The sequence below is a fragment of the Nocardia brasiliensis genome (assembly GCF_042691675.1).
GTDB classification, from domain to species: domain Bacteria; phylum Actinomycetota; class Actinomycetes; order Mycobacteriales; family Mycobacteriaceae; genus Nocardia; species Nocardia brasiliensis_D.
Window position 1 is genome coordinate 1,761,433 of sequence record NZ_CP170507.1, and the last position, 56,305, is coordinate 1,817,737.

Sequence of the window (56,305 nt, forward strand, 5' to 3'; positions counted from 1 at the left end):
CATCGCGCTCACCGAACCGGACGCGGGTTCGGACCTGCAAGGCATCGGCACCCGCGCCCGGCGCGACGGCGACCACTACGTCGTCCGTGGCGCCAAGACGTGGATCACCAACGCCCGGCACGCGAACCCGCTGCCGATCCTGGTGAAGACCTCGATCACCGAACCAGCGCACAAGGGCATGTCGATCCTGTTGGTGGACACCACGACACCGGGCTTCACCATCAGCAGGGACCTACCCAAGCTCGGCTACCGCGGGACCGAATCCTGCGAGCTGATACTCGACGACGTGCGGGTCCCGGTCGACGCGCTGCTCGGCGGAGTGGAGGGGCGCGGCATGCAGCAGGCACTCTCGGGACTCGAGATCGGCCGGATCAATATCGCCGCCCGCGCTGTCGGTGTGGCGCAGGCCGCCTACGAGGCCGCGCTCGAATACGCCAGGCACCGACAGGCTTTCGGCAAACCCATCGCCGACTTCCAGGCGATCCAACTGAAACTCGCGGATATGGCCACCGAGATCCAGGCGGCTCGCCTGCTCACTTACTGGAGCGCCGCCCGGGCGGACGGCGGTCATCGGGTGGATATGGACGCGGGCATGGCCAAATACTTCGCCTCTGAGACTGCGATCCGGGCGTCCCTCGAGGCCATGCGCATCCATGGCGGGCACGGGTACTCGCGCGAGTTCGTCGTCGAGCGGCTCTACCGGGATGCGCCGTTGCTGGCGATCGGGGAGGGCACCAACGAGATTCAGCGCATGATCATCGCGAAGGCGTTGTTGTCCGGCGAACGCAAGGTGGGTTGGTGAGATCGGCGCTCTATGTGCCGGGTAACCGCCCCGAGCTCTTCGACAAGGCGCTCGGCGGGATGGCGGACGTGGTCCTGCTCGATCTGGAGGATTCGATACCGCTGCGCGAGAAGGACAGCGCCCGTGCCGCCGTCGCCGATTGGCTGCGCACGGTATCGCCGCGCGGACAACGCATCTGGGTGCGGGTGAACCCGGGCCCGCTCGGCGAGCAGGACTTGTCGGCGGTCGCGTTACCCGCGGTTGCCGCGGTGTGCCTGGCGAAAACCGAATCCGCAGACCAGATCGACACGGTCGACGCACTGCTGCGAGCGCACGAACAGTATCCAGGTGCGATCCGCGTGTGCCCGCTATTGGAAAGCGCGGCAGCGGTACTCGACGCGCGCGCCATCGCCGCGGCACCTCGGGTCTCGCGCCTGCAACTGGGCGAGGCGGACCTGTGCGCGGAGGCCGGCATCACGCCGGGCGCGGACGAGTTGGAGCTGCTGTCCCTGCGCACTCAGGTGGTGCTGGCCTCCGCCGCGGCGGGCATCGAGCCGCCGCTCGCGCCGGTGCGCACCGACTTCCGAGATCTGGCGGACTTGCGCCGATCGACAGAAGCCTTGGCGCGCATCGGATTCCGCGGGCGGGCCTGTATCCATCCGGCGCAGGTGCCGGTGGTCAATGCGGTATTCACCCCGGACGCGGCGGAAGTCGACCGAGCGCGGGCACTGGTGGCGCGCTTCGACGCCGCCGACGGCGGGGTCGTCCTCGACGACGCGGGCCGGATGGTGGACCTGGCGGTCATCCGCCAGGCCCGCCGACTTCTCGGCTCCCACCACTAGCCGCACACTCCTTGATCTCCCGCAAGCCACATCGCCTGCGATCGCGTGTGCGAGAAATCAAGGGGCGTACGAAATTACGCGGCGGCGGTGGCTAACAGCGCCAGTGGTCGGACCGCGACGGCCTCGACACCACGTGGTCGCAGCTCACAGGTGAACACGACCGGCTGCCCGGCGGTGAGGGTTTTGAAGCCCGGGGAGTCGATGCTGGAGTACTCCACGAAAATGCCACCGGGATAGCCCTCGGCGTCGAGGAATCCGAAGCCCTTCGCGGTGTCGAACCAGCGGACGGTGCCGTGCATCCACTCTTCACCCGCGGGCATTACGCGGCCCCACGGGCAGCCGAGCGCTTGCCGGATTCGGGTTGCATTACCTGCTGCCACCAGGATGCGAGGGGGCTGGGATCAGGCCAGACGACAGCTGCGCTGTTCTTGGCTGTTCTACTAGCTGCTCGCTTGGAATGTGTTGAGTTGTTCTGTCGAGCCACGGTTGACGATCTCCTCAGAATCGATACGGTGCGCGGGCACCCCGCGAGCGCGGGATGCCCGCTTCGGCGCGGTCGAAACTGTCCGTATGCGAATCCCATATTAATCGCCCAGAGCTCGCGCGAGCGCACAGTGGCCCAACTCACTCCGGCTCACATGCCGTCGCCGTCCCAGCGGCCGCGGGATCGGCTGCGTACCGGCAGGGTGGACAGGATCGGCGCGGGTATCGGGTCGCCCTCCGTCCAGGAACGGCCGTGTCCCCAGTTGTGCGCGCCGGAGTCGGTGCGTTCGTGCGGGTGCTCCAGGGCATGCGGGTCGGCGCCCCAGTCGAACGCGTGCGCGTGCCCGTGCCCACCGGCCAGTGTGGCCGAATCCACCGCCTTGGCGATCGCGATCAGACTCGGATCGGTCCCGCTGCCGTGCTGTACATAGTCGCCCAGGTCGAGGCCCTCGCGTTCGCGGAAGTACGCGGCCGACTTGGCCAGGTCGGCCAGATCGGCGGCACTGCGGGAACGCGGGTCGCCGAGATCGTGGCTGGACATCGACCAGCGCGCCGGGTGCCCGCCCGGCCGCCAGTTCACCGCGTCGCCACCCCAGCGCAGCCACTCGTTCTGGGTGTACCAATTGAACAGTTGCCCGTCCGAGCGCAGCAGCCAGGTGGCGCCGCCCTCCATGGTGGTGAAGTGGCCGTGCTTGACCCGGGCCGGCCGGAAGAAGTAGGTGCCGAGGTCGAGCGTGCCGAAGTTGTACTCCATGTGGCCCTGGGTGGTGTAGGCCTCCTCGAAGCACGGATGGTGCGCCAGCCGGTGATCCGACCAGCCCTCCTGGGCGTGCACCAGCCGGGTGTAGAAGCCGGAGATGGGGTCCACGTGCAGATATTTGATGACCATGCCCGGCATCGGGCCCGCGTTGGGCACCGGTTGCCAGGGCATGGCGGCGGTGTCCAGCACGATGACGTCCTCGCGCGCTCCGTCCCAGCGCGGCGCGTCCGGACCGGCGACCGGGTCGAAACCGGCGTCGCCGTACTCGCGGTAGTGCAGGATCTTGGTTCCCTCGGTGAACCGCATCGCCTCCACCGGAACACCTTTGGGGGCGAAAACGTAAGCGCCCGAACCGATCACACGCTCGCCATAGCTGAGGACGCCGTCGAGGACGTAGTACTCGGTGTTCGCGTGATGGATGCCGGGACCGCGACCCCAGTGGGTGTGGAAGTCGACGCGCAGCGACGAGGAACCGTCCTCCTCGTCCACCGACAGTCGCCGTTCGCTGGCCCGGCCTTCGCCGCCGATCAGTTCGGCGCCGTGCCAGATGTAGTCGTCCTCGTGGATCAGTTCGACATGTGGCCGCATGATCAGATCTCCTTCGCTTCTCGTAATTGGCGTTTCAGGACTTTCCCGGCGGCGCTGCGCGGTAGCTGGGCGACGACGGTGATCTGTCTGGGCAGCTTGGGGCCCGCGAGCCGAGTCCGGCAGTGCGCGGTGAGGGTGCCCGCGTCGAGGGTCGCGCCGGGCAGGGCCACGACGAAGGCGGTAACCCGTTCGCCCCATTCACCGTCCGGCACACCGACAACCGCCGCCTCGGCCACGCCGGGGCAGCCGGACAACACCTCCTCGACCTCACGCGGCGCGATATTCACCCCACCCGAGATGATCATGTCCTGCTTGCGGTCGACGATGCGCAGAAAGCCGTCCTCGTCGGCGGTGGCGATATCGCCGCTGCTGAGGAAGCCGTCCTCGGTCACGCAGGCGGCCGTGGCGTCGGCGTCGTCGAGGTAGCCGCTCATCAAATATGGTGAGCGGCTGAACAACTCGCCGCGCTCGCCCGGCTGCACTGGCTGGCCCGCCTGGTCGAGGAGACGTACTTCGGTCATCAGCCAAGGGGTGCCGACCGAGCCTGGTTTGCGGGATGCGTCCCCGGGGCGGCAGTTCGCGACGATGCCCGCTTCGGTGGAGCCGTAGAGCTCGTGGACGCCCGCTCCCGGAAAGGCTTGCCGAGTCCAGTCTTTGAGTGCGACGGGCAGGGCAGCGGCATTGAAGTAGAGGGTGTCGACGCTGGACAGGTCGTAGCGACGCAGCGCCTCCTGGCCCAGCGCGCGCAAGGCGTGGGCATGAGTCGGTACGAGGAAAATCGACTGTGCGCGTTCGAGTTCGATCAGCCGAAGCAGCTGCTCCGGATCCCACGAGCGCAGCATGCTGACCGTGCCGCCGGTGTAAACCGGCGCGTAGCCGAACGCGAAACCGGCCCCGTGATACATCGGCGCCACCGCGATGGTGCGCCTGCCGAGGCCCAGGCCCCATTCGAGCGCGGCGCCGTAGAAGGTGAGCGCACGCGAGCGATGGCTGATCACCACGCCTTTGGGTTTGCCCGTCGTGCCCGCGGTATAGGCGATGCAGAACGGTTCGGTTTCGCCGACGTCGGCGCGTGGGTCGGTGGGATCGGCGCGGGCCAGTGCGGTTTCGTAGTCCGGACCCAATTCCGTTCCGCCGACGCAGAACACCGTCGGCGGCGCCGAATCGGCGACGATACCGGCGTAGGCGTTGTCCGCGACGAGTGCGCGGCAGCCGGAGTGGGCGAGCAGATAGGCGGCCTCCGGGGCGGTGAGCCGCGGATTCAGGAGCACCATAACCAGCCCGGCTTTAGCTATGCCACAGGCGACTTCGGGATACTCGAGGCGGTTGCCGAGCAGGACAGCCACCCGTTCACCGGTCCGCAGGCCCGCGCTCAGCAAGGCGGTGGCCACCCGGTTCGACCGTCCATCGAGTGCCGCGTAGCTCAGTCGACGATCGCCGTCCGCCACCGCAATGACCGCTGGGCTGGCGACACCGAATTCCCGGATACCGGTCGCGATCGACAAGGCCGATCCACCCGTTCGCAACGGCATCGCGCTCCTCCTCGCAGTGCTGGAAACGTCGTTTCCCTATTTTCGGGACAGCGGTGTCCCGGTGCTTCGAGTACTCGGGGGACGAGTCAGTGATCGCGCAGCAACGACCCGGCGCCGTCCACCCGGTCCTGGATGCCGTTATCGCGCAGCGCCATCCACCACGTCGCGGCATTGATCGCGATCACCGGCTTGCCGAGCCACCGTTCCGCCTCGTCGGCCAGTCGCACCATGGACAGGTTGGTGCCGCACTGCACCAGCGCATCGACCTTCGGGCCGTCCACTTCGAGCAGCGCGGCCCGCAGTTCGTCCTCGGTCACGTGCGCTATGGATACGGCGGTGGGACAACGCAATCCCTTGATCGCGACGACTTCGAAGCCGAGTTCCCCGAAAAAGCGCACCACGTTCGCGTCACCGATCGGCTGATACGGCGTGACCACCCCGATGCGGCGTGCACCGTACAGTTCCAGTGCCCGCCGACAGGCTTCGGCACCGGTGGCGACTTCGAGTCCGGTCGCGTCCTGGATCTGCTCGACGAACCGCAGGTTGCCTTCGACGCCGCCCCAGAAGGTCTCGGCGGACATGCCCATCACCATGTAGTCCGGCTCGCAGGTCAGCACCCGCGCGCAGGTGTAGTCCATTTCCGCGCGGATCTGCTCGAGCAGGCGATCCATGCCCGCGTCGTCACTCATATTCTGGTCGCGGATGTGAATGCGGCCGAAATGCGCGGTCACTCCTGGCACGCCCATGCGGTAGAAGTCCGGTTCCACAATCGTGTTGGTGGACGGGGCGAGCACGCCGAACTTGCGCCGCCAGCCGAGTACGTCGGTCATCGGGTCGAACTCCTTGCTGCCGTTGTCATTCGGTGAACAGGTCGCGGTGCCGGAACGGGGCCATCAGGAACCGGCCCGCGACCTTGGGTGTGGTGAGCCAGCGGACGTGCGCGCCGTTACGTGTGCGCGAGACCGCGCGTTCGGCCAGCCACGGCGCGACGGTCTCCACCCGGTCCGCCAGGATGTTGAACACTTTGCGCGCCTCGGTCAGTTCGACGGGGTCGGTATAGCCGTGGGTGAGCAGGTCGGTCACCACCATGCCGGGGCTGAGCAGGCCGACGGACACCCCGGCGGGGACTTCCCCGGCCAGGGCTTCGGTGAGATAGGTGACCGCGCGCTTGCTGGCGCCGTAGGCGGCCAGGCCCGACACGATGCGGCCGTCGCTGCCGAGGCCCTCCATATTCCAGACGTGCCCACCGGTCGCGGACATGCCCGCGATGGCGACCGCGGAACCGTTGATCGCCCCGAGCAGATTGGTCTCCAGCACCTTGCGTGCCTGCGCGGCGGGCATTTCCCACAGCGGCGCACGGGCATGCGAGATGCCCGCGTTGTTGATCCAGACGTCGATGCGGCCGAATCGTTCGCTCGCCGCGTCCCAGAGTGCCTGCAGTTGGTCCCGGTCGGTGACGTCGGCGGGGACCACCAGTGCGGTTTCCGGGAGCTCCGCGCGTAGCTGCTCGATGCGCTCGACATCGGTGCCGCATACGGCGACCCGATGACCGCGAGCGAGCAGGGCGCGGGCGATGCCGAGGCCGATGCCGCGCGTGCCGCCGGTCACCACGACGGTACTCATGACCGCTCCAGAACGCCGTGCACCACCGCGCCGAGCCGATTGTGTTCGAACAGTTCGTAGACGACGGCGATGGCATTGCCCGCGCCCATACCCGGTTGCGCGTCGATCATGAATTCCCGTCCGGTGAGCCGCCTTCCGTCGGCGAAGTGCAGTAGCGGATAGTTGGCGCGCCCGTAGGCGGTCGCGTTGCCCCAGACGTCGGGCCCTTCGTGGAATGAGCGGGCACCGTCGCGCCGGACGCTCGCCGAATACTGGTGATCGATCGGGCCCGCCCAGGTGACGCGGTGTTGCGCACTGAGCAGGGTGACCGGCTCGATATCGACGGTGACCCGCAGTGTGCCGAGGAGGTTTTGCTCAGCGCCCCACAGTTCGCAGTCACCCGCGTAGCGGCTCGGCTGCTTCGACGGATAGATGAACGGCACCGCTCCGCAGCGTGTTTCGGTGTCGACACGCTCATCGACGAGCGCGGGGTCACGGGTATAGACCCCGTTGAAGACACCCACCATGGCCGGGCCCTGGTACAGCACCGACGAATACACCTGGGTATCGCCAATCGTCTGATTCCAGGTATTCAGGCTCACCTGCCAGCCGGGGCCGTAGTAGTGCGCGTCGACGAATCCGCCATAGGGCTGGCCCGAGCCGAAAAAGTCCGGCCCCGTGTAGATCCGGTCCGCGTCGGAGTCGAGCACGCCGAAGGCGAACGGCGCGCCCGAGGCGAAGCGACCGGCCAGCTCTCCGCCGCCGGTGAGGCCGCCATCCATGTAGTAGGTGGTGACCCCATCCTCGAAGACCGAGGACCTGCGGATGTCCTCGAAACCGCGCCACACGCCGCCCGCGTCGAAAAGGGAGGGGCGCCCGACCCATTCGCCCGCGATCCGCTGCTGCCAACGGCTCGGTGCGGCCGCGGTGTTCATGACACCAACTCCCCGCGCACCCGCTCGGCTTGGTCGGTGCCGAGCAGCCGGGTCACCTGCGCCCACACCGGATCCACCGCCGGGCTGAACAGATTCGCGCGATTGGCCCGATCGCGGGCGGGAAGATCCGCCGCGACGGACGGAACGCCTTTGTCCAGCAGGACAAGCCAATGTTCGAGATAGCTGTCGACGGTCGAATCCAGTGCCCGGAACGCGTCATCGGTGGCCCGGCACACCAGCATCCACGGCGACATCATCGCCCGCTGCCGTGGTCCGATCGCGGCGGGCGACAATCCGTCGATCTGCCATGCGGCTTCCAACAGCGGAGTAAGCGGCAGGAAGGCCGCATCGAGATAAGGCAGGTTGATTGCCAGGTCGGCACGGGGGATCAGATCGAGGTGCATCGCGTGGTACTCCGCCGCCCGCACCGAATCCAGCGTGAAATGCGGTACGGCGGAATCACTTCGGGTGAACGCGAAGATCATGTGGCTGTCCAGGCCGATTGCGGGCACCACGAGGTCGACGGTGACGGCCTTGTCGATCGGCCCGCCGCGCAACACCCGCAGCCTGCCTACCGGATCGGGGCACATGGCACTGGTCAACGACAGATCCTCGGTGACGGCGAGGCCGAGCGTCGACCGGACGGTGTCCAGGGTCCGTTCGCTGAGCGTGGCGGGCAGACTCATGACGTGGCACCTCCGTTGCGGGCCTTGTGCACCCATGCGCTGGCAAGTTCGGGATTGTCGCGACGTGCGGGCGAGGGGATGATCGTGGCCTTGCGCCTCGGCACGTCCCCGGTGATGATGTCGTCGCCGCCGACCCACCAGCCGTCCTTGATCAGCTGGGCACGCCTGCGCCGGTAGGCGACCTGGAGTCCGTCGCTGCGCACATGCAGTTCGTCGGACAGATCGAACGGCAGTAGCTCCGGCCGTTGCGACTCGACCACGGGGCGGTCTTGCAGCAGGATCATCTCGATCCGCTTGCGGGTGTTGGCGTCCGCCCAACCACCGGTGAAGAAGTTGCGGTAGCCGATGATCTTGATCAACGTACGGTCCTGGGAGAGCGGGATATTGAAGTCGTAGAGCAGCAGATCCCCGATCGGCAGCCGGATATGCAGCTTGACCAGGTTCGGCAGATACCAGCCATTGGTGACGGTGACGTACTCCGGGCGTGGTTTGCGTTTGGCCAGCAGTCCCCAAAGTCCCTTGGGCGGAGGTGGACTCAGCTGGATATCGGCCTCGGCCGACCAATCTCCGGTGCGGATCCGGAAATCCGGGATCCCCGGCTTGTCGGGGTTACCGAACGCGGTGCCGTGCACGAACGGAGTGTGCGAGGCGTCCACCACGTTCTCCAGCGCCCGTTCGTAATTCGCGTCGATGACCATCTCGTACTGCACCCGCCGGAAGGTCGGATCGTCGTGCTCGGGCAGTGCCGGGATGGGCGGGCGCTGCTCTTCCGGCAGATCGCCGAGGAAAGCCCAGACCATCCCGTACCGCTCGACCGTCGGGTACGCGTCGACCCGTGCCTTGCGGGGTATCTTGCGCTCCTCCGCATTGGCCGGGATCTTCACGCAGACACCGGTGGAGTCGTACTGCCAGCCGTGGTACGGACAGGCGATACGGTCGCCGGTCACCGAACCCATGGACAGGGCGCCGCCACGGTGCACGCACAGATCGGACAGGCAGATCACCATGCCTGCTTCGGTGCGGTACAGCACGAAATCCTGGCCGAGACAGGTCACCTTCCTCGGCTGTCTGCCGACCTGGTCGGCGAATTCCACCGCGTACCAGAAGTTCTTCAGCATGGTCTTGCTCCTAACGGTGGATCAACCGCAGGCCGCGGTCGAAACCGGCCAACTCGGCCTTGGCCTCGGCCGAACCACGCAGGTGCGCGCGCAAGAAGGCCGACGTCAGTTCGGCGAACGGGGCGAGCGCCGGCGCTTCGTCCGGCCCGTCCAGAAAGGCACGGGCCGCGGTGGGATCGGCATCGGCGATGCCGAAGTGGTTGGCGCCCTCGACCACGGCCAGCAGATGCGCACCATCGGGCAGCGCCTCGGCGAAGGTGCGGCCGACCGGGTCCGGCCGATCGGCGCCGTCCTCGCCGTAACGGTCGGCGCTGCCGTTGATCACGCCGTCATTGGTGCCGACGCCGAGCAGCACCGGGCAAGCCACCTGGGCGGGCAGGACAGTGCCAGGCGCCCAACCGAGCATGGTGGCCACCATGGTGTGCGCGCCCCACGCGAACACCGCCCCGACGCCGGGGAAGAAGCGCGCCGACTGCAAAACCACGGTGCCGCCCGCGGAATGCCCGCCGAGTGCGATGCGGTCCAGATCGAGCGCGCCGCGCAACGGAGGCAGATCGTTCAGTTGGGTGAGGGCGCCCAGGACGGCGCCGATGGTCGGACAGGTCGGACGGGTGCCGTAGGCGTCGGGACGTGCCGCGGCCAGATCCACGCCCGGCGTGAGACCGCGCTGACCACCGAACAATTCGGCGACTCGGTCGAAGGTGACCACGACGAAGCCGCTTTCGGCGATCGCGGTGGCGAATCGGCGATAGGAGTCCTGGCCGACATTGACGCCGGAGAGGAACACCACGACCGGGTACGGCGCGTCCGCCGGGTCGTGCGCGAAAACCCCGGAAAGGCGCTCGGTGTCGGTACCGGAGGCAACCGCGGGGTAGTAGACCTTCAGATGGGCGGTGTCGAACGGTGCGTCGCCGTCGGTGCGAGCGGACCACCACAGGGATCGAATGAGCCTCATGCGGCAGGCCTCGGCAGGACCCGGTCGCCACCCCAGAGCGCACGGACCAGTCGCTGCGTGAGCTGCGCGCCGAACATCCGTTCGCCCATCACATTCGCGGGATCACGTTCGGCGATATTGCGGCGCATCGCCAGATCCCGTGCCGCGAGTGCCGATCGTTGCTCGGCCGGAACGGGTTCGGCCGCGGCTACCCAGCCGAGCCACTGGTCCACGCGGGCCCGCAGCAGATCGGCGACGGTGTCGAGATTCGGGCGGGTCGGCGGGAACGAATAGCAGTACGCGGTGGGCGACAGGCTGCCCCGAATGAATCCGGTGCGGCTGGTGAACCAGGCGAAGTCGGGGTGCTCTTCCTTGAACGTCAGCCACGGTTCGTCGTCGGCCGCGTAATAGCTATCGAAATAGGCTGCGTCGCCGACTAGATCGCCGCGTGGGATCGCATCGACGTAGAACCAGCCATCCGGCCAGAGCAGCAGGGCAGTGCCGAGATGCGGCACCCGGACCTGCGGACCGAGCCACGCGGTGAGGTGCAGGTTGACGAAACCCGTTCGCGGATCACCTATCCAGGAATGCACCAGCCAGTCGATCTCGGGACCGGTGTAGGCGGCGAGGCTGCCCGCCGGTCCGGTGGCCGCGTCGCCATAGTCGTCCAGTTCGTCGGTGCTCGGGTCGCGGTTCAGCGTAAACCGCTCGGCGATCCGAAACTTCAACTCGGTCAGCAGCTCCCGCCACTCGTCGAACGTCGCGGTGACGTCGACCCGCGGTGTCTCGTCGACCATTTGTGCGACATGCTGCACGGTTTCCTTCATGAACTCTCCGCTCCTCGGTGTGTGGTCCGTGGGCGCCCGGCCACGAGATCGGTTCCCTTGGATACGGTGCGATTGACGGCCTGAGCCGGTCGGACGGTGGCGCGCACACTCAGCGCGCCCGGCGGTGCCTCGGTCACGATCGGATGGCTGATCACGCCGGTGAACGGCCCGGGCCAGGCGGTCCACAAGGTGAAGTCCGGACTGAGTGCGTAGACAGCGCCGACGAGCCCGTTCTCGCCGCTACCCGCGGCGAGCACGTTGAGCCGGTTTTCCGCGGCGCGCTCGGGCAGTCCGAGCCGCAGCTCCCACGGCTCGGCCGGGGTGCACGGGACCGCGACGACGTCCGCGTCCTGAACAGCGGCGAGCCGGAACGTCTCCGGGAACAGCGAATCGTCACCGACCACGATGGCCATTCGCCCCCAAGGCAATTCGAATACAGTGAGTTCTGTGCCGAGCTCGGTGAGCCAGGGGTGTCGGTTGGTCCGGTGCAGCTGAGGCTGTCGTCCGACAATGCCCTCGGCATCGACCAATACTCCGTGGTGTGCCGCACCTTCGCGCACCGTCAGTACGGCACGCGCGGGTGAGCCACGCAGCGCCCGAACAACTTCGGCGATCGAGATGTCCGCGAGCTCCGGCAGCACGAGCAGTTCGACGCCGTCGGCTACGAGATCCTTGATCGTTCCCGCGTCTGGTGCGACGAGTGCGGTAGCCAGCGATTCGGCGCCCGGTCGCGCCCGCCGCGGGCTCGGTGTGGCGGCCAGCGGTGCGTAGATCTCCGGTCGACGGGCCGCCACCATGTCGGTGCCATCCGGACGACGCTTGTCGTCGGCGCGCGCGACGTCGATATCGGCGATGACGATCGCCTCGCCCGACACCGGGGCCACGGCGACCGGGGCACCGTCCGGCGCGACTATCTGGCTTTCACCCGCACCGTGCAACCGGTCCTCGGGCACCCCGAGCCGGGCCGCGATGGCGGGCAGCTGCGTCGCGGGCAGCAGCGGCCCGACCTTGTTCGCGGCGACCACCCACACCTTGTTCTCCGCCGCGCGCACCGGAACATGCAGGCTCGCCTCATCGACGGCGAACGAATTGAGGCTGTTGAGCAGGAGTTGCGCACCGCGCACCGCCAGCGAACGGGCGACCTCGTTGATCACGCCTTCCATGCAGGCGTACATGCCGATGCGGCCTAGGGGGGTTTCGATCACGGGTGATTCAGTGCGGCCCTGGTCGAGGTAGTCGTGCTCCGCGCCCATCAGGATCTGCTTGTCCGATTCGCCGAGCAGGGCGCCGTCCGGGCCGAAGAGGAGGCCGGTGCCGGTGGTGCGGCCGTCCGGGCGGGCCAGCGTGACACCGATCTTCACGTACATCCGGTGCCGTGCGGCGCGTCCGGCGATCGCGGTGAGGAATGCGTCGCCGGGTGTGCAGGCCATTCTGCGGGCATGCGCGCGGTCGTCGTACCAGGATAGGTGGTTACAGAACTCCGGAAGCACCACGAGTTCGGCCCCGGCGTCGGCGGCCGTGTCGATCATCCTGAGGCAGGCAGCGAGGTTGACCGCGAGGTCGGTCCCCGCGGCGAGTTGTCCGGCCGCGACTCGGGTCATCGGCTCGCACGCTCCTATCCGGAATGCGTTTCGTAGATCGAAACGCTGTTTCCACATTTGGATTCTGTACCGCACCGCGCGATCTGTCCAGGGGTGGACCGGATTTCGTGCTTCCCGCAGCACGTCTTGACACCCACTGGTGCCACGGGTTCAATATGGCAATTGCGAAACTGTGTTTCCTACAGCGAAACATGCCGCAGGAGGTGAGGATGACGACCTGCGAACCGTCTACCGCGTACTGGACGCGGACCGCTGCTTCGTCGAGGCGCCGACGTCGGTCGGTGGCATGAGTTCCCCGACTTTCGAGCGCCCAACGGTACGTGCGTGGATCACCGTGTGCGCCGGGGCGATGCTGGGTCCGGCGTCCGGTGGGCAGCTGGTTTTGCTCGGTAAGCCGCTAGGGGGCGCGCTGGGTGTGCCGGGGGCGGTGATCGGCTATATCGCACTGACCGGACTGGTAGTCGGATGTCTGACTGTGCCGCTGTGCCTTTGGCTGCTCCGGCGGTACTCCTCGACCGCGCTGGCCGCCGCCTTCGCTGTGCTGGCTGGGTCGGCGACGATCATTTCCGGTCTCCTGCCGGGGATTTGGTTGTTCACCGTGGGCGTGCTGGTCGCGGGCGCATGCGCCGGTCCGCTGCTGATCATCGGACGGGCACTCGTAGCGGACGTGGACCCGCGCTCCCTTGCTGGTTGGCATGCGGTGATGATCATCGGTGTCGCGCTGGCTGCCGTACTTGCCGTCGTCTACGACGGTGCGCCTGGAAATGGACTGATCATCAGCGGTAGTCTCGGCACAGTTGTTGCGCCGCTGTCGATTCGGCGCGTTGCGGTGCCGCGATTCACCGGCAGATCGCAGGACTGGTGGTCGCCGGGGTCGCTCGGAAATTCGGCCCCACTCGCGATTGCGGCCGACCGTCCCCGCCTCCGGCGCTCGTCGCTACTACTCGGGTACGCGGCTGTTGGACTCGCCATCGGCGGGACTACCTTGCCCGCCCTGCACCTGCTGCTGTTCCGGTGGAACGCCCTCGGCACCGAGCAGGCGACGTGGCTCCTGCTTGCCGCGATACCCGCCGTGCTCGCCGTGGCGCTGCCAGGCCGCATCGATGCTGTTGTGCCCCTGCTCATCCTGGCCGCGGGTGGACCGCTGCTGGTCGGCACCGCGCCGGGAGCGTTGCCGCTCGCCACCGGGATGGCGGTGACCCTGACGGCGGCCTGCCGTGCGGCGGCGTTACTCGATACCACTGTTTTCGCGGGTGTCGCGCTCGCCGATCGTGCCGCGGCCGCCGTGGTCACGGCAGCGGTTGCGGTGGCCGGAGCGCTTGTCGGTCTCGGCATGGTCGATCTGCTCGGTCGACTCATCGGCACCGGCTCCGCGCTCGCCGTGCTGGTTCTTCCGATCCTGGCTGTCGCCTTCCGCTGCGGTCGGCACGCGGCCGTCCCCACGCACCGGCCGAGCATCCCCGGACTGGCTCCCGAAGGAGGCGCTTCATGATCCGTGCCGTAACCCGTTCGGCCGCAACGCTGCTGATCGCCGGTCTGCTGAGCACTGGAGGTGGACCGGCGGCGCGCACGGCTCCGGAGGACCGGCCGCTGTTGCAGCTCAGCGAGACAACGAAGCTCACCGAAGGGCAGCAGATCACCGCGCGTGGCAGCGGCTTTCGGCCCGGGCTCGCGGCGGTGGCGGTCGGCGTATGCCGTCAGGGTTTCACCAACGGCCTGAAGGACTGCGATCTCGACGGCGGGGCCACCTTCGTCAATATCGGCGACGACGGCACCTTCGGGACGCTGACCTTCACGCTGCGGCACCGATTCCAGGGCATCGACTGCCTGCGCGAGCAGTGCGTGGTCGCTGCCGCGCCATTGCCGGGCACCGAACCGCCCGCGATCATCGCGGCCAACTCGGCCGAGGTGCCGCTGGATTTCGCGGGCGCGCAGCTGCCGGTCGCCACCACGGCCGCGGTGGCCGCCGCCCCTGCCACCGATACCGAGGGCCCGTCCACGTTGCTGTGGATGGCGACCGCGGGCCTGCTGGTGATCGTCGCCGGCCTCGCCCTCGCCGACCGGCGGCGGCTGTAAAGAAGAACTCCTCAGGAGGAGCCCATGAGAACCCGCATAGCCCGCTTCGGCCTACTCGGCACGGCGACGCTCGCCGCACTGCTCGGCACGAGCCCGATAGCCTTGGCCGCTCCCGCTTTACAGCTGAGCCAGAACACCGGCCTGACCGTCGGCCAAGCCGTCACCGTCACGCTGGACGGCCTGCCGCCGAACCTGCCCACCGTTGCTGTCGGTCAATGCAAACCCCAGGTCGTCGCCCCCACCGACTGCAACCTCAGCGGCTCGCTGCTCGGTACCGCCGACCCGCAAGGCACCTGGCAACCCAACGGCGGCAACAAAACCCTCACACTGATCGCCACCGTCGGTGGCACCGACTGCACGGTGGCCGCGGGCGCCTGCACCATCGCCGTCACCAGCTTGACCAATCCGACCCAGATCCTCGCGTCGGTGCCGCTGAACTTTGGTCCCGCCGCGACTTCCGCGAAACCATCTGCCACAGCAGGTGATACGAGTGCGTCGGAAAGTTCTGACGAGGACAGCAACACACCGCTCATCATCGGCATCGCGGTGGTCGTAGTGGTTGTGGTCGGCGCGGGAATCGTGGTGGCAGTACGCCGCCGAACCGGAGGCTCCCGATGACCGCCGATGCGGGCCGCAACCAGGTGCTCACGCACGTGGTGCTGATGAAGTTCCACAACCGGTCCGACGCCGAGAAGGCCGCAGAACTCCTCACCGCCCTGGTCGATTCCGTGCCCCAGATCAAAACCCTCACCGTCGCTCTCGACGAACTCGCCACCCCCGTCTCCTACGACCTGTGCCTGACCACCACCCACGACTCGCTCGACGACTTGTCCGCCTACCAAGACCACCCAGCCCACCGCGAACTCGCCCAATGGCTCGTTTCCCGCCTGGCGGCGCGCGCCGTAGTCGACTCCCACGTCCCCGCAAGCCACTAGCCAGCCCAGCCGCACATCCTTTGCTGGCGGGGGTCGGGGTGGGGTCAGTGGAGTGCGGGCGGGTAGGCGCGGGCCGGGAGGCCCGCGCCGCCCGCGCGGAATGCGACGGGGGCGTGCGTTACGACGGTTTGGACGTATTCGCGCAGGCCTTCTTCGGCGTACTCACGGCCGTAACCGCTGTGTTTGGTGCCGCCGAACGGGGCGCGCAACGACATGCCGGTGCGGTTGTGGGTGTTGATGAACGTGAAGCCTGCCTCTAGTTGGGCGGCAAAGGCGAAGGCGCGGTCTTCGTCGGCCGACCACACCGAGGCGGCTAAGCCGAGGTCGGAATCGTTTGCGCGGGTGAGCGCTTCGTCTTCGGTGCGGTAGGAGAGTATCGGCACGGCGGGACCGAACTGTTCGTGTCGTACGAGGTCGGCATCGTCCGGGAGGTGCAGGGCGAGCACCGGTTCCAGGAAGTATCCATCGCTGTCCGGCGCGGCGGCCAGCGGGACGATTCGGCCGCCTCGATTCCGGGCGTCGGTCACCAGACCGGTGATTCGCTCCATGGCGGCTCGGGTGACGACGGGCCCCATCGTGACCGTCTCGTCCACCGGATCGCCGACGATCAGAATGCGCTGTGCCGCCGCGAGATACGCGTCGATGAACTCATCCGTCCGATCCGCCGGGACGTACAACCGCTTGGCCGCCATACACACCTGTCCCGCGGTGGCGAACGAGGCCAGCACCAGCCGCTCGTAATCCGCTGGACCGAGCGCGAAGTCGTCGAGAAAGACGGCCGGGTCGTTGCCGCCGAGTTCGAGCACCACCGGTTTGATGGCTTGTCCCGCTGCCGCCGCGACGCTGCGACCCGCCGCCGCACCCCCGGTGAACGCCACCTTCCGGACCAGCGGATGGGCAATCAGCGCCTGCACGGTATCCGGGCCACCATGTAGCACGGTGGTGCCCGGCAGCAGCGCGGCCGCCTCGGCGACCGCAAGCGGTGCCAGCGGCGACGGCTTGAGCACCACCGTATTACCAGCTGCCAGCGCAGGTCCGAGCTTGAGCATCGACAGGATGATCGGCGCGTTCCACGGGGTAATCGCGACCACCACACCGAACGGCTTGGGGGACATGCCGATCCGCCCTTGTTCATCATCGATGACGGTTGCGCTGAACACTTCTGGTCCGTGGTCGGCCACCCACCGCAGATAGGTTGCTGCGAAGCCGATCTCACCCCGACAGTCGGCGACCGGCTTACCGGACTCGCGGGCGAGCAGCGCCGCGAGTGCGTCCGTGCCCACATCGAGTCCCGTCGCGGCGGTCCGGATCGCGGCGAGCCGATCGGGCAAGGAGCGCCCGGACCATTCCCGGAACTGCTTGTGCGCCTCTCGAACTACGGCGTCGACCGCATCAGGCGCAGTGACCGGGACAGCACCGACGATTTCCGTCGGGCACGCGGGATTCTCGCGCTCGATGATCACGACCGAGCCACCGTGTTCACGGCTGTGGCTCCAGCGAGTCGAGCAGGCAACTCCGCCGCAGATACGCGCGTGCGGCGGCCGGATCGGCGGCCAGTTTCCGCAGCTGCGCCCGATAGCTGTCATCGTGGCCGCGCAGTCGGTTCCAGTTGTCGTGGCTGGTGCGTTGGACGTGTTCGATCGCGACCGTGCGCCGTCGCTCGGCGGCGACATCGAGATCTGACTCCGGTGCGCCGTCGAGTACGTCGGCCAGCGCGGTCGCCAGGGTGACCGCGTCGTGGATGCCGCTGTTCATGCCGAGACCGCCGAGCGGATTGTTGACGTGCGCCGCGTCGCCCATCAGCACGACACGGCCGAACCGGAAGCGGTCGGTGACCCGCTGATGCACCCGATAGAGCGAGGCATGCGCTACCCGCCACGGTCGGCCGAGATCGGCGACAGCAGCCAACCGGATTGGCAGCCTCCGTAATTCGTCGTGATCGGGCGAGTCCGCCGGAGTCGGCAGCAGCACCCGCCAATGCTCGGGTGTGCGCAGCAGGACCAGCCACTCACGGGGATCGAAGACATAGTTGATCGGCGCGATGCCGGGCAGCGCGGCCGCGAGATCCTCCTCGACCGACGCGACGAGGAAGCGCTCCGGGTAGGTACTGCCCTGGAACTCGGCTCCGAGACCACGGCGTACCGCGGAATGCGCGCCGTCGGCCGCGAGCACCCACTCGGCTCGGAACGGCCCGCGTGTGGTGTGCAGCACCGGTTCCGCTGCGCTGGTGTCGATTCCGTCGACCTGGTGACCGAAGCGTACCTCCGCGTTGCCGGGCAGCGCGTCGAGCAGAATCGGCGTGAGCTTGCTCTGTTCGCATTGCACCCGGAACGGAAAGGGGGTGTCCTGGGCGAGCACACCCAAATCGAGGGTCGCTATCGCCCCACCGCCGCGCTCCCGATATTGAAACGTCCGCGCGACGATTCCCTTGTCCAGCAACGCGTCCAGCACCTCTAGCCGTTGCAGCATCTCCAGTGTCGGCGGGTGGAATGTGGAGGCCCGAGACTCGCGTGCGAGCTCATCGCCCTGCTCCAGCACGGTGACCTGAATACCTCGGCGCGCCAACGTGAGTGCGGCGGTGAGCCCGACCGGCCCGGCGCCGACGACCGCGACCGTTGCCCGATCGGTCATGACATGTGCAGGGCGAAACGCCCTTCGACACCGACCACCCGCGCCCCGGTGAAGAAGCGCAGCGTCTCCGCCGTCCCCTCCTCGCCGAGTCCGGACCGGCCCCACGCGGGCCGCGGCGTCATCAGATGGAGGCTCATAACCGACGACCCGTTCACCTTTACTTCCCCGGCTCGGATCTGCCGTGCCACGGACAATGCGCGCTCCTCATCGCCGCCACACACGTACGCCTCCAACCCGTAGGGCACCGCATTGGCCACTCGCACCGCATCTTCGATCCGGTCGTAGCCGACCACCCCCGCCACCGGACCGAACACCTCGACCGGCAGGTCTTCGTCGAGAAGGGTTGGCGCTACGTAGTTTCCGATCTCCGGCACAGTTCCGAAGGAGCGGGAACGTGCGCTGCTTGCCGCGCGCACGACCTCCCTGTGCCGCGAGTGGATCAGCGGTCCGAAGTCGGTCAGCGGGTCCAGTGGCGTCCCCACGCGCAGCGCCGCGACCCTTTTGCCGATCGCCGCGACCAGGTCCTCGGTGCGGTCCGCGGGCACGATCAACCGGCCGAGCGCGCGGCACCACTGCCCGTTCAACGTGGTGAGCAAGTCGCAAGCCATCCGCGCCGCGGTGTCCAGGTCGGCGTCGGGCAGCACCACCAGGGGGTTGTTGCCGCCGAGTTCGAGCTGGCACGGCCGCAGCAGCGGCGCGGAGGCGGCGGCCACCGACCGTCCGCCGGCCAGGCCGCCGGTGAACGACACGGCCCTGACCCGCGGGTCCTGGACCAGCCGCGCGCCGAGGTCGGGGCCACCCTGGACCAGCTGGAACATCCCGGCGGGTACATGTTCGGCGATGACCTCCGCCAACACGATCGAGCTGTACGGGGCCAGCTCACTGGCCTTCAGGATCACCGGACAGCCCGCGGCCAGCGCGTTCGCCACCTTGTGCGCGGCCATGGGCGCCGGCGCGTTCCACGGCACCAGACACAACGCGGTGCCCAGCGGCAGCCGGTACACCTCGACGCCGTCCCGGTCCGCGCGCAGCGCGCCACCACGGACCTGTTCGGCCGCGAGCCGGAACGAACCGGAGACGATCGCACCGAGCAAGCTGGTCTGCCTGATCGGTACCCCGGTGGCGAACGCGTCCAGCTCGGCGATCCGAGTTGCCCGCTGCTCGAGGTCATCCGCGATCGCGTCGAGCACTTTCGGCTCGATCCGGTCATCGAAAGAATCCGCGACAGCCAGCGCGCGTTCGGCACGGACCGCACTGGTGGCCATGGCGCGGCAGACCTCTTCGCCGGTCGCCGGGTCCTCCAGCGCGAAGCCGAGATCGGTTGTCGGCGTACCCCATTCACCTTCGACCAGATCGGCGAGGAAAGGCAGGTCAACGGTCATCGTGCGGCCTCCGTCGGTGCCGTGGTGAACAGTTCGTTCGCCTTCGCCTCGGTGACGATGCGCGCGACCTCCAGCATTCCGCGTTCGGCGGGAAACGTCATCACCAGACCCATCGCCAGATCGCGCAGCGCGCGCCCGGCCACCCCGCTCATCGCCGCCGCGGAGGTCCCGCCTGCCTTGAACGCGCCGAGCGCGACCTGGAAACACGCCTCGGTCACCGCGCCCTTGCCGAGTCGCCACTGGGTGAACACGTCCTGCTTCGGCTTGAACGGGGGCTCGGCGGTCTCGACCGTGAGTTGGTAGCGCAACCACAGGTAGGCGGTCTGCAGGTGCCGGGTCATCTCGCCGATCAACACCTGGTGCACGGGGGAGGAGGAGATGGGTTCCCCGGTGTCGGCGAAGGTTTTGGCGGTGGTCACGGCGATCGTCTCGTCGTAGACGTGCTGGGCGCAGCCAGTGTAGACGGCCGCGATGGCCAGTTGGTTGCCGACGAAACTGCCTCGGCTCATGGTGAGCATCTTGGTGAACGCACCCGGTACCGCCATGGCTTCGTCATCCGGGATGAAGACCTGGTCGAGCCGGATCCCATTGTTGGCGGTGGCGCGCATGCCGAGCCCGTCCCACGGTGCGCGCACGCTCACGCCGGGTGCCTCGCGTGGCACGAAGAAGGTGGCCAGACCCGCCGCGGTGTCGTAGCCCGCCAGTTTGGCGGAGGTGAGGTAGTAGTCGGCGACGCCGGTCGCGCACCCGAATGACTTCTCGCCCTCCAGGATCCAGCCGCCGTCGGCTTTGCGGGCGGTGGTGGCGATGGTGATGTTGGCGGCCGCGGTCTTCACCGATTCGGAGGCGAAGTTGGCCAGCCACACCCCGTCCGCCATTCGGGTGAGCACCTTCTCGGCGAAGGACTGGACGATCGGGATCTCGTCCTCGGCGAACAAGCCCGCCTCGATCGCCTCCAAGGGCAGCAGGCCGCGCGAGGCGCTGGTGTTGTGGAAGAAGAACGCCAGTGCGGTCGACGGGCAGGCCGTGCCCATCGCGTAGGTGGCGGCGGCGAGGTCGCGCAGCGTGCCGCCGAGCCCGCCGAACTTCTCCGGCACCACCAAACCGAGCAGGCCCGCGTCGCGCAAGAGACCGACGTGCGTCGCCGGGAAGGCGGCGACCCGATCGGCCTCCTCGGCGGCCGCGCGCAAGGCCGGCAAGACGGCGTCGACCCGTTGGGCGCGTTCGCGTTCCGCGTCGGTCATGTCTTCGACGAGTCGTTCCCCGATCATCGGGCCATCCCCTCGTGGTAGGTGCGGTCGTGATAGATGAGTGGTGCCGCGGGTCGCGGCACGGCCGCGTCCCGCACCATGCCGAGCACGATGGTGTGATCCCCGGCGGGATGACAGGCGGCGACCACGCAGTCGAGCCAGGCAGTCGCGTCGGTGAGTACCGCGGCGCCGGTGGTCGCGGTACTCCAGTGGCCGACCGCGAAGCGATCGGCGTCCTGGCCTGGTTCGGCGAACCGGCGGCCGATGTCGCGGTGCTCGCGGCCGAGCACGTTCACCGCGAAAACGCCACTGCGCCGGACCATTCGGCACGTCGTGCCGTCGGAGGCCAGGCAGACCGAGACGAGCGGCGGATCGAGCGCCACACTGGTGAATGAACTCGCCGTCATGCCGTGCCGCTCGCCGTCTTCGCGAATCGTGGTGACGACAACGACGCCACTGGCCCACTGCGCCAATACCGTACGGAGATACGCCGGATCCACCGCTGCCTCCGTTTCGATAGTGGAAACGCTGTCACGCACACGGTAACGCCGTGTCTCGGTTCGGCGCAAGAGGAGCGCGGCGAGAAAGGGGATGGTGTTTCGCATCGGGAAATCCGCCGCTTACACTTGCCGCGTGCCCGAAACCGAACCCGACAACCAGAGCCGGTCGATCGCCGCGGTCGAGCGGGCGATGGATGTGCTGCTGCTTTTCGGCCGCAGCGGCCGTCCCGATCTGGGGGTGACCGAGATCGCCACCGAACTCGGCATCACCAAGGCCGCGGTGCATCGCATTCTCACCGCGCTGCGCAATCGCGATCTGATCACCCTCGAACCGACCACCCGCCGATACGCCCTCGGCCATGCCGCGATCGCACTCGGCCGCGCCTATCTGGCGCGCACCGACCTGCGGGTGATGGCCGCGCCGGAATTGCGCAGGCTGGCCACCGTCACGGGGGAGACCGCGACGCTGTCGATCCGGCGCGGCGACACCCGCATGTACGTGGATCAGGTTGTGCCGGACCAGGAATTGCGGATGGAGGTCGCGCTCGGCGTGCCGTATCCGCTGTACGCGGGCAGCTCGTCGAAGGTCATCCTGGCGCTGCTGCGCAAGGAAGAGATCGACGAGTACCTCGGCAGGCACGAGCTGACCCCGTTCACCGATGCCACCATCACCACGGCACGCAAGCTGCGCACCGAGCTCACCGCGATCAAGAAGCGCGGCTACGCGGTGTCGATGGGGGAGCGGCAGGTCGGGGCCGCGTCCATCGCCGCGCCCATCCTGGATCACGACGGCGGTGTGGTGGCGGCGATCAGCGTTTGCGGACCACTGTCGCGGTTCCAGCCGCGGATGGACGAATGCGTGCCGATGCTGTTGAAGGCGACCGGTGCGGTGTCGGCTCAGCTGGGCTACCCGGGATAGTCCCGCCTCACAGCTGGGCACCGGGCTTCAGCACGCCGAGTGTCGCCGCCGCGAGCACGCTGCCCCAGATCAGCCACACGTAGGGTAGGCAGCCGTCGACGCTGCGGCGCAGCGTGCGCTCCACCTGCTCGCCGGATCCCTCCGCGAACAGGCGGGCGAAGGCGGGCCCGAAGGGGCGCAACGTCATTCGGATGCCGAGACCTGCCGCGATCGCCAGCGCGTAGAGCAGGATCTTGCCGCCGAGCCAGCGTGGGTTGGTGGTGACACCGAATGGTGTGGTGGCCAGCAGTGCGTAGGCACCCGCAACGCCCATGCCGAGGATCACCCCGACGCGGAAGGTGAGGTCGGCATTGCGCGCCAAGGTATTTCGTCCATGCGTGCGGTGCGTGGTCACCGTGAACACCAGCCAGGCAGCGGCGAACAGCCAGGTCAGTGCAACGAACCACCATGGAAACAGGCTGATTCCGAACAGTGTCGCGCCGTGCGGATCGAGTGCCATCAAGGTGACCCCGCTCGGCAGGAACAGCACCAAGCAGATCTTCGGCGCCAGGTCCAGGCCGCTCATGATCGCCAGTGCGGTGCTTCTGGCCTGCGCCGTCAGGTTCGGATCGATGACGAAACGGCTCGAATAGAACACGCCGAGATCGCCGCCGAGCCAGAACACGAACAGCACGAGATGGAGCATGATCCACCAGCCGTGCGGGTGTGCACCCATGGAATCCTCTTGTCCGTCAGTGGGTTACGCGCGATCAGCGCAGGAGTGCGAGTGCTGCGTCCAGGCCGAGTACATCGGCGTACTTGGCCTGTAGATCGAGCAGATTGGCTTGCTGCAGCCGCGGATCTCGGTCGCCGCAGGCGTCGGCGACGACCAGCGGGCGGAAGCCGTGTTGCATGGCATCGGTCGCACTGGCGCGCACGCAGCCACTCGTGGTCAGTCCGACGATCATCAGTGTGTCGATGCGGTCGGCGCTGAGTGCCGCGGCGAGCGGGCTGGCGTAGAAGGCGCTCGGGTACTGCTTGGTGATCACCAGCTCGCCGGGCAGCGGTGCCGGGTCGGCGAGGAAGCTGCCGAGCGGGTTGCCGTCCTCGAAGACGCGTAGCGCCGGTACTTTCCGGCGGAACAGCCCGCCGTCCGGGCCGCCCGGCTCGAACCGCATTCTGGTGAACACCACCGGGATCCCGGTGTCACGGGCCTGCGCGACGATCTGTCCGGCGGCTTGCACAGCCGCCTCGACGGGCGCGCGCAGCGGCGAGCCGTCGGTGAGGTAGGCGGCGCAGATGTCCACCACGAGCACCGCCAAGGAGTCGCCGGTACCGAGCGTCGCACTGAATTCCGAACGACGGTAGTCCGCTTCGAGATCGTTCACGCACGGCTCCTAGATGATGCCGTCGGCGGCGAGTTGAGCGCGCACCTCGACATCGAGACCGAGTAGATCGCCGTACACCTCGTCGTTGTGGGCACCTAGGTCCGGCCCGGGATGGCGGACGGAGCCCGGTGTTTCGCTCAGCTTCGGGAAGACGTTCTGCATCGGCAGCTCGCCGAACTCGGGGTGGGCCAGGCGCACGATCGCCTCGCGTGCCGCGAAATGGGGGTCGGCGAACATGTCTCGCGCGGTGAAGATGCGGCCCGCGGGAACGCCCGCGGTGTGTAGTTGGTCGAGCAGGTCCTCGGTGCCGACGGTGATGGTCCACGCGGCGATGAGGTCGTCGAGCTCGGCCATGCGTGCGCCACGTGCGGTATGTGTTGAAAATCGTTCGTCAGCAGCGAGTTCCGGTGTCGCCATAGCCTTGGTGAGCCTGGCGAAGACGGTGTCCTGATTGGCGGCGATGAGGATCATCTCGCCATCCGCGGTGGGATAGACGTTGCTCGGCGCGACATTCGGCAGCACCGAACCGGTGCGCTCGCGCTGGTAGCCGGTAATCGCGAATTCGGGCAGCAGCGATTCCATCATGGCCAGCACCGCCTCGTAGATGGCCGAGTCCACCAACTGTCCGCGGCCGCTGTGTGCCCGGTGATGGACCGCGGCGAGGGTGCCGATGGTCGCGAATACGGCGGCCAGCGCATCACCGAGCGAGATGCCGGTGCGGGCTGGTGGATGATCCGGATCGCCGGTGACATAACGGATTCCGCCCATCGCCTCGCCGATCGAGCCGTAACCGGCGCGGGGCGCGTAGGGACCGGTTTGGCCGTAACCGGTGACCCGCACCAGGATCAGGCCGGGATTGGTTTCCCGGAGGCGGTCGAAGCCGAGGCCCCAGCGTTCCAGTGTCCCTGGGCGAAAGTTCTCGATGACGATGTCCGCGCGGGAGATCAGTTCGCGGGCCAAGCGCTGGCCTGCCGGGTCGCGCAGATTGCAGGTCACCGACTTCTTGTTCCGCGCGACCACCGGCCACCACAGCGACCGGCCTTGCGCTTGTTCGCGTCCCCACTGCCGCATCGGGTCGCCGCTGCCGGGTGCCTCCAGCTTGATCACCTCGGCGCCGAAATCACCGAGTAGTTGCCCGCAGAACGGTCCGGCCAGCAGTTGGCCCATCTCGATGACGCGCAGATCCGCCAGCGGCCCTTGTGATTTCGTCGGTTCGGCCGTCATGCGGCCCTCCATTCCTTCGCACCCGAATGCCCGCATCGGCCCGGTCCACGCCATGCGAGATCTCGCTGAAATTGGATACAATGTATCCCGTAGCGGAACAAGCTGGCAACACGAAGCTTTGGTGTTTCGCTAGTGGAAACAGGAGGGTCAGTGGAGGTCACACTGGTCGAGGTAGCGCCGAGAGATGGCCTGCAGAACGAGCCCGAGCTGGTGTCGCTGCCCGACAAGGTCGAGCTGATTCGCCGCTCGGTCGATGCCGGGCTCCGCCGCATCGAGGCGGTCAGCTTCGTCGACCCACGCCGGGTGCCGCAGATGGCCGACGCCGAAGCTGTCATGGCGGCGGTGCCGCGCCGTACGGGAGTGTCCTACGCGGGCTTGGTTTTCAACGACCGTGGTCTCGACCGGGCGCTGGCGGCCGGGGTAGATGAAATCAATGTTGTTGTGGTCGCGACCGATTCGCTGAGCCGACGCAACCAGGGCTGTTCGGTGGAGCAGGGCATCGAGCGCTGGACACGCCTGGCCGAACGTGCCGCCGCCGCGGGCCTGTACCGCACCGTCACCATCGCCGCGGCCTTTGGCTGCCCCTTCGACGGCGAAGTCCGCTCCGACCACGTGCTGGAATTGGTCCGCCGGGTGGCCGCCGCCGCTCCGGACGAAATCGCCTTCGCCGACACCATCGGCGTCGGCACCCCCGACCGGGTCCGAACACTGGTGACCGGCGCGACATCGATCAGCCCAGAAACGACACTGCGCTGCCACTTCCACAACACCCGAAACACCGGCTACGCCAACGCCTTCGCCGCCCTGGACGCAGGTGTCCGGGTACTGGACGCCAGCACCGGCGGCATCGGCGGCTGCCCCTTCGCCCCTGACGCCACCGGCAACATCGCCACCGAAGACCTGCTGTACGCACTGGACCGGATGGAAATCCACACCGGAATACGCACCGAGCAGGTAATCGAAACGGGCACCTGGCTCGCCGACGTCCTCGGCAAACCCGTACCCGCGCTGCTAGGTCGAGCGGGCACGTTTCCGCGTGCCGAGTAGGGCGGCTACTCCGGCGAATGTCAGGGGTTGATCAGGCTGCCCATGGGCCGATGCCGCCGACCTTGTCGATTCGGATGCGGGTGAGCAGACCCGGGGGCGCGTTGTCCGGCGGGAAGTCGACCCCCGGGCTGGCCAGGGTCTTCGCCAGTTCTTTGAGCAGTTCGGGCGCGCCGCCCTCGACGATCCGCGCGGTACCCTTGATCGACAAGTACGGCCGCATTATCTCGCCGCGCTCGGCAGACAGGATCGTCACCGCGACCCGAGGGTCCCGGCGGACATTGCGGACCTTCTGATATTCCCCGAGGTGGGCGGTGACGAGCTCGTCTCCGTCCGGTGTCGATTGCAGTGCCACCCACACCACGCTGACCTGCGGGCTGCCGTCCGGATTGATCGTGACCAGCGTTGCGTCGGCGCCGGCCCCGATGAGTGCGCGAGCGTCGTCGTGGAGTTCCATGTGTTGTTCCTACCTCGCAACCGCCGCTTTCATTCCCGGGCCGCGCCGCTGCCGGGAAGCCTCGCATCCCCGCGATCAGATGCCGACTCCTCGTATCGGGGCCCGTGGAGGAGTTTCAGTAGCGTCGTCAGATCGTCGGTATCCGCTAGGCGATAGACACCGTCGCTGATGTCCGCTGCCTGGGTGGGGGTCAACAGCGATGCGGTGTTGAGTCGGAACTTGGTGGCGAGTTCGTCGGCGGAGAGGGGGTTTGCGGGGCCGCCACGGTTGACGTCGATCCGTTCGGTCATGGTGCGGCCGTCATGCAGGCTGGCGGTGAGTACCGCGGGGAACTGGCGCGGAAATATTTCGTCGCAGCGCGTATCCGGGACGCAGCGAACGCACGCGGCCAGTGCGATCCGGGCGGGGTCTCGGGCGGCCTGATCGGTGAAGTCCTCGTGGAACAGGCCGAGCCCGCCACCGCCGAGCAGGGCCGACGCGACGGTGTATGGGCCGGAAAAGGCCGCGTGGTAACCGGACTCGGGCCGCGCTTTGACCGCGGCGGGTTCGCCGATGGTGCGCAGGGCCGCAGTCGGGGCACCGAGTTCGAGTGCGACGATGTCGTCCGCGCGGACGCCACGTTTGCGTAAGCGCAGCGCGGCGTCGATGCCCGCGTGGGTGAAGTGGTTGCACGGGTAGGGCTTGAAGAAGACGTTCGGTAGTTCCCATTCGGTGCCGAGGCCGTCCACGATCGCGCCGACACGTGCCTGGTCACCGCAGAACGCTTGCAGCAATCCGAATCGGCCCTCGAATACCGTCGGCGGTCCGGTGAGTCCGGCACGGGCGAGTGCGGCGGCGGTGACCGCCGCGTGTGCCGCCCAGCCGCAATGCACCCGCTTGACCGTGCCGCCGGTCCGATTCGCTTCCAGCAGGCCCGATCCCATGCTCGCGGCGATCCCGATCGCATCGGCGATACCCGCGGCATCGAGTCCGGACAGCATGGCAGCCGCCGCCGCACCGCCGAGTGTTCCGCAGATGGCGGTCGCGTGCAGCCCCCGCTCGAAGAAGACGGAATTCCCGAGATCGTCGTTGTACCCGGCCATGCCGACCCGGACGGTGATCTCGATGCCGACCGCGATGGCGTCCAGCAGCGCGGCACCATTGGCCCCGTGCGCTTCGGCGACTGCCAGCGCGGCGGGTACCACAGACGCCGACGGATGCAGTACCGACGGCAAATGGGTGTCGTCGAAATCCATGGCGTGCGCGAGGGTTCCGCCCAGTAGGGCGGCGCTGGGCTCCGGGTAGCGCTCGCCGAGTCCGAGTGCGGTCACCCGAGGCCGACCACCCCAGTCCGTCACCAGTATCCGCACGGCCGCTGCCGCCGGTGTCGACAGCGCGGCAAGGCTGTTGCCGAGCACATCGAGTACCCGGCGCGCGGCATCGGCCCGAAGTTCCGCGCCGACGCCATGGTCGCGGGCCGCCGCCGCGAACGTGGCAAGTCGTTGCACGACGGTCGCGTCGTTCCGCGGAGCGGCCCCCGCTGTGCCGGTCACCGGCTGACCGCCGCGAGGGGGCGGACCGGAGAGCCGGTGCCGCCGACGATGCGCAGCGGTGCGAGTACGAAGACGAACTCGGCGCGGCGTGCCGCTGAAAGCTCCTCCAGCGCAAGGTGCTCGACGATGTAGATGCCGGATTCGACGAGGAGGAGCCGATGCACGGGCAGCACGCGATGCCCCGCACCGGGTGGAATGCATTCGTAGGCGGTGGTATCCGCGCCGGTGGCGATCAAGTCATGGTTGGCCAGCCATTGAGCGGCCTCGACACCGACGCCGGGAACGCCGGATTCGCTGCCCAGGTAGGCGGCGGGGTCGGCGAAGAGCCGGGACCACCCGGTTCGGATCAGGACAACGTCGCCGGGCTCTGGGCGCACACCCGCTTGACGTGCCGCGCGCTGGAGATCATCCGCGGTGATCTCATACCCGCCGGGCAGGCAGTCGGTTTCGTGCAGGCGCGCGACATCCAGCAACACGCCCCGACGCAGCAACCCGGGCAGATGCTCGGCGCCATGCGTGCTGAACGCGCCGCCGCGCTGGGCTTCGTAGGCATCGACCCCGCCGTGCAGGGCACCGTTCTGGCTGACGTGGCTGAGTGCGTCGATGTGCGTGCCGACATGCCCACCGGTCACGATGAGCTCGTTGGCGGCCGAGCCGCCGTCCGGCCGCACCGCGTCACCATGCCTGCGCGCCAACGTCATTCGGAAGCCCGGGTGATTCGGCGAACAAGGCATGCCGGTGAAGAAGGGCTGCCCCAGCTCGATCAGCCGCACGCCGCGGCGCACCGCGGCCAGCAGCGGGTCAGTCGCATTCGGCGCGTTCGGCGAGGTGGCCCGCGGATCCGGTGCGCTCATCGGATCACCCCGGAATGCCGCAGTTCCGCCAGTCCGGCCGCGTCGATCCCATAGTCCGCCAGCACCTCCGCGGTGTGCGCACCCAACGGTGGTCCGGTCCACCGGATTTCGCCCGGCGTCGCCGAGAGACGAAACAGTATGTTCTGCATCCGTATCGGCCCCAGCTCCGGATCGGTCAGCGTCGCGATCGAGCCGAGGGCATCGAATTGCGGATCGGCGAGCACATCGGCGGCGGTATAGATCGGCGCGACGGCCGCCTCGGCCTTCTCGAACGCCCGCACCACCTCTCGGGTGCCCCGCCGGCCGATCCATGCGCCGACCGCGGCGTCGAGTTCGTCCGCGTGCGCGGCTCGCTCGGTGCCCGAGCCGAACCATGGTTGTTCGATGAGGTCCGCCCGGCCGACGAGGCGCATGACCCGCTCGGCGACCGACTGCGCGCTGGTCGACACCGCGACCCAGCCGTCGGTGGTGCGATAGGTGTTGCGCGGCGCGTTGTTCGACGATCGGTTGCCCATCCGTGGTGACAGTTCGCCGAGTTGGTCGTAGGCGAGGATGTGCGGTCCGAGCAGGGTCAGGATGGGTTCGATGATGGCCAGATCGATCTGCTGGCCGCGCCCGTCGCGGTCGCGGGCGCGCAGCGCGGTGAGGACGGCGAAGGCGGTGGTCAGACCGGTGATGCCGTCGGCGAGCCCGAACGGCGGCAGGGTCGGTGGCCCGTCGGGTTCGCCGGTGACGGCGGCGAATCCGCTCATCGCCTCGGCAAGTGTGCCGAAGCCCGGCCGCCGCGCATAGGGGCCGAACTGGCCGAAACCGGTGACCCGCGCGAGCACCACGCGTGGATTCAGTTCGCGTAGTCGGTCATAGCCGAGTCCCCAGCGTTCCAGGGTGCCGGGCCGGAAGTTCTCGATCACCACGTCGGCGTCGGCGACCATCCGCCGGAAGATGTCCTGTCCCGCGGGCGCACCCAGATACAGCGTGATCGACTTCTTGCCGCGGCCGAGCAACTTCCACCAGAGTCCGACGCCGTCGCGCTGTGCGCCATGGCTGCGGACCGGGTCGCCGTTCGGGTGCTCGATCTTGATCACCTCGGCGCCGAAGTCGGCCAGCATGGTGGCCGCCAGCGGTCCGGCGAACAGCGTCGCCACGTCGAGCACCCGAATTCCGGACAAGGGTTGCGCCGTCGTCTCGTTCATTGCACCGACTCCCTCGCGCAGCGCCGCCCAAAGCATTGAATGTTTCTCTGTGGGAAACGATATGGCAGCGCAGCAACGTTGACTACCTGCGCATGGTACTGCCATGATCGTCGTAAAGGTAAGGGTGTTTCGCAGAAGGAAACTCAGTCATGGCCACGACCGATTTATTGATCCGGAACGCCCGCGTCGTGCGCCCGGGCGACCCGCCCGCCGACAACCCGGAACCGCTCGACATCATCGTGGTGGACGGCACCATCACCGGTATCGGCCCGAAACTCGCTGCGGCACCGGGCATCCGGACGGTAGATGCCGACGGTCTGCTCGCCTTCCCCGGTGTGGTCGACGCGCACCAGCATTGGGGTATCTACCGTGATCTCGCCGACGACACCGCGAGCGAGAGCCGCGCCTGCGCGCAGGGCGGCGTGACCAGCTCGCTCAACTATCTGCGGACCGGCCGCTACTACCTGAACAAGGGTGGTCCGTACCGGGAGTTCGTGCCGGAGGTGCTCGACCGGATGGCCGGGCGCTCCTACGTCGACTACGGCCTGCACCTCGCGCCGATGACGCGCGAGCACATCGCCGAAATCCCCAGCCTCATCGAGGATTACGGGATCACCTCGTTCAAGATATTCATGTTCTACGGCGGTCACGGCCTGCACGGCCGGGCCACCGACCAGTCCGATTTCCTGATGATCCCGCCGGACGAACGCTACGACCTGGCGCACTTCGAGTTCGTCATGCGCGGCGTGCAACGCGCCCGAGAAGCGCTCGGGCAGCGGATCTCCCTGTCGCTGCACTGCGAGACCGCCGAAATCATGGCCGCCTACACCGCGTTGGTGGAGCAGGACGGGGAGCTCACCGGGCTGCGCGCCTACAGTGCCTCGCGCCCACCGCATTCCGAGGGGCTGGCCATCACCATTGCCGCCTACCTCGCGCACGAGACCGGGTTGCCCGACATCAACCTGCTGCATCTGTCCTCGGCCAAAGCGGTCGAGGCCGCCATGACGATGGCGGCGGCCTTCCCGCACGTCAACTTTCGGCGCGAGGTCACCATCGGGCACCTGCTCGCCGATGTGGACAGCTCGCCCGGGCTCGGCGGCAAGGTGAACCCGCCGCTGCGCGACCGCGGCGACGTCGAGACGCTGTGGCGGCACCTGCTGGCAGGCGATCTGGACTGGGTGGTGAGTGACCACGCCTGCTGCCGTGACGAACAGAAGTTCGGCGCCGACCGCGACAACGTCTTCCTGGCCAAGTCCGGCTTCGGCGGCGCGGAGTACCTGCTGCCGGGGCTGGTCGGGGAAGGCAGGAAGCGCGGCTTGGCGCCGCAGCGCATCGCCGCACTCACGGCGTGGAACCCGGCCCGGCGTTACGGCCTGACCCGTAAGGGCACGCTGGCCGAGGGTTACGACGGCGACATCGTCCTCGTCGACCCGCAGGCTCAGTGGACCGTGCGTGCAAAGGACTCCGCCTCTGCCCAGGAGTACACCCCGTTCGAGGGCTTCGACATGACGGCCCGGGTGACCGACGTCTTCCTGCGCGGTCACCACCTCTACCGGGACGGTTGGATCTCGGACGAACCGCGTGGCCGCTACCTGCACCGCAGCGCCCGCTGAGCATCGGCCGCCGGGACGTGCCATTCGAGTGGCGGGTGACGCTGTACTACCGTCGCTGGCATGCGGCTTCACGTGGGCTGTGCGATGTGGACGCACGCGGCATGGCAGGAATGGCAACCGGCTTCCGGTGATCGGCTGGCGGCCTACGCCGACCGGTGCAACGCGGTGGAAGGCAACACGACCTTCTATGCGATACCCGCGCGGCGCACCGTCGAGTCGTGGGCCAGGCAGACCGCGCCGGACTTCCGATTCGCGGTGAAACTGCACAAGTCGATCACTCACGAGCGCAGGCTGACCGGCGCCGAGGAGGAGCTGCGCACGTTTCTGTCCGCGATCGAACCACTCGGTCCGCGGACGCATGCGCTGTGGGCGCAGTTGCCCGCCTCGTTCGGTCCGACTGATCTCGGGGCGCTGGCCGGATTCCTGCGCCAGTTGCCGCGCTCGTACCGCCCGGCCGTCGAGGTCCGGCATCGCGCCTTCTTCGAGAACGACCAAGCCGCAGCGCAGTTGGAGCGGGTGCTCGCCCGCGTCGGCGCCGAGTGGATCCCCTTCGACACCACCACCCTCTTCGACGGCTTGCCGGTTACCACCGCCGAACAGGAGGCCTGGTCGAAGAAGCCGCGCGTGCCGCGCCGGACCCGCGCACTGACCGAATTCCCGATCGTCAGATACCACGGACGCGATGCCACCGAGCGCACGGTCGCGGGTTGGCAGCCGTGGCTCGGCACGGTCGTGGACTGGCTGCGGGAAGGGCGATCACCCACCGTCTTCGTCCACACGCCGGACAACGCCGACGCCGTGCCGCTCGCCCGCCGCTTCCATGCGGAGATCGCGGCACGACTGCCGGAATTGGACCCGCTGCCCGAGCCCGCACCTACCGGGCCGATGACCCTGTTCTAACGGCTTCCGATGGGCTGCTGCAGAATTCCCGCGAGCAGCGTGCCCGCGCCTTGCAGCCAGAGTGGCCAGCTGGCAGGATCCAGTGCCATCGATCCCTCGTCGTGGATGGCGCAGCCCGGCTGGGCGGGGACGCCGTCGAACCTCTCCTTCAGCCACAGCAATACCCGCGCCAAGCTGTCGATCTCCAGCGTGATGTGTTCACTGAAATGGTCGCGGGTGTACTGCACCTGGGCCTTGGGGTCTCGGCAATATTCGTCGACAAGGGTGTTGACCGGGCCGACCGGAGCGATCCAGTCGGGGTTGGAGTTGAAGATGAACATCGGCATAGCGGGCACGGCTTTACCCATCCGGAGTGCGTCGAAGACCTTCGTAGGGACGGGGTCGTTCAACGCGTTGGGTGAGTCGTAGAGGCCGCCCTCGAGATTCATGAACGGCAACAGCGCGGCGGAGTAGAGACACAACGAATCCTTGATCGGCACCAAGGCCTTGGCGAGCGGGTTCAGGTGTTGCTCGTTGTAGGCGGCCAGTTCCGGGTACTCGCGTGCCACGCCGAGCAATCCCGTGAAGATCAGCCCGGAGCCCAGATTGCCGCTGGCGAGCTGGTACATCGCCTTGATGTCGGCCGGAACGCCACCTTCCGAAGCGCCGACGATATTGAGCTCCGGTGCGTAGGACGCGGCCTGTTCGGCGGCGTGTCCGGTGGTGATCGCGCCGCCGGAATATCCGGCCATGCCCACCTTGGTCTGTGGGTCGAGGCCCATCGGTGCGAAGTTCTCGGCCGCCCGGATGCCGTCGAGGGTGATCCGGGCACCCAGCGGTCCTGCGGCGAACGCGCCGTTCGGGCCCTGATGGTCCGGCATCGCCACCGCCCACCCCGCACCGAGCGCGGTCAGCGGCAGCACGAACTCGAACGGTATGTCGAACTGGCCGGTGATATTGCCGGGCACCGAGGCCTGTTGCAGTGCATAGGATGCCGCGCAGTAGTTCGCATTCGAGTCCTGCGGGAACTGGTACGACAGCAGCGGGCGGGGTGCGCCGCCGTTGTTGCCGCGCGGCTTCATCAGCGTGGTGACCGCGGCGATCGGTTCGTCGCGGGTGTTGGTGGACCGGAACGACAACTGCCATGCGTCGATGTTCAACGGAATGACCGAGTAGAGCGCCAGATGGACTTCGCGGGCCGCGATGATTTCCCCCGGCTTCTTCGCGGCCACGATATCCGCGGGTGGTCTATAAAATCCCGGATCGAGTTCCGGCGGGGCCGGCGGAATCGGAAACGGGAGCGCTGGCTGCACCGGAACCTGGTCCGCGGCAGGGTGTTGATCAGCCGGGGCCGCGAATGCTGGTATTCCCACAGCAAATTGCGTGGCTATTGCGATCACGGCGAGGAAAGCAGCGTAGCGGACTCGCCCGATCTTTCCGGAGACGACGGTATTCATGGGTCTTCTTTCGCTGGTGAGCTGTGCCGATGAGAGCCAATGAATGGATCTGTCGGGCGGAAGATTATTCCGGCCACGACCGTGCGCTATGAACGACGCGCCGCGCGTAACCCACCAGAATGTCTGTAAGGCTAAGTAACAGCAAATGCCAGAACCAGGCGCCGGTCCAGAGGCAAAGTCATAGTTTCCTGTGTCGCTGACTGTGCAGGTTGCACAATGGTTTCGCGAAGCAGATCGGGCAAGTCTCAGCCACCAGGGGGACTAAGCCTTGTGAAGTGTGTGGACGGCCTGTGGGTCCGGAGCAGGCTCAGGCGATGGCTCGGTCGGGCTGCTGGGTGAGGATCTTGTCGCCGTAGGTTTGGGCGCAGCGCAGGGCCAGCTCGAGGTAGGTGGCGCGTTCTTCGATGGAATGGCCCAGCAGTTCCTCGGATTGATTGATGCGGTAGCGAACGGTGTTGGGGTGGACGTTCAATTGCTGGGCGGTGGCGGGCGCGTGGTCGGTTTCGATCGCCACCCGCTGCGCGGCGAGCGCCTCGCGATGACTCTGCCGGAAACCGGCGATATCCGGCGCCGAGGAACCGATGGCGGCATGCAGGCCCGGCTGCCCGATCGACGGCACGGCGTCGAGATTCGGCGCACCCGCCGTGGCGATCCAGGCCCACATGCCGCGAACACCGGACGACAGCATCAGCGGTCGCGGCGCGTCGAGGAGGGCGGCGATGTCGTTCGCGAACTTTTCCAGGGTGCGCACCGGGTCGGGGGCGCCGGCCGATTCGTCGGTCCACAGCACGATCGCGGTCTGGTGGCGGCGCAGCGAATGACCCAGCTGGGACTCGGCGTGGTCGACATCGACGGCGTCGCCGCGCAGCAGTGAACCCGCGAGGCCGAATCGCCGTGCCAGCGCGCCACGCTGCCATTGCTCACGCTCATCGGTGTAGACCGCGACGGACGCCTCCACGCAGGTATCGGTCCATTCCAGAACGCGATCCCAGAACAGCAACAGCACGGCGCTGCGCAGTTGGTCGTCCTCGATCGCCTTGTTCAGCAAGTCGGTGATGTACTGCCACAGCATGGCCTGGCCGACCCGGTAGGTCCGCATCACCACATCGATGCCGAAACCGCGACGGGCGACCGTCCGCGACAGCGCGAGCACCTCCGCGGGCGGATGTACCTCGAAGACTTCCCGGCTCACCATGGCCAGGAAGCTGCGCCAGTGCGAGCGGGTCGCCGCGTGCAATTGTTCGGCGAGTTCGGCATCCATCGGTAGTTGCGCGTTGACTTCGGCGATCCTGCCATCGACCAGGTCGACCAGTTGCTGGGTCTGCTCGTCGGTGCGAGCTTGCGCCCCGAACTGGACAAGCCAGTCGAGGGCTTCCTGATCCAAGGCAGTCATAGCGATATTCTGCTGCCCGGGATGACGGGGCGCGGCGCATTCGTGCTATCGGCGGAGTGAGATTCAATCTGAAAAGTTCACGACGCACACCGCATGAAATACCGGCCCAGGCGTTTTCGCTAGGTAATCTGAGCGCTGAGTCGCGGCTCGCCGAGCGACTCATTATCGCTGTACCCAGACACAAGGTCGACGCAGTTCCCGGTCGGCACCGTTTGGCATTCCGATCAGCACTGACCCCACATGCGGAGGGTTGTCATGAACGGATCATCGATCAGCGAACTACAGAGTCAACTAAAAACCGATAGGTCGGTTTGTATCACGGACCGTGGGCATAACCCGCTCATGAAACCGGAGGAAGCTGCGCGCCGCTTGCTGGAGGACATATTGGCGCGTTACGGGTCAGTGGAGGAATTCATCGGTTTACTGCGGGTCGACCCGTTCGTCGACACCACGGAAATCCCGCCGATATCGGACTATCTCTGGACCATTCCCTCGTAGCTCGCAGACGGGTCGAAAGCCGAAGGCGCGAACGCCGGTAGCTACCGGCGTTCGATGGAACGTGGCCTGCGCGCGTCGAATTCGCGCACCAGGTCGGTCCAGTCGTTCGCCAGCGCGGCCAGTCGCGTCCACGCCGCGTGCACCCGTTGCTCCGCTACCTTCTCGGCGGTCATCAGCAGGTGATCGGCGAGAATCTGCGCGGCGGCCATTCGGTCGACGGCGGTGCCGAGTGACTCGGTGGTCCGGTCCCGCCTGCGCCGCGGCGTCAGCTGGTTGGCCACCCATCCGTCGATGACGGTGACTATTTCGTTTCGGCGACGGTCGATTTCCGCTGCCCGCTCCGGCTGCGCGCGGCGCGTGTGGTGCAGTTGCGCCAAGGCCCGAGCGAGTCGGGTGACGAGGTGATCGGCCGGTCGGTCGCCGGTCTGCATGCGCAGCGCGGCGGACAACTCGTGCCAGTCGGGCAGCAGCGGGCGGGCCGCGCCGCTGTCGATCGACAGGGCTCGGGGGTTAGGTCCCTCGGCCGTTTGCACGGTCACGTGACGATGCCGGTGCGACACCACGGGAATCGCGGCGCGTGCACGTGGCTAACTATCCCGGCTCGTGCCTCGCTGAGCGCGGTCGGCCGCCCGATTCGGGTGTGAGACCGGGCATCCCTCATCTCTCGGTTGTCCAGATGCATGGGCAAGGTTGACCTTCCCTAGCGACGGTCGAGGTGCATCCGACCCCGGCGACCAGCCATATCCTCTAGTTCGACCAGCCGTTCTGCGCGTACCCGAGATAAGGGAGCAGAGCGCCCGGCGTCGGATGCACCTATCAGTTTCACCTACGACGGCGTCTCTCCGAAAGACTGATTCAGGTCATTCCGGACCACGTTTGGCCTCTTTGGTTATGGTCCCGCAATCCAGCCACCGTCAGGTGCCGTTGATCATGGAACCTGGTGGGGGGTGGCCGGTCTCCGGGAAGACGGTGAAATGGCGGACGGTTCCGGAGAGGTTGGGGAGTTCGGCGGGTGGCGTCCAGGTGCGGAAGTTGTCGTAGCTGTCGCTGTAGAGGTATCTGCCTTCGGTGTAGGCGTCGAAGAAGATTCGCCAGCCGCCGCCGGGGAGGGGGATGATGGACTGGCCTTCTCTTGGGGTACCCCAATTGGCCCAATCATCCTTTGCGACAAAGACATACGGGCCGAGTGGGTCGTTCGCGACGGCGAGTTCGATGTACTTCGTGGTCTCCTGCTTGGTGAAGGCGAAGTACCGGCCGTCGTGGTGGACGACGGTCGTGTCGATGTAGCCGTATGCGGTCTCGTCGTGAGCGGCGAGGCCCACCATCGGAATCAACGGGCCCCACAACCGCAGGCCGGGATCGAGGGCGGTCATCAGGTGGGCGGTGAACCGGTAGCCGTCGGACAGCGACACGATCACATTGACCTGGCCACGAGCGTCGACGAACCATTCCGGTGCCCACGTCGACGTCACGCCGGGGATGGGCACCGTGAAGTCGTACAGGTGGTGCCAGCTGATCCGATCGGTGCTGCGTGCGAAGCCGATGGTCTGGCCCTCCCACCCGGTGGTGTAGGCGAGGTAGTAGGCGCCGTCGGCATGACGAAACAAGCACGGGTCGCGCAAGAGCCCGGTCGGGGGCCGGTAAGCGGGGCCGCTCAGCAGCTCGAAGTTGAGTGCGTCGGTGGATTCGTAGACGTACAGATCGGTTTCGTTGGCGTTGGTGAACGCGGTCATCGTGTACCGCACCACCGGTTCGGTGGCCGCGGCAGGCTGCCGCGCGAGCAGGCTGATCGGCAAACCTGCCGCCAACGCCAGCGCGGACCTGCGACTCATCGGCACCAATGCCATAAAACGGATTATCCAGCGCAGCTTGCCGTCCGTATACCGACACGCCGCAGGGGGGCCGTCACCCGGCTCACCGGCCATTTCCTCGAGCGGGCGGCCAAGCCGTCCGCGGACGACCCGGACCAGGAAGGTACCCGGCGGATGCGTTGGGCAACATCTCGGGCCGATCCGCCCGCGCAGCCCGCAGCGTGATCGAATGGCTTTGCCGGAGAACAAGTTACGCGGCCATCCTTGGTCGCCAGCCCAAGACACCGTGCCGCCCCACCTGCGACCCTCTAGTCAGGTGAGAGGATCCGCCCGGCACATCGCCCGAACCGCACTCCGGTCCCGACCCGTGCCACGCTCGCCTCGCGCACTAGCTCGTTTGCCGAACGTCGAGTATCTGGAGCCGGAACCATGCCCGAGCCCGCCGACCAACCGTCCCTCGGAGAACAGGCACCGCCTGCTCTGCCGACCGCCCGCGAACTGCTGGACGCGATGCATGACGTTGTGCCCGAACACCATCCAGCGGCATCCATCCTGCGAGCCGCCTGCCTGCTCGCCGCGGTGGCCGAGTGGATCCATCGCCATCGAGCCGCGATCGAGACGAGTCCGCCCGCACTGCGGCGGATCAGCGGTCCCGGCATCGAACGCGCGGCGCGCACGCTGCGCCGATATCTGGTCGAAGGAATCGCCGACGCGGCGCCCGGTGTCCACGGAGTCGGCAAGGCGGTGGACCAGTTGGCCGCCGCCTGGGTGGACTGGCGCAGCGTGACCACCGGTGACGGCCCGTCCCGCCGAGTCGACACCCGCCAGGCCTTGATCGCCGCCTGCAACGCCTACAACGAACTCACCGGGCACGACGACCGCGAAACGTAGCGCTGATCGTGACGAGAATGCACGTGATTCAGGATCAGCGGGTCTGTTGTTACGTAGTGGTCGCAGGCATCTGGCGTGTCACTTTCTGCTGAATGCAATATTGCGTTTACTTCGGGCGGCACAGTTGGTCGGTCGTTCCATCCGGAATCGCCACGGGATAGTGGAAAGGTGGGTAATCTGGTCGAGTCCCAATGCAGTTCGGGACAGTTCCGCAGAGTGAGTCGTGGTCGCCCCTGCGGCTCACTATCGCTGTACACAGTCCGATGAGGCCCGGGGGATCCCCGGGCCTCATCGTTCGTATATTCCGCAGCAGAGTTTCGGGTGTTCCCCGGGGAGTCGGGCAATTCTTCGGACGCAGCGATAATTCGCGCCGAATTCTCCGATCCAGACCCGCCGCGGGTCCGAATATGCCGTAGTGCCGACACGTGTCGGATCGTTGTCGGCGCACCTGTACCGGAATCGATACGACAAGGGGTTACCTATGATTCACAAAACCGCGATTGCCGCGGTGACCGGGCTGTTCGCTGTCGCCGCGACGCTTGCCGTAGCCGCGGGCACGGCAAATGCCACGCCCCAGCAGGGTCCGGCCGGTGGGGCGGAGCTGGTCCAGCAGTTCGTTCCAGTGGCCGAACCCTCGGATGGCGACGAGGGGGCCAACGGTGGAAAGAGTAAGGGCGACAAGGGAAAGGGACAGAGCGGGAAGGGCAAGGGGAAGGGGAAGGGAAAGGGCGGCAAGGCAAAGGATAAGAGCGTCGAGGAAGAAATCGGAGCAGCTCTCAATTCCGCTTTGCGGGAGCTCATCATGCCGCCGAATGGCGGCGCCGACAAGGGACCCCTGGACATCCCGATTTCCACCTGGCTGGACATGTTCCTCGGGCCCGAGCCGGGCAAGGACGACAGCGCACCGGAGAGCGAAGCCGAGTTCATTCGACCGAACTGACTCCGTGCGTTACTGATTGATCCCGCTAGCAGGCAGGTCCGCACGTCGCCGAACAAGCGATCGGACCTGCCTGCTGCTGTTACCGCCGTACCCCGAGTCGGGCGCTATGTCAGCGCCTATGCCCGGGGAGCTCGAGTCCGGCGGTATCGAGAAAGTCTGTGTCCCAGCCGGTTCGGACGAGCCGCCGACGCCCCGTGTAGAGCAGGCACGCGCTTTCCGACAGCAGTAGTGCCCAGACGAGGTGCCGCGCTGATTCGAGGCGCTTGGCCTTCGCCTCGGCGGATTCCGGGCGGATCCGAACGGGTGACGGATCGGTGGTACCGGAATGTACCTCGATGGCACCGTCTTTCGGCTTATCCGACTTCCGAGGCAATGCGGGCGGCACGGTCGGGGGCGGGTCGGGGACAATTTTGTCGGCTGCGCTGGTGGCCAGGACATCCGGTTGGGCAACAACCGGTTCGGGTTTCGGTGGTACCGGTTGGGCGCGCGAGAGTTCGATGAACCAGTCGGCGATGAACTGCACCGAGGGGCGCCCCGCGGCGACCGCGGTGACCGCGTAGGCATTGTGGCGGGCCACCGCGTCCTGGTATTTCCCCCAGACGTCCGTGTCGGCAAGTTCGAGATTGTCGCTGACCAGGTTCCCGATCGCATCGAACGCCTGGGTGACGACCTGCGTGAACCGCGGCGCGGACGAGCGTTTCGGCATCGAGGCGAACGTCTTCGCGCTCAGCGTCGCCAGGCCGGCGAGTGGGTCCGTGGCACCGATGGCCCCGATCTGGCAGACATCCTCGGGAGTGAGGACGGCACCGACAATGCTGGTCAGAGTGTTCAGAGCGATGGTGGCGACGCGCAGGGCGGCCGACGGACCGGTCGGGTCGTCGAGCAGGGACCGGGGGTCGGACGCTTCGGCGAGCCGCTGGCTGAGCGACTTCTCGTGCGAGAGTACGAGACTGCCCGGCGTCAGGCCGTGCAGGTCCTTGTCGACCACGTCCGTCGCGGTTTTGCTGATGGTGGCGGCCAGCGCGTCGGCGATCGAGGACAGCGCGGTCAGCGGGTCGTCCAACGGCAGCAGTGCCTGGCCGGCGATGTTGATGATCATGTGCAGCAGCGGTGCGTTCGCGGGGGAGTCGCAGGCGAGATCGCCATCGATGCAGAACGACGCGACTCGACCGGTGAGCGCGCCGAAGTCGGGGGCGAGGTCACGCAACGGTCCGATCCCACCGCCCGCGGCGGGTGCGGGCTGGGCCCGCAGGTCGGCGAGACCGTCCGCCACGGTGCCGGGCGGCGGGTCGGGGGCGAGTTTTCCCGCGGCGCCGGGGAACAGCGGGGCACCGGGGTAGCGGGTGGGGTCGGCGAGCAGCGCGACTCCCGCGATCCGGTCGGCGGGTATCGCGGATTGGCCGCGGCCGATCTCCTGGGCCAACAAGGAGGCGATGTGGGCGCCTTGGGAGTATCCGGCGAAGGCCAGTCGGGTGTGCTCGCATCGTTCGATGACGGAGTGCGCCATGGTGCGCAGCTGCTGCAAGCCGCCGGTCACCGATTGCGCGTACGGGACCTGGCCGCCTGGCACCGCGCCGCCGAAGCCGGCTTCGTAGGGGACATAGGCTCGGTCGGTGCGGCTCCGCTCGGCCGCCAGCATCGGCCGGAAGATCGCCGAAATCATGCCCCGGTCGCTGGCCGGGTCCGCGTCCGGCGAGGATTCGCCGGTGCCGGGCACTCCGATGGCGTAAAGGTCCGGGCAGCGTGCTGATTGGCCCGTTGCGGGCTGGGCCGCGCCGCCGCCGACTCCGGCGTTCATGGCGAGGGCCGCGCCTGCGACCACTGTCCCTACTCTCCGAATACCTGTTCGGGAGAACAGCATTCGACGCAAAGTCCCCACCTTCATATCGATCTGCGCGGCCTGAGGCTGGTGCCGGTCCGGGGTGGGCTTCGCCGCCACCCCGGACCGTGTCGAATCAGCCGCCGAGCAGCGCGGTTACGACGCTGACGAGTCCCGAGGTGAGGGCGGTGACAACGGCGGTGAGGAGCGGTGCGAGCATGATCTCCCTTTCGTGTTCATCTGGTTATGAACCGACCGGTCAGTCTTCGTGAGGTCAACCCGACGCAAGCTCTGAAATGCCGGTGCCCCTCTTCGAAGACTCCAGACGGTGGGAACAACCCGGTTGGGTGTCCAACGCTGACCATGCCGGGATCCGTCAGTGGCAGGCGTCGATAGTGTCTTCGTTACCCAAGTACGTTCGGATGGAAGAAATTTCGAAGGAGTTTTGTCAGGGCTGCGAACTGGGGCAATAACCGTGCCGACCGGCTGCCTCGGACGGCGCGCGCGGGCGCAGCGGTTTTGTCCCCGCAGTGGCTGGTGCGCTAGCCTTTCCCGCGGTCCGGCTCATGCTCTCGTTCGACAAGTGGCACCGATCTGTCCATGGCGTATCACAGGAGCAGTCATGTTGAGTGGTCTCTTCGATCTGGTTAACAGCGTGCTTGCGGTAGTGGAAAATCTTGTCGGGATCGTTTCCCTCGGCATTTTGGGTTGACCGGCAGGCGCGCCTTTCCGTTGTCCCCGGAGCGAATTCGGACAATTCGGAGAGGCGCGCGGCCTCCGCATTCTGTGCTGCTACTGCGGCCGGGTTCTCCGGCGCGCGACGGGCGATCGAGGAAGGTTCGCGGTGACACGTACGGTGAAGGGGCTGGCGACTTCAGCCGGGGCCGCGATTGTAATCTACTGTGCTGGTATGGATTCCGGCGCTGTGTGGCAGCCGGAGGAAGTGCGGTTCCCGGCTCGATCGGGGTGGTTCGGCGCGACCGTCGACAGCGTGGAGCAGCGCGACGACACCGGCGGGTCCCGTTGGTAGGCAAAATCATTCCGCTGCTACCGGGCAGCGTGCACGGGACCGCTGTGTTGGCGGCCGACGCCACCCGGGAGTTGATGGCGCAAGCACACGCCAGGGCGAGCAGCGCCGCGGGTCGCGCCAGCGCGGCGAGCCGACGAGCGGTCAACCGGGAGAAGGCCGTCGAACATGTCGCGCGCGCCCACGGGTCCGCGCGCGCCGTCGCGGCGTCGAACACCACCCGGGACGCCGCGTGGCACGCCTACGTCGCCGCCAACCACGCGATCAAAGCGACGTTCTACGCGGTCGCCACCGCCGACGCCGCGGTCGCCGTGCAGGCCGCGGCCGCCACCGCTCTCGATGCCGCGAAAGCCGCCGCCTTCGCCCCCGACGACGTCACCCTCGCCGACGCCGCCGCGTCGGCGGAGGAACATGCCGCCGGTGCCAGCAACGGAGCCTATGGCGCGCCACCAGCCGTCACGATCGCCCGGATCGGCCGCAACCTGTCCACGAACTAGTTCATCTCGGCGTGCGCCACGCCCCGCACTCGCCGCAGGGACCGGGGGTTACCAAGGATTCAGCAATTAGTCGGTTAAGTTCTCGGTTTATGCGCACATGGACTCGGCGTGCCGCGGTAGCGCTCGCGGCCTCGACGGCAGCGCTGTTGGTGACCGGCACAGCGGTTGCTGTTCCACCGGCGCCCGCAGCGGGCGTTCTCGGGCTCGGACCAGGGTTTCTGTGGGGTGTGGCGGCGTCCGGCTTTCAGTCGGAGGGCCACGCGCCGGACAACGGTGTGCTCGATGCCGGTTCGCTCGACTCGGACTCGCCCGGCCGAACTTCGCTGGAGAACGATGCGCCAGACAGTAACTGGCTGCGCTACATCGAGCGGCATCCGGAGTTCGACAGGTATCGCAGCGCCATCGACTTCTACCACCGATACGCCGCCGATATCGATCTGGCGAAGGCGCTCGGGGCGAAGGTGTTCCGGATGGGAATCGAATGGGCGCGGCTGCAACCGAGGAGTCGCGAGGAGTGGGACGCCGACGGTTTCCGCTTCTACGACGCGGTCATCGCCAAGATCATCAAGTCGGGCCTGCGCCCGATGGTGACGCTCGATCATTGGGTGTACCCGGGGTGGGCCTTCGACCGCGACGGCTGGGACAACCCGGAGATGGTGCAGGACTGGCTGGCCAACATGCGCAAGGTGGTCGATCGCTACGCCGCACGAAATCCTTTGTGGGTCACCATCAACGAGCCGGTCGCCTACATCATGCACGAGGTGCGGCACAACGGCACCGACCAGCACGCGATGGAGGACCGCGTCGCCGAAGCGCACAATGCGATCTTCGACTACATCCACGAGAAGCGGCCCGACGCCCAGGTGACGAGCAATATCGGCTACGTCGCCGGTATCGATGATCAGGTCAATGGTCCGTTGTTCGCGAAGATTCGGGACCGGCTCGACTACATCGGCGTCGACTACTACTTCGCCTTCGAACCGCCGAATTCCAGCCCGCCCGCCACCGTCCGGTCCATCGCGGCCGTCGGTGCGCCGGGGATGTGGAACCTTCCGTTGCGGACCGAGGGCATCTACTACGCGGTGAAACGCTATGCGGATATGTTCCCGCCCGGCAAGCCGGTCTACGTCGTAGAGAACGGAATCCCCACCGAGAACGGGGCGCCGCGGGCGGACGGTTATACCCGCAGCGACCATCTGCGCGACACCGTCTACTGGCTCCAGCGCGCCAAGGCGGATGGCGTGAACATCATCGGCTACAACTACTGGAGCATCACCGACAACTACGAATGGGGCAGCTACAACCCCAGATTCGGCCTCTACACCGTGGATGTGCGGGAGGACCCCTCGCTCACCCGGCGGCCCACCGACGCCGTCGCCACCTACACCGCGGTCATCGCGGCGGGCGGCGTCCCCGGCGACTACCGGCCGACCCGTCCGCCTGCGGACTGCGGCGTGGTAGATCCGACACCTGGTTGTAGCGACCTCGTCATCCCGTAGCGCGGAAGCCGTTTCTACGCCGTGGACCCGGCGTCCACTACGGCGCCTACTCGGTCTCCGCGGTGTTGCCCTCACTTCGGGCGGCTTGTTTCGCGGACTCCAATTCGGAGCGCAGGCGCGCGGCGGTCTGCTCGTCGCCTGCGTCTTCCGCGGTGGTGATGTCTTGGTGGAGTTGGGCGATGATGTCCTGGGAAACCATGGTTCTCCTATCGGTTGAACTCGGGGCATCCGGTCTGTTGTGCTGAGTGACCACTGTGGCCGAACGGAAACATGTGAACGTCGGCACAACAAAAAACGGGATGCCCGTGCGGGCATCCCGTTTCCGGCTACGAATGTGGAGATATCAGCTCACGGCACGACTTCGATGATGTCGCCGGGGTTGAGGTAGCGGTAGAACTCCTCGGCACCCTCGGGATTCATCCGAATGCAGCCGTGCGACTGCTCTTCGAGCGGTCCGATGTGGGTCGCGATATCGCCGTCGAAGAATACTGCCCACTTCATCGGAGCATTGTGCATCGTGCTCCAGAAGTCTTCGCGCTTGAAATCGACGTCGAAGACTCCGACATGGCTTTCGTATCCCGGCCGCCCGTGCGAAATCGGGGTCGGACCGTAGACGGTCTTGCCTTCGTCCATCAGCCACGCCTCGTTGGTCGACAGCCGCATGCACGCTCGTGCCTTTTCGGCGGTGCACGGTGCGAGGACCGGTGCCGGTGGGGGCGGCTGAATGATCGCCGGCACACCGGGGATATCCGGGCCGCCGGGCCATAATGGTTCGGCCTGTGCGGTCGCCGTCATGGTGAGTCCGGCTGACGCAACGCCGATCAGGACCGCGAATCCAGCAGACCAACTTCTACAACGCTTGCTGCTCATCAATCTTTGACCTCTCTTCGCCTTGCCGCCACGCTGCGTGCCGAATGCCAGGGGGTGATAGGACTACCTCGTCGTAGAGCTTCCGAAACCCGAGGTGTCAGCAGATCATCGCGGACGTTGTGCGTGCGGTCAATCGCGGCGCGCAAATATTGTCTAGCCAAACAATCCGCCACTGTGGCCGGACTGCTGTCCGCCGCCGGTGCCGCCGATGAGCCCGCCGGGCGGCAGCTCGGACGGCTGCACGATGACGAAGCCACGTCCCGAGAACGACAGCGTGATTCCCTCACCGGTGCTGCGGCCCATCAACCTGCCGAGACCGAATGAGTCGTTGCGCTTGATCCCGGTCTGCAGGCTCGACGACCAGGCCACCGCCGCCTGCGGATCGGCGTAGGTCGGCTGGTCCACCTGGAGCACCACCGGCGAGCCGTGCGTGGTGATGGCGATCCGCCCGCGCCCGGTGAAGACGCAGTTGAAAAGCCCGGCGTTGCTGGCGACTCCGGCCGCGCCCTGTACGCGTTGGACGTTGTAGGACAGCGAGGTATCGAAAGCGAGCACGTTGGAACCGTTGATGGTCAGGCCATCGGTGCCGTCGAGGTCGATGAGATGCACGTCGGCCGCGCTGTCGGCGAGGAACAGGTCGCCGCGACCGGACACCTTCATCAGCGGAACACCTTCGCCGGTGAGCCGTTGCGCGATCGCCCGGCCGATGCCGCCGGACCCGAGCGCCTTGAACTGCATATCGCCCTGGTAGGCGACCATCGAACCGGCCCGCGCCATGACCTCGCCATTGACGGCGACCTTGATCATCTTGCCGCCCTGTTTCTGGATGCCGACGCCGGTGACTTCGGCGTGGCTCGGGTTGAACAGATCGCTCTGCATCGGCAGTGCTCCTTGCTGAGGTGGTGGTGCGGCGGGCGGTGCGTAGGCGGGGGCCGGGGGATAGGGCGGCGGAACCGCGCCTGGCGGCGGGTAGTTCGGTGGTGGAACCGCCCCAGGGGGCGGGTAGTTCGGTGGCGGAACCGGCGCGGCGGGAGGCGGTGCCGCGGGTGTGGCCGCATGTGGTGCTGCGGCCTGCGGCGCTGCGTGCGTGGCAGCCTGCGGCGCTTCGGGTTCGTCGTCGATGTTCACGCCGAACGCCTGCGCGATACCGGCCAGCCCGTTGTCGTAGCCCTGACCGACCGCGCGCACCTTCCAGGCGCCGCCGCGGCGATAGATCTCGACACACACCACCGCCGTCTCGGTGGTGAGTCCGTCCATCGGGAAAGTCAGTGTCCCCGCGTCGGATCCGATGGTCGTCAGCAACGTTCCGGCGGCGGCGAAGGTGCGCGGTCCGCTGCCGTCGAGGCTGGCGGTGACCACGACGGTGTCGACATCGGCGGGCAACGCGCCGGTCTGCACGTCCACCATGTCGGCGCGCCCGCTGCCGTGCCGGTAAGTGACGCCGGGACCGACCGGCTGGTTGAAGAAGACGAAGTCGGCGTCGGACCGAACTCGCCCGTCCGCACCGAGCAACAGCGCCGATACGTCGACCCCGGCCGAGCAGGTGACGGTCACGGTCATTCGGTCGCTGGGCGCCGGCCGGTTCTCGCCGCGGGCAAGGGCGGTCACTGCGGACCCCCCGGGGACTCGGCGATCGGGCCGAATGGCATGCGATTCACGGCATCAAGTGTGTCCCGAGTCGGGCCCGCGCGCTACCACCCGCGCCGTGTCGCCTACCGGTCGGCGATGCTGAGCAAGGGGTCGGCGGGCGTACGGGTGGCCGCTGTGCTTCGACGCGCCCGCGCCAAGGCGACACCGGCACCGAACGTCGCTACGACAATGGCCAGCAGCGTTGTCGCGACGAGGGTCGAGCCGCCCACCAGAGTGGTGAAGTTGTCGACTACAAGAGCGGTCACCAGGAACAATCCGGCGGTGCCGAGGGCAGGGGCGAACACCGTATGCCATCGGCGGCGGTCCAGGCCGGTGCGGCGGAAGAAGACGATGACGGCGACGCTGGTGAGCAGCATCAGCAACAGGATCGCGACGGTGGCCAGGCCGGACATCCAGGTGAACAGGTGCAGCACCGGGTCCGCTCCCGCGACGCCGAAGGTGCCGACGACCAGTGCGGCGGACAGGGTTTGGGCGAGCGAAGCCTTGTGCGGCGAGCCGTGGCGGAGATGGATGTGGCCGAGCGCCGGGTGGCCGACGCCGTCGCGGGCCAGCGCGTAGCCGTAGCGCGCGACCACGTTGTGCAGCGCAAGCAGGGCGGCGAACAGGCTGGTCACCAGCAGGACGCCCATGCTGTCGGCGGCGGTTTCGCCGAGGAAGAGCCGCGCCGCGGTGAAGGTCAGCCCTTCCGGGTCCGCGCCCGCCGCGGCGGCCACCTCGGCACTGCCGAACGCGAGCACCATCGCCCAGCTGGCCACCGCGTACAGCACGCCGATGGTGAGCACCGCGAGGTAGGTGGCTCGCGGGATGGTGCGGCGCGGGTCGCGGGTCTCCTCGCCGTAGATCGCGGTGGCTTCGAAGCCGATGAACGACGCGATCGCGAACATCAACGCCACACCGGGCGAGCCGTCGAAAAACGCCGACGGAGTGAAGGAAACAGCATCGATGCCGTGCGCCCCACCCTGGACGAGCACCGCGGCGGACAACGCGACGATGATGCCGATCTCGACGACGAGCAGCACCCCGAGCACCTTGGCGCCGAGCTCGATATTGCGATAGCCGAGCACCGCGACGACCGCCACGAGCGCGAAAGCATAGAGGGGCCAAGGCAAGTCGGGTCCGCCGTCGTGGACGACGAGTTCTTCGACAGTCGAGGCCGCCAGCCCGTAGATCCCGGCTTGGATGGCGGTATAGGTGAGTAGCGCCAGCCCCGCCGCGCCGAGTCCGGTACTGGTGCCGAGCCCGCGGCGAACGTAGGCGTAAAAGGCACCCGCCTCATCCATGTGGCCACTCATCGCGGCGTATCCGACGCTGAAAACGAGCAGGACGGCCGCGGCGACGAGGTAGGCGGTCGGTGCGCCGGCCCCGTTACCGAGGCCGATCATCAGCGGCAGCGCGCCCGCGACGGCGGTGAGCGGTGCGGCAGCCGCGATGACGAGCAGCACGATCCCGGTCACTCCGATCGAGCCGCGTAATCGTCCACTGGCAGTAGGTGATTCAGTCATCGGGAGCTCCTTGGCGGCAACTTGTCGACTCGTCGCAGTGGCCGGAGCTGGTGCGAGGAACATCGAGAGTGGGATTGCGGTCGAAGAATCCGACCGGTTTGAGCACGAATCCGGTGTAGTCGACCGGCATGATCGGCCAGTCCTCCGGTCGCGGAAAATGTGTGAGTCCGAAGGTATGCCACACGACCAGGTCTTCATTGTCGAGCGCGCGATTGCCCGCGACGTAGGCCGGGAGACCCGCTCCGCCGGGATGCTGATTGACGAAATCGCCTGCGGCGTAACGCTGATCCGGGTCATATCGGGTCACCCAAAGGCTTTTGGTCGCGAAGGTGGCACGCTTGGCGATCGGCGACTCGTCGTCGGCGAGCAACGTCTGCCTGCCCTCCGGATGCAGCACGTAGCAGACGGGTCGGCCGAGGCGGTTGCGCACCTCGGGATTGCTGATGTGCCAAGTGCGGCCGACCCGGTTGTCCGCGAGTCGCTGGGCCTGCGATTCGCTGGTCAATGTCGTCCGCCGCTGGGTGAAGGCGTTGCCGTGCGGGTTGGCCGGGCCGATCGGCACCCGAACGGTCTCGACCTCCTCGACGCGGTTGCGGTGCCCGTCGACCATCATGTCGAGCCGGGCACTGAACAGGTGCTGGTGATAGGGCGCGCCGAGGCCGGGCGCGACCTGCGTGGCGAAGGGGTGGTCGACGCCGGGATAGGCGGCGGTGAAGACGATTCCGGTAGCCTTGACCTCGAAGCCGATGGTTCCGTCCAGGTACAGGTACCAGAAGAAGCCGTAGTCGTAGTTGCCGACCGTGGTGAAGAACGAGATCACCAGCCGGCGTTGGCGGCGGACCTCCCGCGACCCGGTCCACAGGTCGGTGTGCTTCCACAGCACCCCGAAATCCTCTTCGTGCAGACAGATCGCGTTGCGCAGGGTGCGCGCACGGCCCGCCTCGTCGGCGACGACCGCGTCGAAATAGGTGATGTCGCCGACGCAGTCGCAGCCGAGCTCGAGCGCGTTCGCGTAGCGTCCGACGAGATACTCGCCGGTGTCGAAGTAGTTCTGCCACGAGCGGACGGGTGACGGATCACCGTAGGGCACAACCATTTCCGCGATCGAGGCACGATGGATGATCGGTCGGAGCCGACCGCCGTCGTGAAAGCCGATCTGGTGCAGGACAAGACCTTCGCGGGCATCGAAACCCACACGCACCGACCACTTTTCCCATTCGACCAGGTTGCCGCGCACCGTGAAGCTGGGTCCTTGGGGTTGGCTGATCTCGATCGGTTTCTGGGTGGTCCGCAGCGGGCCGGTGACGGCGAGGTCGTCGAAGTTGCCGGATTCCTGGGGCACCGCAACCGGCCCGGTGTCGATCACCTGCAGTACCTCGCGCGTCATGACGTCGACGAACGCGACGAGTCCGTCGATCGGATGGGCCCACGGATGGTCGCTGTCGTGCTGCTGATGGAACGCCAAACCGCGCAGGATGCGGCGGCCTTCCTCGCCCTCGTAGCCGAATACGCCCGCCGACAGGGGAGCCACCCGCACCTCGGCGACGTCGAGGCCGCGGGCGGCCAGCGCGGTCAACCAGTCCGGGTCGGTGGACAGCACCGATTCGACCAGTTCGAATTCCTCGTCGAGCACGGGCAGTTGGCCGTCGACGATCGCATCGAGGGTGCGTTGGGCGAGCACGGCGCGGCTGCCGAGCGACACGATCAGGTCGATGGCATTCGGCCGGTCGACGTCGTGCAGCAGTACGCGGAAGCGCCGGTCCGGTGTCGTGGCGTTCGTCCAGTCGTATACCGCGTATTTGTCCGGTTCTTCGAGACCGACGTAGACGAAACGGGTCGTCGGCGCGATCAACCCGGCTGCGTCGACAATGGCGCGCATCCGGTCGATCTCTTCGGCGGTGGGCAACGCGAGCGGATGATCGGCATGTTGCGGTATCGGCGTGGGCATAAGCCCCTCCCATCTTGGTTCTGCGACGTTGGAAACAAGGGGCGTTCGAAAATTCAGCTACTGCTGGACAACTGAAGCGACAGCGTTTCTTGATCTTGCGGCAAGCGTGCCGCTATTCCTGCATGGCGTGCGCGTCGATCTCGTGAATCCGCTCGTCACACCGCGTGCACCGGCATTGTCGCAGGCGTTCGCGCTCTCTTGTTTCTACAACGATCGGAATAAGATGACAGGTTGTGGTTGCCGTGTGGCGAGCGACGAGTTACGCAACGGCAAATCATTTCTCTTAGATCGGTGGTAGACGCCGTGAGGTCAGCGACCGATGTGTGCAATCAGGGCAATTCGGCGCTCGGCCAATTATCGGCGCGTGGCATGGAGGATATGGGCGGCGAACGGGTCGTTGTCGGCCGAGGGCTCGAATCCGTAGTGTGCCAATAACTCCGGGACGGTCGAATCGGTGATCTCGGTGAAGCCCATCGACCGCAACTGCTGGACGAGTTCGTCCGGCGGAAAGAAGCATTGCCACGGCTCACCCCGCTCCGCGACCCGCTGCATCACGGACGCCAAAGTGGCACCGCGGTCGGGCGGCAGCGCGGTGGGCAGATCGTTGTAGTCCACGATCACCTGGGTGGGCGCGTCGAGTCCGGCGGTAAAAGACAGCATGTCCAATGCGGCCTGCTCGGTCAGATACACCACCACGCCGAGACAGACGAAGATTGTCGCGGCACCGCGGTCGAACCCCGCACGGGCAAGCGCCACGCCCAATGGTTCGCGCTCGAAGTCGGCGGGCACGAAGGTCAGCGACGGCGGAATCCGAATGCCGGCCTCGCGCAACCGCAGTCGCTTCCATTCCTGTGTCCGCGGGTGGTCTACCTCGAATACCCGCAGATCCGGATAGGGGTTCCGATAGGCGAAGGTCTCCAAACCCGCGCCGAGGAACACCACCTGCCGCGTGCCGGTAGCGACGGCGGCGCCGATCGTGTCCTCGGCAAAGCGGAACCGGGTGACGATCCACGGGTGGACTTGCTCGGGAATCCAGTACTCGCTCGAGGCGGTCAACTCGGTGGCCGCCAAGCCGACCATGGGCACCGCCAGCGGATCGTCGAACACCCGCGGCGACGCGGTCGACTGATGCGTGGCGCGGACGAGCGCGACCGACAACGCTGTCCGGCTCGGCTGACCGACCTGCACGGCGACCTCCATGTGACCTGGGAATTCCGCCAGCCCAGGGTAGCGACCGCCGGTGGTGATCCGCACGACCGCTGTTCGATCGGCTCGACCTGGCACCGCCGGGGTATTGACGGTTAGTGACCGATCGGTTGCAATGTAGGAGTGAGCTACGACACGATCATCAAGAGCGGCCGCTGGTTCGACGGCGCCGGTTCACCCTCCGCCCTCCGCCATATCGGGCTCCGCGAGGATCGTGTCGCCGCCGTGTCGGCGGAGCCGCTCGACGAAATAGGCTGCCCGAACGTCATCGATGCCGCGGGCAAGTGGATTGTCCCCGGGATGATCGACATCCACACCCACTACGACATCGAAGTGCTGAAGACGCCCGCGCTGTCGGAGTCGGTGCGCCATGGCATTACGACGGTGCTGCTCGGTTCGTGTTCGCTGTCGAACGTGCACGTGGGCCCCACCGACGCGGGCGACCTGTTCGGCCGGGTCGAGGCGATCCCGCGGCGGCACGTCATCGAGGCCATCGACGAAACCAAGACCTGGCGCTCGGCGCACGAGTACGTCGCCGCGCTGGAGAACCTGCCACTCGGCCCGAATATCGCCGCACTGCTGGGGCATTCGGATATCCGGACCGCGCAGCTCGGGCTCGACCGCGCCACCCGCAAGGATGTCCGTCCCACGGCCGCCGAACTGGCTGCCATGGAATCGGCACTCACCGAGGCGCTGGACGCCGGATTCGTCGGGATGTCGGCGCAGCAGCTGCTTTTCGACAAACTCGACGGCGACACCTGCCGGTCGCGCACGCTGCCGTCCACCTACGCCAAAGCCCGGGAACGCCGCCGCCTCAACGCGATTCTGCGTCGTCGGCGGCGGGTGCTCCAGGCCGGACCTGATATCGCCTCGGTGCGCAGCATCGCCGCGATGACGCTGAGCAGCTTGGGTATCTTTCGGAAACGATTGAAGACCACGTTGTTGTCGGCCGCCGACATCAAGGCGAACCCGGGTCTGGTGTACATCATGGGGCCGATCGCGCGTGCGCTGAACGCACTGGGCGGTGACTTCCGCTGGCAGCACCTGCCGGTGCCGTTCGAGGTGTACGCCGACGGCATCGATCTGGTGATCTTCGAGGAGTTCGGTTCGGGCGCCGCGGCACTGCATCTCGCCGATCAGGTCGAGCGCAACGCCCTGATGCGGGACGAGGCGTATCGACGGCGTTTCCGCAGGGATTACGACGCGAAGTTCGGCCTGCGGGTCTGGCACCGTGACTTCTTCGATGCCGAAATCGTTTCCTGTCCAGACGATTCCGTCATCGGTAAGACCTTCGGGCAGGTGGGTATCGAGCGCGGCGGCGCGCACCCGGTGGACGCGTTCCTCGATCTGGTGGTCGCGCACGGCACCGAACTGCGCTGGCGCACCACGATCTCCAACCACCGGCCGAAATTCCTGACCAAGCTGGGCGCGGATCCCGGTGTGCAACTGGGCTTTTCCGACGCGGGCGCGCACCTGCGGAATATGGCGTTCTACAACTTCGGTCTCCGATTCCTGCGCCGGGTGCACGACGCCGAGCGGGCCGGGCGGCCGTTCATCTCGCTGGAGCGCGCGGTACACCGGCTGACCGGGGAGCTGGCCGACTGGTACGGGATCGACGCCGGTCACCTCCGGGCGGGCGACCGAGCCGATCTGGTGATCATCGACCCGGCGCACCTCGACTCCTCGCTCGACGCCTACGCGGAAAGCCCGGTCGCACAGTATGACAACCTGTCTCGCATGGTGAATCGCAATGACGGGGCGGTCTCGGCCGTCTTCATCGGCGGTAAGTACGTCTTCGGCGACGGCACGCCCGCGCCGATCCTCGGCGCGGTCCGCACCGGACGTTTCCTCAGGTCGCGGGCGCGGTGACCGATCAGCCGCGACGCACCCAAGCCCAACGCCGCGCCGCGACGATCGCCAAACTCGTCGAGGCCACCATCGAGGCCATCGCCGAGGTCGGCTACCACAACGCCTCGCTCGGCGAGATCAGCCGCCGGGCCGGGGTGTCCAAGGGGGGCATCTTCCGGCATTTCGACTCGCGGACGGACCTGGTCGTGGCCGCTGCCGAAGAGGTCGGCCGCAGGCACATGCAAGCATTCGACAATATCCGGGCGCGCGAGAATGCCGACCGGCCACTGGATTTGGCGCACATCCTGCACCGTGCCCGCAACCAGATCCGCCAGGAAACCAACACGGTCTGGTTCGAACTGCTGGTTGCCGCGCGCACCGAAACCGAACTGCGGGCCAGGTTGGCACCGGTCGCTCGGGCGCTGATCGACGACGTCGAGCGGGTCGCGATCGCCGCCCTGACACCCGCTGTCCCGGCCGACGTCGCCCGCCTGCTTGCCACGTCGGTGGTGCACATGTTCGACGGTGAGGCGATTTTCCGCTCCACCTATCCGCGGCCCGAATTGGAAGACGCCCGAATCGAGTACGTTGCCCGCGCCTTCCAGCAGCTGACCGGACAGACCCGTATCGAATCGGGCTCCTGAGCCACCGGCCTGCGGCATACGTCGCACAGCAATTATGGGCTATTGCATAATCTATAGCGCTATTGTTGACTGAACCTCATGGCCGACACCGTCACCGTCGAACGCGACGGACATGTCCTGCTCATCGGACTCAACCGCCCGGCGAAGCGCAACGCCTTCACCCTCGAGATGCTCGGCGAGCTCTCCCGCGCCTACGCGCTGCTCGAAAACGACGACGACCTGCGCGCCGGTGTGCTGTACGGACACGGCGAGCATTTCACCGCGGGCCTCGACCTGGTCGATGTCGCACCGGCCCTAGCCGGTGGCGCGATCACTTACCCCGAGGACGGGATCGACCCGTGGCGGCTGGATTACCGCTGGACCAAGCCGGTGATCGCCGTGGCACAGGGCTGGTGCATGACGCTGGGCATCGAACTGTTGCTGGCCGCCGACATCCGGATCGCCGCCGAAGGCACCCGGTTCAGTCAGCTGGAAGTTCGGCGCGGCATCTACCCCTTCGGCGGTGCGACACTGCGGTTCTGGCGGGAAGCCGGCTGGGGCAATGCCATGCGCTGGGTGCTCACCGGTGCCGAGTTCGACGCCGCCGAGGCCTACCGCATCGGCCTGATCCAGCAGGTCACGCCCGATGCCGGCACGGCGCTCGACGCGGCGCGCACGCTCGCCACCGAAATCGCCGAGGACTCGGCGCCATTGGGGGTGCGCACCATCCTCGCCTCCGCGCACCGTGCCCGCGACGAAGGAAATGCCGCGGCCGCCGAGCATTTGGTCGGCGATGTCACCAAGCTTTTCGCTACGGCCGACGGTGCGGAGGGGATTCAGTCGTTCATCGAGCGACGGAAGGCGAAGTTCACCGGCAAGTGACGCCGGAACGGCCGCTGGTGCGCCGATCAGGCGAGGCGGAGATCCATCTGGATGGTGGTGCCGTGCACGCCGGTATGGATGCGGACCAGGTCGGTCAGCTGGTTGACCAGAAGCAGGCCGCGGCCGCCGAATTGGAACGGCTGCGGAGGTAGGCGACCCGCGAGCGGATTGGTGATGTGGCCCGCATCGCGGACCTGGCAGCGCAGTTGCCTGCCCTCGGTCCACAGCGCCAGCGTGCCGCTGCCGCCCCCGTGCACCACCGAATTGGTGATGGTCTCCGCGACGACCAATTCCAGATCGACGATGTGGTCCTCGGCCATGCCCGCCCGGCGGGCGTAGGCAACCGCCCGATGCCGGGTGTCGGTGAGCGACGTGGCATCGAAGGCGATCACATCGGCGATCGCGGGCGGCGGGGGCAGCGGCTTGTTGTAGGAGGCGACGATGTGGTCGGGATCGTAGGCGCCACTGGGGCGTTCGCCGCTGCTGTCGATCAGTGTCGGGTGCGTCGCGTGGGCGTCGGCGAGCACGAGCGGGTCGAGGCGTTCGGTGTCGTAGGGGCACAGGATGGTGACCTCGCGACCGGTGAACGCGGCGTTGATCAGCGCTTCGTGCTGGACGCATGCCGGGTATTCCGTCGCGGAGCGGCCCGCCCAGATGGGTTCACCGATGATCCGCACCCGACCGGTCGGGTAGGTGTCGGCGAAGGCGCGCAGCACGCCGGGAATGATCCGGCCCGGATTGCGGCCTTCGACGGTCATGTCCATCAACCGCACCGCGTCGGCGTCCGAACCGAGTTCGGCGCGAATCAGTTCCAGGTTGGGGCCGGGGACCGACACCGCGACCGGTTCGTTGTTGGCCAATCCTCCTCGGATGAACCCGACGGTGCCTGCCAGATACTCCTCGGTGTCGCTGTAGAACAGCGCCGGGTGCACGAACGGGTCGGCCGAGTCGGCGGTGGGTGGTCCAGCGGCGGCGGCGGTGGTGGTCATGCGCGGTCTACCTCGAGTGTGGGGAGCGACGGCCAGAACAGGTCCAGGATGCGGACCAGCGTCACCGGTGGGTTGTGCAGCACGACCCTGCGTCCCGTTGCCGACTGATTCGTTGCTTCCACCAGTATCAGGGTGCCGTGGGTATCGATGAATGTGAGCTCGGACAATTCCAGATGGATGTCGGGGGCACTGGGCAGTTCGGCCAACGCGGACCGCCAACTACCGTGCGTCGCCAGATCGACCTGTCCCACGCACCGCAGACCGGGTGGGCTGTTGGTCGGAAATGTCCGCAACCTCGGCGCATCGGGAGACGTGGGGTGGCTCCTGTCGGCGGGTGTCGCTGGCTCGGCTCGCACCGTCACATCACTCCTTCTGCCTGTCCACGGCAGGAAATTACGTGAACAACATAC

The 56,305-nt window shown here is 67.2% G+C and carries 54 protein-coding genes (1 of these 54 cut by a window edge); 18 read left to right on the plus strand and 36 right to left on the minus strand.

Annotation, left to right across the window (positions count from 1 at the left end):
• On the plus strand, positions 1–802 hold the 3' portion of the coding sequence (locus tag ACFK0J_RS08180) for an acyl-CoA dehydrogenase family protein (RefSeq protein ID WP_378738036.1). It extends 362 nt beyond the left edge of the window; 802 of the gene's 1,164 nt are visible here — the last part of the coding sequence; its start codon lies beyond the left edge, outside the window; the stop codon is at positions 800–802.
• Positions 799–1,623, plus strand: coding sequence for an HpcH/HpaI aldolase/citrate lyase family protein (locus ACFK0J_RS08185; RefSeq protein WP_378738038.1), 825 nt, complete (start codon positions 799–801; stop codon positions 1,621–1,623). The genes ACFK0J_RS08180 and ACFK0J_RS08185 overlap by 4 nt, the downstream gene beginning before the upstream one ends.
• Positions 1,624–1,697: 74 nt before the next feature.
• Here ACFK0J_RS08185 and ACFK0J_RS08190 read toward each other — a convergent pair whose 3' ends face one another.
• From ACFK0J_RS08190 to ACFK0J_RS08240, 11 genes are all read right to left on the minus strand, one after another.
• On the minus strand, positions 1,698–1,943 hold the full coding sequence (locus ACFK0J_RS08190) for a cold shock domain-containing protein (protein WP_378738040.1): 246 nt from the start codon (positions 1,941–1,943) through the stop codon (positions 1,698–1,700).
• Positions 1,944–2,257: 314 nt separating this feature from the next.
• A complete protein-coding gene (locus tag ACFK0J_RS08195; RefSeq protein WP_378738042.1) occupies positions 2,258–3,454 on the minus strand; it encodes a DUF4437 domain-containing protein in 1,197 nt (398 codons plus the stop codon).
• 2 nt (positions 3,455–3,456) lie between these two features.
• Entirely contained in the window at positions 3,457–4,986 is a 1,530-nt protein-coding gene (locus ACFK0J_RS08200; protein ID WP_378738044.1) for a class I adenylate-forming enzyme family protein, read from the minus strand.
• An 86-nt stretch (positions 4,987–5,072) separates the two neighbouring features.
• On the minus strand, positions 5,073–5,816 hold the full coding sequence (locus ACFK0J_RS08205; protein WP_378738046.1) for an arylmalonate decarboxylase: 744 nt from the start codon (positions 5,814–5,816) through the stop codon (positions 5,073–5,075).
• A 25-nt stretch (positions 5,817–5,841) separates the two neighbouring features.
• Positions 5,842–6,609, minus strand: a complete 768-nt coding sequence (locus ACFK0J_RS08210) for an SDR family oxidoreductase (protein ID WP_378738048.1) — start codon at positions 6,607–6,609, stop codon at positions 5,842–5,844.
• Positions 6,606–7,523: a hypothetical protein gene (locus tag ACFK0J_RS08215; RefSeq protein WP_378738050.1), complete on the minus strand. Its 918-nt coding sequence runs from the start codon at positions 7,521–7,523 to the stop codon at positions 6,606–6,608. The genes ACFK0J_RS08210 and ACFK0J_RS08215 overlap by 4 nt, the downstream gene beginning before the upstream one ends.
• Entirely contained in the window at positions 7,520–8,209 is a 690-nt protein-coding gene (locus ACFK0J_RS08220; RefSeq protein ID WP_378738051.1) for a hypothetical protein, read from the minus strand. The genes ACFK0J_RS08215 and ACFK0J_RS08220 overlap by 4 nt, the downstream gene beginning before the upstream one ends.
• Entirely contained in the window at positions 8,206–9,327 is a 1,122-nt protein-coding gene (locus ACFK0J_RS08225) for a Rieske 2Fe-2S domain-containing protein (RefSeq protein WP_378738053.1), read from the minus strand. The genes ACFK0J_RS08220 and ACFK0J_RS08225 overlap by 4 nt, the downstream gene beginning before the upstream one ends.
• 10 nt (positions 9,328–9,337) lie before the next feature.
• Complete coding sequence (locus ACFK0J_RS08230) at positions 9,338–10,282, minus strand: alpha/beta hydrolase family protein (protein ID WP_378738055.1); 945 nt, start codon at positions 10,280–10,282, stop codon at positions 9,338–9,340.
• A complete protein-coding gene (locus tag ACFK0J_RS08235) occupies positions 10,279–11,088 on the minus strand; it encodes an oxidoreductase (RefSeq protein ID WP_378738057.1) in 810 nt (269 codons plus the stop codon). The genes ACFK0J_RS08230 and ACFK0J_RS08235 overlap by 4 nt, the downstream gene beginning before the upstream one ends.
• The gene (locus tag ACFK0J_RS08240; RefSeq protein ID WP_378738059.1) at positions 11,085–12,689 is read right to left on the minus strand and encodes a nitrilase-related carbon-nitrogen hydrolase; all 1,605 of its coding nucleotides are present in this window, start codon (positions 12,687–12,689) and stop codon (positions 11,085–11,087) included. Before ACFK0J_RS08240 ends, ACFK0J_RS08235 begins: the two co-directional genes overlap by 4 nt.
• A 286-nt stretch (positions 12,690–12,975) precedes the next feature.
• On the opposite strand from ACFK0J_RS08240, the gene ACFK0J_RS08245 reads away from it, so the two are divergent.
• Genes ACFK0J_RS08245 through ACFK0J_RS08260 form a run of 4 tightly spaced genes read left to right on the plus strand, consistent with a single transcriptional unit; the run spans position 12,976 to position 15,700 of the window.
• Positions 12,976–14,181: a hypothetical protein gene (locus tag ACFK0J_RS08245; protein WP_378738061.1), complete on the plus strand. Its 1,206-nt coding sequence runs from the start codon at positions 12,976–12,978 to the stop codon at positions 14,179–14,181.
• On the plus strand, positions 14,178–14,765 hold the full coding sequence (locus ACFK0J_RS08250; RefSeq protein ID WP_378738063.1) for a GPS-CTERM domain-containing protein: 588 nt from the start codon (positions 14,178–14,180) through the stop codon (positions 14,763–14,765). The genes ACFK0J_RS08245 and ACFK0J_RS08250 overlap by 4 nt, the downstream gene beginning before the upstream one ends.
• A 24-nt stretch (positions 14,766–14,789) precedes the next feature.
• Positions 14,790–15,383 (plus strand): neocarzinostatin apoprotein domain-containing protein, encoded by a 594-nt coding sequence (locus ACFK0J_RS08255; RefSeq protein WP_378738065.1) that lies wholly within the window; start codon positions 14,790–14,792, stop codon positions 15,381–15,383.
• Entirely contained in the window at positions 15,380–15,700 is a 321-nt protein-coding gene (locus ACFK0J_RS08260) for a Dabb family protein (RefSeq protein WP_378738067.1), read from the plus strand. Before ACFK0J_RS08255 ends, ACFK0J_RS08260 begins: the two co-directional genes overlap by 4 nt.
• Positions 15,701–15,744: 44 nt before the next feature.
• Here the strand turns inward: ACFK0J_RS08260 and ACFK0J_RS08265 are convergent, their stop codons facing one another.
• Genes ACFK0J_RS08265 through ACFK0J_RS08285 form a run of 5 tightly spaced genes read right to left on the minus strand, consistent with a single transcriptional unit; the run spans position 15,745 to position 21,463 of the window.
• On the minus strand, positions 15,745–17,163 hold the full coding sequence (locus tag ACFK0J_RS08265) for an aldehyde dehydrogenase family protein (RefSeq protein ID WP_378738069.1): 1,419 nt from the start codon (positions 17,161–17,163) through the stop codon (positions 15,745–15,747).
• A gap of 16 nt (positions 17,164–17,179) precedes the next feature.
• Entirely contained in the window at positions 17,180–18,331 is a 1,152-nt protein-coding gene (locus tag ACFK0J_RS08270) for an FAD-dependent oxidoreductase (RefSeq protein WP_378738071.1), read from the minus strand.
• Positions 18,328–19,713, minus strand: coding sequence for an aldehyde dehydrogenase family protein (locus ACFK0J_RS08275; protein WP_378738073.1), 1,386 nt, complete (start codon positions 19,711–19,713; stop codon positions 18,328–18,330). The genes ACFK0J_RS08270 and ACFK0J_RS08275 overlap by 4 nt, the downstream gene beginning before the upstream one ends.
• Positions 19,710–20,984 carry an acyl-CoA dehydrogenase family protein gene (locus ACFK0J_RS08280; protein WP_378738075.1) on the minus strand — a complete coding sequence of 425 codons (1,275 nt, stop codon included), beginning with the start codon at positions 20,982–20,984 and terminating at the stop codon, positions 19,710–19,712. Before ACFK0J_RS08280 ends, ACFK0J_RS08275 begins: the two co-directional genes overlap by 4 nt.
• Positions 20,981–21,463, minus strand: coding sequence for a flavin reductase family protein (locus ACFK0J_RS08285; protein WP_378738077.1), 483 nt, complete (start codon positions 21,461–21,463; stop codon positions 20,981–20,983). The genes ACFK0J_RS08280 and ACFK0J_RS08285 overlap by 4 nt, the downstream gene beginning before the upstream one ends.
• A gap of 133 nt (positions 21,464–21,596) precedes the next feature.
• On the opposite strand from ACFK0J_RS08285, the gene ACFK0J_RS08290 reads away from it, so the two are divergent.
• Positions 21,597–22,382: an IclR family transcriptional regulator gene (locus tag ACFK0J_RS08290; RefSeq protein ID WP_218474707.1), complete on the plus strand. Its 786-nt coding sequence runs from the start codon at positions 21,597–21,599 to the stop codon at positions 22,380–22,382.
• Between the two features lie 7 nt (positions 22,383–22,389).
• Here the strand turns inward: ACFK0J_RS08290 and ACFK0J_RS08295 are convergent, their stop codons facing one another.
• Genes ACFK0J_RS08295 through ACFK0J_RS08305 form a run of 3 tightly spaced genes read right to left on the minus strand, consistent with a single transcriptional unit; the run spans position 22,390 to position 24,973 of the window.
• Positions 22,390–23,097, minus strand: coding sequence for a hypothetical protein (locus tag ACFK0J_RS08295; RefSeq protein ID WP_378738079.1), 708 nt, complete (start codon positions 23,095–23,097; stop codon positions 22,390–22,392).
• Positions 23,098–23,131: 34 nt separating this feature from the next.
• Positions 23,132–23,749 carry an isochorismatase family protein gene (locus ACFK0J_RS08300; protein ID WP_378738081.1) on the minus strand — a complete coding sequence of 206 codons (618 nt, stop codon included), beginning with the start codon at positions 23,747–23,749 and terminating at the stop codon, positions 23,132–23,134.
• Between the two features lie 9 nt (positions 23,750–23,758).
• Positions 23,759–24,973 (minus strand): CaiB/BaiF CoA transferase family protein, encoded by a 1,215-nt coding sequence (locus ACFK0J_RS08305; RefSeq protein WP_378738082.1) that lies wholly within the window; start codon positions 24,971–24,973, stop codon positions 23,759–23,761.
• Positions 24,974–25,123: 150 nt separating this feature from the next.
• Here ACFK0J_RS08305 and ACFK0J_RS08310 point away from each other — a divergent pair, with 150 nt between their 5' ends.
• A complete protein-coding gene (locus ACFK0J_RS08310; protein WP_378738084.1) occupies positions 25,124–26,020 on the plus strand; it encodes a hydroxymethylglutaryl-CoA lyase in 897 nt (298 codons plus the stop codon).
• A 31-nt stretch (positions 26,021–26,051) separates the two neighbouring features.
• Here ACFK0J_RS08310 and ACFK0J_RS08315 read toward each other — a convergent pair whose 3' ends face one another.
• The 4 genes from ACFK0J_RS08315 to ACFK0J_RS08330 are packed head-to-tail and all read right to left on the minus strand — an operon-like array spanning position 26,052 to position 30,053.
• Complete coding sequence (locus tag ACFK0J_RS08315) at positions 26,052–26,474, minus strand: PPOX class F420-dependent oxidoreductase (RefSeq protein WP_378738086.1); 423 nt, start codon at positions 26,472–26,474, stop codon at positions 26,052–26,054.
• Positions 26,475–26,503: 29 nt separating this feature from the next.
• Positions 26,504–28,006, minus strand: a complete 1,503-nt coding sequence (locus tag ACFK0J_RS08320; RefSeq protein WP_378738088.1) for an MmgE/PrpD family protein — start codon at positions 28,004–28,006, stop codon at positions 26,504–26,506.
• Positions 28,003–28,860 carry a cyclase family protein gene (locus tag ACFK0J_RS08325; protein WP_378738090.1) on the minus strand — a complete coding sequence of 286 codons (858 nt, stop codon included), beginning with the start codon at positions 28,858–28,860 and terminating at the stop codon, positions 28,003–28,005. Before ACFK0J_RS08325 ends, ACFK0J_RS08320 begins: the two co-directional genes overlap by 4 nt.
• Entirely contained in the window at positions 28,857–30,053 is a 1,197-nt protein-coding gene (locus ACFK0J_RS08330) for a CaiB/BaiF CoA transferase family protein (RefSeq protein WP_378738092.1), read from the minus strand. The genes ACFK0J_RS08325 and ACFK0J_RS08330 overlap by 4 nt, the downstream gene beginning before the upstream one ends.
• Before the next feature lie 149 nt (positions 30,054–30,202).
• Between ACFK0J_RS08330 and ACFK0J_RS08335 the strand changes: the two genes are divergently transcribed.
• Positions 30,203–31,666 carry a dihydroorotase family protein gene (locus ACFK0J_RS08335; protein WP_378738094.1) on the plus strand — a complete coding sequence of 488 codons (1,464 nt, stop codon included), beginning with the start codon at positions 30,203–30,205 and terminating at the stop codon, positions 31,664–31,666.
• 60 nt (positions 31,667–31,726) lie between these two features.
• Entirely contained in the window at positions 31,727–32,566 is an 840-nt protein-coding gene (locus tag ACFK0J_RS08340; protein WP_378738096.1) for a DUF72 domain-containing protein, read from the plus strand.
• On the opposite strand, the gene ACFK0J_RS08345 is transcribed toward ACFK0J_RS08340, so the two are convergent.
• Positions 32,563–34,002 (minus strand): lipase family protein, encoded by a 1,440-nt coding sequence (locus tag ACFK0J_RS08345; protein ID WP_378738098.1) that lies wholly within the window; start codon positions 34,000–34,002, stop codon positions 32,563–32,565. The two genes, ACFK0J_RS08340 and ACFK0J_RS08345, sit on opposite strands and share 4 nt — an antisense overlap.
• Before the next feature lie 307 nt (positions 34,003–34,309).
• The gene (locus tag ACFK0J_RS08350; RefSeq protein WP_378738100.1) at positions 34,310–35,395 is read right to left on the minus strand and encodes a helix-turn-helix domain-containing protein; all 1,086 of its coding nucleotides are present in this window, start codon (positions 35,393–35,395) and stop codon (positions 34,310–34,312) included.
• Positions 35,396–35,737: 342 nt separating this feature from the next.
• On the opposite strand from ACFK0J_RS08350, the gene ACFK0J_RS08355 reads away from it, so the two are divergent.
• A complete protein-coding gene (locus tag ACFK0J_RS08355; protein ID WP_378738102.1) occupies positions 35,738–35,893 on the plus strand; it encodes a hypothetical protein in 156 nt (51 codons plus the stop codon).
• Between the two features lie 41 nt (positions 35,894–35,934).
• On the opposite strand, the gene ACFK0J_RS08360 is transcribed toward ACFK0J_RS08355, so the two are convergent.
• The gene (locus ACFK0J_RS08360) at positions 35,935–36,432 is read right to left on the minus strand and encodes a DUF4254 domain-containing protein (RefSeq protein WP_378738103.1); all 498 of its coding nucleotides are present in this window, start codon (positions 36,430–36,432) and stop codon (positions 35,935–35,937) included.
• A gap of 375 nt (positions 36,433–36,807) precedes the next feature.
• Complete coding sequence (locus ACFK0J_RS08365) at positions 36,808–37,740, minus strand: glycoside hydrolase family 43 protein (RefSeq protein WP_378738105.1); 933 nt, start codon at positions 37,738–37,740, stop codon at positions 36,808–36,810.
• A gap of 393 nt (positions 37,741–38,133) precedes the next feature.
• Here ACFK0J_RS08365 and ACFK0J_RS08370 point away from each other — a divergent pair, with 393 nt between their 5' ends.
• Entirely contained in the window at positions 38,134–38,595 is a 462-nt protein-coding gene (locus tag ACFK0J_RS08370) for a hypothetical protein (RefSeq protein ID WP_378738107.1), read from the plus strand.
• A 481-nt stretch (positions 38,596–39,076) separates the two neighbouring features.
• The gene (locus tag ACFK0J_RS08375) at positions 39,077–39,535 is read left to right on the plus strand and encodes a hypothetical protein (RefSeq protein ID WP_378738109.1); all 459 of its coding nucleotides are present in this window, start codon (positions 39,077–39,079) and stop codon (positions 39,533–39,535) included.
• Positions 39,536–39,644: 109 nt separating this feature from the next.
• Here the strand turns inward: ACFK0J_RS08375 and ACFK0J_RS08380 are convergent, their stop codons facing one another.
• Positions 39,645–41,357, minus strand: a complete 1,713-nt coding sequence (locus ACFK0J_RS08380; protein WP_378738111.1) for a cutinase family protein — start codon at positions 41,355–41,357, stop codon at positions 39,645–39,647.
• Positions 41,358–42,377: 1,020 nt separating this feature from the next.
• Between ACFK0J_RS08380 and ACFK0J_RS08385 the strand changes: the two genes are divergently transcribed.
• On the plus strand, positions 42,378–42,878 hold the full coding sequence (locus tag ACFK0J_RS08385) for a hypothetical protein (protein ID WP_378738113.1): 501 nt from the start codon (positions 42,378–42,380) through the stop codon (positions 42,876–42,878).
• An 89-nt stretch (positions 42,879–42,967) separates the two neighbouring features.
• The gene (locus ACFK0J_RS08390) at positions 42,968–44,377 is read left to right on the plus strand and encodes a family 1 glycosylhydrolase (protein ID WP_378738115.1); all 1,410 of its coding nucleotides are present in this window, start codon (positions 42,968–42,970) and stop codon (positions 44,375–44,377) included.
• Between the two features lie 46 nt (positions 44,378–44,423).
• On the opposite strand, the gene ACFK0J_RS08395 is transcribed toward ACFK0J_RS08390, so the two are convergent.
• From ACFK0J_RS08395 to ACFK0J_RS08420, 6 genes are all read right to left on the minus strand, one after another.
• Positions 44,424–44,576: a hypothetical protein gene (locus ACFK0J_RS08395; RefSeq protein WP_378738117.1), complete on the minus strand. Its 153-nt coding sequence runs from the start codon at positions 44,574–44,576 to the stop codon at positions 44,424–44,426.
• 149 nt (positions 44,577–44,725) lie between these two features.
• Positions 44,726–45,247, minus strand: coding sequence for a L,D-transpeptidase (locus ACFK0J_RS08400; protein WP_378738119.1), 522 nt, complete (start codon positions 45,245–45,247; stop codon positions 44,726–44,728).
• Positions 45,248–45,400: 153 nt separating this feature from the next.
• Positions 45,401–46,855, minus strand: a complete 1,455-nt coding sequence (locus ACFK0J_RS08405; protein WP_378738121.1) for an AIM24 family protein — start codon at positions 46,853–46,855, stop codon at positions 45,401–45,403.
• A 104-nt stretch (positions 46,856–46,959) separates the two neighbouring features.
• On the minus strand, positions 46,960–48,399 hold the full coding sequence (locus tag ACFK0J_RS08410) for an APC family permease (RefSeq protein WP_378738123.1): 1,440 nt from the start codon (positions 48,397–48,399) through the stop codon (positions 46,960–46,962).
• Entirely contained in the window at positions 48,392–50,347 is a 1,956-nt protein-coding gene (locus tag ACFK0J_RS08415) for a primary-amine oxidase (RefSeq protein ID WP_378738125.1), read from the minus strand. The genes ACFK0J_RS08410 and ACFK0J_RS08415 overlap by 8 nt, the downstream gene beginning before the upstream one ends.
• Positions 50,348–50,701: 354 nt before the next feature.
• Entirely contained in the window at positions 50,702–51,601 is a 900-nt protein-coding gene (locus ACFK0J_RS08420) for a class I SAM-dependent methyltransferase (protein WP_378738127.1), read from the minus strand.
• A 75-nt stretch (positions 51,602–51,676) separates the two neighbouring features.
• Here ACFK0J_RS08420 and ACFK0J_RS08425 point away from each other — a divergent pair, with 75 nt between their 5' ends.
• From ACFK0J_RS08425 to ACFK0J_RS08435, 3 genes are all read left to right on the plus strand, one after another.
• Positions 51,677–53,422, plus strand: coding sequence for an amidohydrolase family protein (locus ACFK0J_RS08425; RefSeq protein ID WP_378738129.1), 1,746 nt, complete (start codon positions 51,677–51,679; stop codon positions 53,420–53,422).
• The gene (locus ACFK0J_RS08430) at positions 53,419–54,045 is read left to right on the plus strand and encodes a TetR/AcrR family transcriptional regulator (RefSeq protein WP_378738131.1); all 627 of its coding nucleotides are present in this window, start codon (positions 53,419–53,421) and stop codon (positions 54,043–54,045) included. Before ACFK0J_RS08425 ends, ACFK0J_RS08430 begins: the two co-directional genes overlap by 4 nt.
• A gap of 78 nt (positions 54,046–54,123) precedes the next feature.
• The gene (locus ACFK0J_RS08435; RefSeq protein WP_378738133.1) at positions 54,124–54,906 is read left to right on the plus strand and encodes a crotonase/enoyl-CoA hydratase family protein; all 783 of its coding nucleotides are present in this window, start codon (positions 54,124–54,126) and stop codon (positions 54,904–54,906) included.
• 26 nt (positions 54,907–54,932) lie between these two features.
• Here ACFK0J_RS08435 and ACFK0J_RS08440 read toward each other — a convergent pair whose 3' ends face one another.
• Both ACFK0J_RS08440 and ACFK0J_RS08445 read right to left on the minus strand, forming a co-directional pair.
• Positions 54,933–55,895, minus strand: coding sequence for an anti-sigma factor RsbA family regulatory protein (locus ACFK0J_RS08440; RefSeq protein ID WP_378738135.1), 963 nt, complete (start codon positions 55,893–55,895; stop codon positions 54,933–54,935).
• Positions 55,892–56,146: an STAS domain-containing protein gene (locus tag ACFK0J_RS08445; RefSeq protein WP_378738137.1), complete on the minus strand. Its 255-nt coding sequence runs from the start codon at positions 56,144–56,146 to the stop codon at positions 55,892–55,894. Before ACFK0J_RS08445 ends, ACFK0J_RS08440 begins: the two co-directional genes overlap by 4 nt.
• Between the last annotated feature and the right edge of the window lie 159 nt (positions 56,147–56,305).

What these genes read in the sequence shown, in the direction of transcription:
- ACFK0J_RS08190 (WP_378738040.1), bottom strand. Translation starts at nt 1,943, where the DNA reads ATGCCCGCGGGTGAAGAGTGGATGCACGGCACCGTCCGCTGGTTCGAC.
- ACFK0J_RS08195 (WP_378738042.1), bottom strand. Translation starts at nt 3,454, where the DNA reads ATGCGGCCACATGTCGAACTGATCCACGAGGACGACTACATCTGGCAC.
- ACFK0J_RS08200 (WP_378738044.1), bottom strand. Translation starts at nt 4,986, where the DNA reads ATGCCGTTGCGAACGGGTGGATCGGCCTTGTCGATCGCGACCGGTATC.
- ACFK0J_RS08205 (WP_378738046.1), bottom strand. Translation starts at nt 5,816, where the DNA reads ATGACCGACGTACTCGGCTGGCGGCGCAAGTTCGGCGTGCTCGCCCCG.
- ACFK0J_RS08210 (WP_378738048.1), bottom strand. Translation starts at nt 6,609, where the DNA reads ATGAGTACCGTCGTGGTGACCGGCGGCACGCGCGGCATCGGCCTCGGC.
- ACFK0J_RS08215 (WP_378738050.1), bottom strand. Translation starts at nt 7,523, where the DNA reads ATGAACACCGCGGCCGCACCGAGCCGTTGGCAGCAGCGGATCGCGGGC.
- ACFK0J_RS08220 (WP_378738051.1), bottom strand. Translation starts at nt 8,209, where the DNA reads ATGAGTCTGCCCGCCACGCTCAGCGAACGGACCCTGGACACCGTCCGG.
- ACFK0J_RS08225 (WP_378738053.1), bottom strand. Translation starts at nt 9,327, where the DNA reads ATGCTGAAGAACTTCTGGTACGCGGTGGAATTCGCCGACCAGGTCGGC.
- ACFK0J_RS08230 (WP_378738055.1), bottom strand. Translation starts at nt 10,282, where the DNA reads ATGAGGCTCATTCGATCCCTGTGGTGGTCCGCTCGCACCGACGGCGAC.
- ACFK0J_RS08235 (WP_378738057.1), bottom strand. Translation starts at nt 11,088, where the DNA reads ATGAAGGAAACCGTGCAGCATGTCGCACAAATGGTCGACGAGACACCG.
- ACFK0J_RS08240 (WP_378738059.1), bottom strand. Translation starts at nt 12,689, where the DNA reads ATGACCCGAGTCGCGGCCGGACAACTCGCCGCGGGGACCGACCTCGCG.
- ACFK0J_RS08245 (WP_378738061.1), top strand. Translation starts at nt 12,976, where the DNA reads ATGAGTTCCCCGACTTTCGAGCGCCCAACGGTACGTGCGTGGATCACC.
- ACFK0J_RS08250 (WP_378738063.1), top strand. Translation starts at nt 14,178, where the DNA reads ATGATCCGTGCCGTAACCCGTTCGGCCGCAACGCTGCTGATCGCCGGT.
- ACFK0J_RS08255 (WP_378738065.1), top strand. Translation starts at nt 14,790, where the DNA reads ATGAGAACCCGCATAGCCCGCTTCGGCCTACTCGGCACGGCGACGCTC.
- ACFK0J_RS08260 (WP_378738067.1), top strand. Translation starts at nt 15,380, where the DNA reads ATGACCGCCGATGCGGGCCGCAACCAGGTGCTCACGCACGTGGTGCTG.
- ACFK0J_RS08270 (WP_378738071.1), bottom strand. Translation starts at nt 18,331, where the DNA reads ATGACCGATCGGGCAACGGTCGCGGTCGTCGGCGCCGGGCCGGTCGGG.
- ACFK0J_RS08275 (WP_378738073.1), bottom strand. Translation starts at nt 19,713, where the DNA reads ATGACCGTTGACCTGCCTTTCCTCGCCGATCTGGTCGAAGGTGAATGG.
- ACFK0J_RS08280 (WP_378738075.1), bottom strand. Translation starts at nt 20,984, where the DNA reads ATGATCGGGGAACGACTCGTCGAAGACATGACCGACGCGGAACGCGAA.
- ACFK0J_RS08295 (WP_378738079.1), bottom strand. Translation starts at nt 23,097, where the DNA reads ATGGGTGCACACCCGCACGGCTGGTGGATCATGCTCCATCTCGTGCTG.
- ACFK0J_RS08305 (WP_378738082.1), bottom strand. Translation starts at nt 24,973, where the DNA reads ATGACGGCCGAACCGACGAAATCACAAGGGCCGCTGGCGGATCTGCGC.
- ACFK0J_RS08315 (WP_378738086.1), bottom strand. Translation starts at nt 26,474, where the DNA reads ATGGAACTCCACGACGACGCTCGCGCACTCATCGGGGCCGGCGCCGAC.
- ACFK0J_RS08325 (WP_378738090.1), bottom strand. Translation starts at nt 28,860, where the DNA reads ATGAGCGCACCGGATCCGCGGGCCACCTCGCCGAACGCGCCGAATGCG.
- ACFK0J_RS08330 (WP_378738092.1), bottom strand. Translation starts at nt 30,053, where the DNA reads ATGAACGAGACGACGGCGCAACCCTTGTCCGGAATTCGGGTGCTCGAC.
- ACFK0J_RS08335 (WP_378738094.1), top strand. Translation starts at nt 30,203, where the DNA reads ATGGCCACGACCGATTTATTGATCCGGAACGCCCGCGTCGTGCGCCCG.
- ACFK0J_RS08340 (WP_378738096.1), top strand. Translation starts at nt 31,727, where the DNA reads ATGCGGCTTCACGTGGGCTGTGCGATGTGGACGCACGCGGCATGGCAG.
- ACFK0J_RS08345 (WP_378738098.1), bottom strand. Translation starts at nt 34,002, where the DNA reads ATGAATACCGTCGTCTCCGGAAAGATCGGGCGAGTCCGCTACGCTGCT.
- ACFK0J_RS08350 (WP_378738100.1), bottom strand. Translation starts at nt 35,395, where the DNA reads ATGACTGCCTTGGATCAGGAAGCCCTCGACTGGCTTGTCCAGTTCGGG.
- ACFK0J_RS08355 (WP_378738102.1), top strand. Translation starts at nt 35,738, where the DNA reads ATGAAACCGGAGGAAGCTGCGCGCCGCTTGCTGGAGGACATATTGGCG.
- ACFK0J_RS08365 (WP_378738105.1), bottom strand. Translation starts at nt 37,740, where the DNA reads ATGGCATTGGTGCCGATGAGTCGCAGGTCCGCGCTGGCGTTGGCGGCA.
- ACFK0J_RS08370 (WP_378738107.1), top strand. Translation starts at nt 38,134, where the DNA reads ATGCCCGAGCCCGCCGACCAACCGTCCCTCGGAGAACAGGCACCGCCT.
- ACFK0J_RS08375 (WP_378738109.1), top strand. Translation starts at nt 39,077, where the DNA reads ATGATTCACAAAACCGCGATTGCCGCGGTGACCGGGCTGTTCGCTGTC.
- ACFK0J_RS08390 (WP_378738115.1), top strand. Translation starts at nt 42,968, where the DNA reads ATGCGCACATGGACTCGGCGTGCCGCGGTAGCGCTCGCGGCCTCGACG.
- ACFK0J_RS08395 (WP_378738117.1), bottom strand. Translation starts at nt 44,576, where the DNA reads ATGGTTTCCCAGGACATCATCGCCCAACTCCACCAAGACATCACCACC.
- ACFK0J_RS08400 (WP_378738119.1), bottom strand. Translation starts at nt 45,247, where the DNA reads ATGAGCAGCAAGCGTTGTAGAAGTTGGTCTGCTGGATTCGCGGTCCTG.
- ACFK0J_RS08410 (WP_378738123.1), bottom strand. Translation starts at nt 48,399, where the DNA reads ATGACTGAATCACCTACTGCCAGTGGACGATTACGCGGCTCGATCGGA.
- ACFK0J_RS08415 (WP_378738125.1), bottom strand. Translation starts at nt 50,347, where the DNA reads ATGCCCACGCCGATACCGCAACATGCCGATCATCCGCTCGCGTTGCCC.
- ACFK0J_RS08435 (WP_378738133.1), top strand. Translation starts at nt 54,124, where the DNA reads ATGGCCGACACCGTCACCGTCGAACGCGACGGACATGTCCTGCTCATC.
- ACFK0J_RS08440 (WP_378738135.1), bottom strand. Translation starts at nt 55,895, where the DNA reads ATGACCACCACCGCCGCCGCCGCTGGACCACCCACCGCCGACTCGGCC.